The organism is Pseudomonas sp. AP3_22 TE3818, from assembly GCF_053628995.1.
In genome coordinates this window covers 4,088,283-4,144,741 of sequence record NZ_JBRJHL010000001.1, presented here as the reverse complement: position 1 = coordinate 4,144,741, position 56,459 = coordinate 4,088,283, and the positions used below count along the sequence as shown (strand labels likewise).

The window sequence follows — 56,459 nt, the reverse complement described above, 5'->3', positions numbered from 1 at the left end:
GTCTGTGCCCAGATCTCCGGCGCGGTGCTGCATTCGTGGGCCAGCGGGTTGGCCGGGTTGTTGAACTGGTCGGCGAAGAACGCATCGGGAATTTCCGCCGCCAGTCGTGCGGCGACATCCTGGTAGTACTCGGGATGGCCCTTGCCGACATCGGAGCGGGTGATGTGCACCTCGGCGCCCATGGCCTTGAGGTGCAAGACCTTCTCGGTGGACATCTTGTCCGGCACCACCAGCACTACGCGATAGCCCTTGGCGCGGCCGACCAGGGCCAGGCCCAGGCCAGTGTTGCCGGCGGTGGCTTCGACGATGGTGCCGCCGGGCCTGAGGCGGCCATCGCGTTCGGCGGTGTCGATCATGGCCAGACCGATGCGGTCCTTGATCGAGCCGCCGGGGTTCTGTGATTCGAGCTTGAGAAACAGCGTGCAGGGACCGGTATCGAACCGGCTGACGCGTACCAGCGGGGTATTGCCAATCAGTTCGAGTACGGCAGGACGGGAATAGTCGGGCATGTCATCACTCCTTGCGTGGATCCGCACTGGATGGACAGCAATCCGCGCCGGGTCTTCGCGCCGGTCGCGGGCAATGCATCGCTTGGACCATAGGCCGGGATCGGGTCGACCGCAACCTTGCACGGCCAGCCGGTCACCTCGACGCTTTTTCCTCGCCAGCAACCACAAAAAACATAATTTCGCTAATGCCCGGCTCCGAACAGAATGCGGCCAACACCCTGATACCGATAGCCGCAGCAGAAGAACAACAGTGATCAGAATCGAGGCGGCAGCCATGACCGACCTGAATCAAACCACCTTTCAGAAGTGCACAGCCATGACAGTTGATAAAACCGCAATTGATACGCTTGTTGTTGGCGCCGGCCAGGCCGGCGTGGCCATGAGTGAACACCTGAGCAAACTCGGTGTGCCCCACCTCGTGCTGGAGCGCAACCGTATCGCCGAAGCCTGGCGCACCGGTCGCTGGGATTCGCTGGTGGCCAACGGTCCTGCCTGGCACGACCGCTTCCCGGGCCTGGAATTCGACGGCCTGGACCCGGACGCCTTCGCCGGCAAAGAGCAGGTGGCCGAGTACTTCGAAGCCTACGCCCGCAAGTTCAACGCGCCGATCCGCACCGGTGTTGAAGTCAAGAGCGTACAACGTAATGCCGACCGTCCGGGTTTCACCGTTGAAACCTCTGACGGCGTGATCGAGGCCCGCAACGTGGTGGTCGCCACCGGCCCGTTCCAGCGTCCGGCCATTCCGCCGATTGCCCCGCCAATGGCCGGCATCAGCCAGATTCACTCCGCCCAGTACTACAACCCGCAGCAACTGGCCGAAGGTGCGGTGCTGGTGGTGGGCGCCGGGTCGTCGGGCGTGCAGATCGCCGATGAGCTGCAACGTTCCGGCAAACAGGTCTACCTCTCGGTCGGCGCCCACGACCGTCCGCCGCGCGCCTATCGCAACCGCGATTTCTGCTGGTGGCTGGGGGTGCTGGGCGAGTGGGATGCCGAGGCCATGCAACCGGGCAAGGAACACGTGACCATCGCCGTCAGCGGTGCCCGCGGCGGCCACACCGTGGACTTCCGTCGCCTGGCGCATCAGGGCATGACCCTGGTCGGCCTGACTCAATCGTTCAATGGTGCGGTGGTCAGTTTTGAAGACAACCTCGCTGACAACATCCGCCGTGGCGATGAAAACTACCTCGCGTTGCTCGACAAGGCCGACGCCTATATCGAGCGCAACGGCCTCGACCTGCCGCTGGAGCCGCAAGCCCGGGCCATGCTGGCCGATCCGGATTGCGTGACCCAGCCGATCCTTGAACTGGACCTGGTCAAGGCCGGCGTGACCACCATCATCTGGGCCACCGGTTATTCCACCGACTACAGCTGGCTGAAGGTCGATGCCTTCAAGGACAACGGCAAACCGCAGCACCAGCGCGGCGTGTCGGCCGAGCCGGGGGTGTATTTCGTCGGGTTGCCGTGGCAGTCCCGTCGTGGCTCCGCGTTCATCTGGGGCGTTTGGCACGACGCCAAGCACATCGCCGATCACATCGTTAAACAGCACACCTATTTCAACTATCGGGATGCGACCCAGCGTCAAGCCGACGCCGCCCGTGCACCTGTTCAGAAAGCCAGCCTCATGGGAGTTCGTTAATGCCTACTCATACCCGCATCCGCATGTTCAACACCAAAGACACCTACCCGAACCAGACGCTGGACAACGATTTGTGCCAGGCCGTGCGCGCCGGCAATACCGTGTATGTCCGTGGTCAGGTCGGCACCGATTTCAACGGTCAACTGGTGGGCCTCGGTGATCCGCGCGCCCAGGCCGAACAGGCCATGCGCAACGTCAAGCAGTTGCTGGAAGAGGCGGGCAGCGACCTGAGCCACATCGTCAAGACCACCACCTACCTGATCGACCCGCGCTATCGCGAGCCGGTGTACCAGGAAGTCGGCAAGTGGCTCAAGGGTGTGTTTCCGATTTCCACCGGGCTGGTGGTCAGTGCCCTCGGCCAGCCGCAGTGGCTGATGGAAATCGACGTGATTGCCGTTATCCCTGAATAAGGACTTCGCCATGACTTTTTCCATCGTGGGTCGCTGCGCCGAGACCGGCCAGTTGGGCATTGCCATCAGTTCTTCGAGCATCGCCGTCGGCGCGCGCTGCCCCTGGCTGCGGGCCGGGGTTGGCGCGGTGTCGAGCCAGAACATCACACTGCCGGCCCTCGGCCCGCAGATCCTCGATGAACTGGCCAACGGCTCGGCGCCGCCCCAGGCGCTGGACCACTCATTGACCCGCAACGGCTACAGCCAGTACCGCCAGGTGGCGGTGGTGGATGCCCACGGGCGTACGGCGGTGTTCAGCGGCAACCATGCACTGGGCATCAACAACGCGGTGGCCGGAGACCAATGCGTGGCAGCCGGCAATCTGCTGGCCAACAGTGAGGTGATCGAGGCGATGGTCGCGGCCTTCGAAAACAGCGAAGGCTGCCTCGCCACCCGCCTGATGAACGCCTTGCAGGCCGGGCAGGACGCTGGCGGTGAAGCGGGCGCGGTGCACTCGGCGGCGTTGTCGGTGGTCGGTGACCTGACCTGGCCGATGGTCGACCTGCGGGTGGATTGGGCCGATGAAAACCCGATTGGCGAGCTGGGCAAACTGTGGACGGCCTACGAGCCGCAATTGCAGGACTACCTGACCCGCGCGCTCAATCCGACCCTGGCCCCCGCGTATGGAGTGCCCGGCGATGAGTGAGTTGCGCAGCCGCGCCATGCTCGCGCGATTGATCGGGTTCGCCACGGTCAGCCGCGACTCGAACCTTGAGCTGATCGAGTTCGTGCGTGACTACCTGCACGGACTGGGCGTGGCGTGCGAACTGATCTACAACGCCGAGCGGACCAAGGCCAATCTGTTGGCCACGGTCGGCCCGAGCGTGGCCGGCGGCATCGTGCTGTCGGGTCACACCGACGTGGTGCCGGTGGACGGCCAGGCGTGGACGGTCGAGCCGTTCAGCCTGAGCGAGGCGGGCGGCAAGCTTTACGGTCGCGGCACCGCGGACATGAAAGGCTATCTGGCCTCGGTGCTGGCCGCCGTGCCGGTGTTTCTCGCCAGCCCTTTGAAGCGCCCGGTGCATTTGGCGTTTTCCTATGACGAAGAGGTCGGCTGCCTTGGCGTGCGCGGTTTGCTGGAGGTGTTGCCCCAACGCATTCCGGCTCCGGCGTTGTGTTTGATCGGCGAGCCGACCGAGCTCAAGCCGGTGCTCGGCCACAAGGGCAAGCTGGCGATGCGTTGCCACGTGCGTGGTGCGGCCTGTCATTCGGCCTACGCGCCTTATGGGGTCAATGCCATCGAGCAGGCCGCGCGCCTGATCGGTCGGCTGGGCGACATCGGCGCCACCCTGGCCCGGCCGTCATTGCACGACAAGCGCTTCGATCCGGCGTTCTCGACCGTGCAGGTCGGCGTGATCCAGGGCGGTACGGCGCTGAACATCGTGCCAGCGGACTGCCGTTTCGATTTCGAGATCCGCGCCTTGCCGGACTTCGCCCCGCAAGTGGTCGTCGATGAGCTGCAGGACTACGCCGAGCAGACATTGCTGCCGGCCATGCAGGCCGTGGACACCGATACCGCGATCCGCTTTGAAAAAATCTCGGCCTATCCGGGCCTGGCGACACCCGCCGACAGCGCCGCCGCCCGGCTGATTGCCGAGCTGTGCGGCAGCGATGATTTCGGCACCGTGGCCTTTGGCACCGAAGGCGGGCTGTTCAATCAGGCCGGGATTGCGACCGTGGTCTGCGGTCCCGGCAGCATGGACCAGGGGCACAAGCCCGATGAATTTGTCAGCGTCGATCAGATGGCGGCCTGTGACCGCCTGATGGATCGCCTGGCGGTGTATCTGAGTGAGCAATAACAACAATGGGTCAACAGGGCTGATTCCGGTCAATCACCTGTAGGAGCCGGCTTGCCGGCGATAGCGATTTGGCAGGCGACATCGGTTTTGACCGATCCGCCGCCATCGCCGGCAAGCCGGCTCCTACAGGAGACGAATCGGCATTGGTCAGTATGCGAACCCATACTTTCGAGGAAGCGATCCATGTCCAGATCCTTGCGTTGCAGTGTTCCGTTTGCCCTGGCGTTGTTGAGTGCCAGTGTGTGGGCGGCCCCCCAGGACCTCACCGTGATTTCCTTCGGTGGTGCTACCAAACAGGCCCAGGATAAAGCCTACTTTCAGCCCTTCAACGCCAGCGGCGCGGGCAACATCATCGCCGGTGAGTACAACGGCGAGCTGTCGAAGATCAAGGCCATGGTCTCGGCCGGTCACACCAGCTGGGACGTGGTGGAAGTCGAAAGCCCCGAGCTATTGCGAGGCTGCGAGGAGGGCCTGTTCGAGAAGCTCGACGCCGGGCGCTTCGGTGATTCGGCGAACTTCGTGCCCGGTGCGCTGACCGAATGCGGGGTGGCCACTTACGTCTGGTCGATGGTCATGGCCTATGACCAGAGCAAGCAGGCGAAGGCGCCGCAATCCTGGGCGGACTTCTGGAACGTCGCCGACTTCCCGGGCAAGCGCGGCCTGCGCAAGAGCGCCAAGTACACCCTGGAAATCGCCTTGCTGGCCGACGGCGTCAAGGCGGACGACATTTACAAGGTCCTGAATACCCCGCAAGGCGTGACCCGGGCCTTTGCCAAGCTCGACCAGATCAAGCCGAACATCCAGTGGTGGGAGGCGGGCGCGCAGCCGGCGCAATGGCTGGTGGCCGGCGACGTGGTGATGAGCGCGGCCTACAACGGCCGGATCGCCTCGGCGCAAAAGGAAGGCATGAAGCTGAGCATCGTCTGGCCGCAAAGCCTGTACGACCCGGAATACTGGGCGGTGGTCAAAGGCACGCCGAACAAGGCGCTGGCGGAAAACTTCATTGCGTTCGCCAGCCAGCCGCAGACACAAAAAGTCTTCTCGGAAAACATCCCTTACGGGCCGGTGCATCGCCAGACCTTGCCGCTGCTGCCCAAGGACGTGCAGGAGCAACTGCCAACCGCCGAGGCCAACCTGGCCGGCGCGCGGGCGGTGGACGCAGAGTTCTGGGTCGACCATGGCGAAGAGCTGGAACAGCGCTTCAATGCCTGGGCTGCGCGCTGATACACAATCGTGTAGCGACACAAACCCCTGTGAGAGCGGGCTTGCTCGCGAAGGCGGTGGGCCAGTCAACATTAATGTTGCTTGTGCCGGCCTCTTCGCGGGCAAGCCCGCTCCCACAAAAAACAGTGCGATACCTCGGGTTGTAGCGTTGCCGCCTTCGCGCAGTGCTGATGGTAGTCAGTTAAAACGCAGGACCCTGTGGGAGCGGGCAAGCCCGCTCCCACAAAAAGCCTGGTGCAATACCTCAGGCTCAAGCTTTGCAGCCTTCGCGCAGTGGTGATGTTAGGCAGGTAAAGCACAGAACCCTGTGGGAGCGGGCTTGCTCGCGAAAGCGGTATGTCAGTCACATCGATGCTGGAGGTGCCGCCGTCTTCGCGAGCAATTCCTCTCCCAGTGCGATACCTCGGCCAGGTTGAAATACGGCTGTAATTCGGGATAGCCGTTTGTCGGGCGTATGGTTATGCTCAGCGAGCCTGCCGATCGCCAATGATAAACAACCACAGTGAAGCCATGAGCCAATCCGACACGCGTGCGACTGTTCTAGCGCTGTATCCAGAAGATTCCCGTGAGGCAGCGGCGTTGCTCAAGCAGGCAGTGCCGCTGATGGTTCGTCACAACATTCCGCCCAACCCGGTGCACTACGCGCTCTGGTACACCTACAGCAAGGGCCAGGAGCCGGAACTCAATCGGCACCTGGACCGGGTGGTCAACGATTTCGACTCTTTCCCGCCGGAGTCGGCGGCCAGGCTGTTTCGCGAGTACATCATCCGCGACGAACTGGCGGACGCCCGTTCCGGGCAGCAGGACGCGATCAACCTGGTCGACGACATGGAACGCGATGTCTCGCGCAGCGTGAAGGGTAACCAGAACTTCCAGGCCAGCCTTGGCCAGTACCTGCAAATGCTCGAAGAGCCGGCCAGCGAGCGCTTGCCGAGCATCCTAATCCAGCTGCAGCAGAGCACCCGGCTGATGCAGGGGCAGCAGGAACACTTCCTCGCCCAGTTGCAGTCGGCGCAACACGAGATCAAAAGCCTGCGCGACAAGCTGGAGCGTGCCCAACTGGCCGCGACCCTCGATGGCCTCACCGAATTGCTCAACCGCAGCACCTTCAACCGCAAGCTTGAACAGGCGATGAATGAATCGGCGTCCGGTGTGGCGCTGGTGATGCTGGATATCGACCACTTCAAGCAATTCAACGATCAGTACGGCCATCCGTTGGGGGACCGTGTTCTCCAGCATGTTGCCCGGGTGTTGCGTGACTCGCTGTCGGGCGAAGCGTTCGCGGCGCGTTATGGCGGTGAGGAGTTCTGCGTGGTGCTCAAGGACTGCCCGGATCTGGCGGCTGCGGCTGCGTTTGCCGAGCGGCTGCGTCTGAAAATCCAGTCGCTGCGGGTCAAGGCCCGGGGCACTGATACCGTGCTGGACACCATCACCGCGTCGTTCGGCGTGGCCCATGCACAACCCGGCGACACACCGGAAAGCCTGCTGACCCGCGCCGACGACGCGCTGTACCAGGCCAAGCGCAACGGGCGCAACCTCGTACGACAGTAACCCCTTAAAGGACGAACCCCAGCACCTGTGGCGAGGGAGCAAGCTCCCTCGCCACAAGGTTGTTTGTTGCTCCTTCCATCGGCCGGTTAGCCGAGGATGAAGTAGACCTTGCGCACCGGGGTGAGGTTTTCCCAGGTGCCCTGGAATCCGCTGGCGACCACGAAGGAATCGCCGGGGCCGAACGTGCGTGCGACGCCTTCAGCATCGGTCAGGCGCACCGTGCCCTCGAGAATGTGGCACAGCTCATCGTAATCGCACTGGCAACGCTCCCGGTGCGGTCCCGCTTCCCAGATACCGGCCACGGCGTTTTTCCCAGGCTGCACAAAGTGCCGCCAACTCTTGCTGCGATAGGGTGCGTCGACCACGGCCGGGTCGTTGATTTCGGTTTCACGGGGGGCAAGGTCGCTGGCGAAGTCGATGACGTGCCGGGGCAGGGCTGTGGACATGATGGTCTCCGGATCAGGAATCGAAACCGATGCCAAAGGCATCGAAGGTCTTGAGCAGCAGGTCGCGGTGACCGTCGCGGTCCTCCCGCGCCAGAGAGCGCTGGGCCAGTTTCACGCCGACATAACGCAACGGCTCGGGCGGAAAGCGGAACGGCGCCTTGGAGGTCATCAGCAACTCCGTTCGTTCGGTGCGTTCCCCGGCCAGCAGGTCGAGCATGTTCAGCGCGGCGAAGCGACTGGCCGATACACCTTGCCCGGTGAAGCCCAAGGCATAGGCGACGCGGCCCTGATGTTCGCAACCGGTGAACATCGTGGTGCGTGCCGAGGTGTCGATGATGCCGCCCCAGGCATGGCTGAACCGCACATCGCCCAGGGCCGGGAAGGTCTGTTGAAACTGTTCGGCCAGGCGCTGGAAGCTTTGCGGGCGTTGAGTCAGGGCTTCGTCACGGCGCCCGCCGAAATGGTAGATGGCATCAAAGCCGGCCCAGAGAATGCGGTTGTCGGCGGTCTTGCGCAGGTAGTGGAACTGATTGCCGGAATCGGCGATGCCGTAACGCTCGGTCCAGCCGATGGCGGCCAGTTGTTCATCGCGCAGTGGCTCGGTGACCAGCGAGTAGTCGTAGACCGGGATCACGCTCGAGGCCAGATGGCCGAGCAGCGGCGGGGCGATGTTGGTGGCGAGGGCGATCTGCCCGGCGATGATTTCGCCGTCGGCCGTGCGCAGGCGCAGGCTGTCGTTGCGGGCCTCCAGTTGCAGCACCGGACTGTTTTCGAACAGCCCGATCCCTTGTTCAAGGCAGACGCGACGCAGCTCGGCGGCCATTTTTGCCGGGTTGAGCAGCGCATAGTTGGGTTCGAACAGGCCTGCCACGTAGGCCGGGGAGTCGAGTTTCCGGGCCAGCTGAGGGCCTTCCAGCCACTCGCAGTCAATGCCGAAACGGGCGTAGTTGCGTTGCATGGCGCGCAAGCCGTCGACCTGCCAGGGTTGGCTGGCGACGTTGAGTTTGCCCTGGCGTTCGAACTCGACCTGCAGGCCAAAGCGTTGCAGGTCGGCCGCCAGCTCATCGAGGTTCTGCCGGCCCAGGCGGATCAGTTGCTGCGCTTCATCCGGCCAACGCTTGAGGGCGTTGGACACGCCATGGGAAATGCTCGGTGCACAAAAACCGCCATTGCGACCGCTGGCCTCACCACCGCAACGACGCGCCTCGATGATCGCAATGCTCAATCCGGGGTGGCGCTGGCGTGCCAGTAGCGCCGTCCACAATCCGGTGAATCCAGCGCCGACCACTGCGAAGTCGCATTGCACGGTTCCGCTGACGGAAGGTGCGGCGGGCGGCGGGGTGATGGTGTCCTGCCAAAAGGGATGGGGCAGGACGTGGTCGAGCGCATCGAGACGCGGTGGGGCATTCATGCTGAAACTCCGGCGGTGTGTCGGGCAGCGACGATTGCGTTCGGTTGCCCGATGTTTTTGTTGTTCTGGCTAGAGGTCTGGAAGCGCAAGTATTGCCCGCGCGGCAATGTCGGTGCCGCGGGTCGCCTGCATGCGCAAGCTGAACGATGCGAGGCGTTGCTTCATCGCTTGGTCGGCCAGCAGGTGTTCGAGGGCGCCGGGCAGGGCGGCCAGGGGATCGGCGAAGCGCGGCAGGTAGCGGCCGACGCCGACTTCCTCGGCGCGGGCGGCGTTATCGTGACCGTCCCAGCAATACGGAATGATCAGCGACGGCAAGCCGAAATACAGCGCCTCGCAGAAGCTGTTGTTGCCGCCGTGATGGATGAACACATCGCATTCCTTGAGCACGGCCGGCTGGGCAAACCAGCTGTCGAGGTACACGTTGTCCGGCACGGTGGTGTACATGTCGCGGTAGGCGCCGACGTTGACCAGGAAGCGATAGGGCAAGGTCTCGATCGTGCTGATCAGGCGCTTCATCATCCCGGTGTCGGCGGCGCCGAGGCTGCCGAAGCTGAGGTAGATCAGCGGTGCGTCGTTGTGCCGTGGAAAGTCCGGGACGATGTACGGCGCTTCGCGGCGTACGCAGCCGTCGAGGTAGACGTAGCGCTGCGGATCGAGCGGCTGCCGGCGTTCATAGCGCACAGGCGTCGGCGACAGCAGCAGGTTGAGCCAGGGTGAATCGGTGAGGAACTGCCCCGCCGGACAGGGCGCCGTATGGTTGCCCAGGAGAAACTGCGAAAAGCGTTCATGGGCTGGTGCGATAGCCTTCAGGTACTGCTCGGAGTAACGCTCGCAGGCCTCGGTGTCACTGGCCAGGCAGCCGGAGAGGTACGGCGGAACGGCGGCATCCGGCAGTTCAGTCTCGGCGCAGGACACCACCCGCACCCACGGGCAGCCGGCGTTGGCGATGGCCGGGAACATCACCACGTTGTCGAGCACGATCACGTCGGGCTTGAGGCGGCCGAGCAACTGCTGCAAGGGTTTTTCCGCTTCGATCGCGGTGTCGATGATGGCTTCCCAGGCGGGCGCCACGTAGCTGTCGATCTGCGCCAGCGGGGTCTGGTCGAAGTAGGGAATGCTGCGCTCGATGAAGCGTTCCCAGTAGTGCTGATGTTCCGCCGCCGACAACGGGCTCACTTGCGGAATCGGGTATTCGTCGAAGCCGTACTCGGCGAACAGCCCCTGGAAATGCTCGTGGCAGATGAACACCGGTCTGGCGCCCAGCGCTCGCAGCGACTGAGCGATACCAATGCAGTTCAAGGCCGCGCCGAAACTGGCTTCCGGAAACAGGGCGATCAGTTTTTGTTTTTGCATGGCGAGGACTGTCCATGGCGGGTCAGACCCGCCGCTCCTGAAGGTGTTTTTGATGCTGTCTTATTTTCAAAAAAAAATCATCATGTTTTTGCGCGGCGCTTAACGACGCCCGAACAGATGACTCTGCGGGATGCCCCGGTTAGCGGTTTGCGGGCGTTGCGCGGCGCTCAGGCGCAGGTGCAGGCGCAGCAGGTCGGCGGCGATCTCCATCTGCCCGCGTTCGATCTGCGCGATGATTTGCAGGTGTTCGCGCAGGGCCTCTTGCAGGCGGTGCACGCTGACCGATGGCAGCAGGTTCGGCAAGCGGCGCAAGCCCTGATGCTGGAGCAGGGCGTCGCTGATGAAGCGGTTGCCGCAGCTCTGGGCCAGCAGTTCGTGGAAGCTGATGTCCAGCTCGCGAAACTGCTGCAGATCGAAGTCTTCCACGGGGCGGGCGAGCAGGCTTTGCATGGCGCTGCGCAACAGCGCCAGGCGTTGCGGGTCGGCGTTGAAGCTCGGGCTGAGCAAGGCTTCGGGCTCGAGGATCAAACGGAATTTCAGGCTTTCTTCGAGGGCGGCCAGGCTGTTCAGCGACGGACGAAACAGCCAGGACTGCCCGGGGCCGCGCTCGATGGCCTGGCTTTCGCTCAATTGCTGCAAAGCCTTTTGCGCCGCCGGCCGGCCGATGTCATAGCGGCGCATCAGTTCGCTGATGCTGATGCTGTCGCCCAGGCGCCCGGCCATGCGGTCACGCAGTACCGAGGCGGCCAGTTCTTCTTCCTCGGCCTGGGGCAGGGCAGCGTTGAAGGCCTGGCCCGCGGGCGATGCCAGCAATCGGTAACCCTTGCCGGCTTCGTGGCTCAGCAGGTTTTCTTCCAGCAGCACTTTCAGCGCGCCGCGAATCAGCGTGCGCGACACCTGGAAGGTGCGGGCCAGGGCCTGTTCGGCCACCGGGTCACCGGCCACCAGGCCGCTTTCCTGGGTGTGCTCGAGGATGCGCCGGGCCAGTTCCAGGTGATTGGTGCGCGGTTTTTTTTCGGCTGTCGTGCTCAAGCGTCTTTTCTCGTTGTGATCCGCGGTGGGACTCAGTTGCCCATCTTATGTCATGCGCTGGCCAGTCGTCAGGCCGGAAAAAAGCGTTGACATCTTTTGATACTGGTCCTAATTTCTAAAAAAAAACACAAGCAATCGTTTCTCGTTTTGCCGTACTGCCTTCGAACACAACAATAAACAATCGTCGGGTGAGTATTTATGAGCAAGCTGAATGATCTTCTGTGCGCGGGATTGGCCGTTTCCCTGGCGATCGCCTCACAGGCTGCAAGTGCGAAAGACATGGTGATTTCCATCTGGGACGGCTACATGGCCCCGGATGCGCTGGAGAAGTTCAAGGCTGCCAGCGGTGTGGACGTCGACAAGGCGCTGCACGCCACCAACGAAGAAATCATGGGCAAGCTGATGGCCTCCGGTGGTGAAGGCTATGACGTGGTGTTTGTCTCCTCGCCCTTCGCCGAAGTCCTGCACAAGCAGGGGCTGCTGGCGGACATCGATCCGGTCAAAGTCCCCAACCTGAAGAACCTCTACCCCGAAGCCACTCACTTGGAATATGACCAGGGCAACCAGTTCTCCGTGCCCTACACCTGGGGCACCACCGGCATCTGCTATCGCTCCGACAAGGTGACACCGGCGCCACAGAGCTGGAACGAGCTGCTCAACCCGAGTGATGCCCTCAAGGGCAAGGTGACGATGCTCGCCACCGACCGCTGGATGCTCGGTGCCGGTTTCCTCGCCAAGGGCTGGTCGGTCAACGACAGTGACCCGGCACAAATCGCCGCGGTTCGCGACCAGTTGATCGCCACCAAAAAACGCATTCTGTCCTTCGACGACACCACCTTCTATTCCAAGCTCGCTTCCGGCGAATCGCTGATGGCCCACGCCTGGGACGGCTGGTGCAACTACGGCACCCAGGCCAACGCGGCGATCAAGTTCGTGGTGCCCAAGGAAGGTTCCGACCTGTGGGTGGACACCATGGTGGTGCTCAAGAGCTCGAAGCACCAGGACCAGGCCTTCACGTTCATCAACTTCATGCTGGCCAAGGAAAACCACGCCTGGGTCGCTGAAAACATCCTCTACAAAGTCCCCAACCAGGCGGCCATGGCCGGGTTGTCTGCGGACCTGCTCAAGCAATACCCCAACCTGACCATCGCCCCCGCCGAGCTGCTGAAAATGGAGCAATTGCGCGACCTGGGCGGCACCACGCAAAAGGCCTACACCCGCGCCGTCACCGAAATCATGGCGGCGCAGAACTAACGCCACGTCGATCCGAGGCATGCCCGGCATGCCTCGCCACGCTCGCAAGCCGCTTCTGTCCTGAAGCGGGAGGATAGGGTTAATGAGTGCTTTGCATGCTGACAGGCGTCTGTCGGCCTGGCTTCTTGCGCCCGGCTTTGGCTGGCTGCTGATGTTCCTGGTGATTCCGTGCCTGCTGGTGCTGGTCTACAGCTTCGTCGAACGCGGTGCCTACGGTGGCATCGACTGGTTGTTCACCTGGGAAAACTATCAGCGCGCATTCGATCCGCTGTACCTGGGCATCCTGCTCAAGTCGGCGAAAATCGCCGGGCTGGCCACGGTGTTCGCGGTGTTGATCGGCTACCCGGCAGCCTATGCGATTGCCCGGGCGCCACGACGGCGCCAGGCGGTGTACCTGTTCCTGGTGATGCTGCCGTTCTGGAGCAATTACCTGATCCGCACCTACGCCTGGATTGTCCTGCTCAACCGCGAAGGCCTGATCAACCGCCTGCTGCAAGTGTTCGGCTACAGCGGTGAACCCATCAGCCTGCTGTACACCGAGTCGTCCGTGGTGTTGGGGCTGGTCTACAACTACATCCCCTTTGTGATCCTGGCGATCTTCTCGTCGCTGTCGCGGATCAACAATGAACTCTGGGACGCCTCGAAAGACCTCGGCGCCTCGGGCTGGATGACCTTTCGCCGGATCATCCTGCCGCTGAGTGTGCCGGGTATCGCCGCCGGTGCGGTGTTTGTCTTCGTGCTGAGCATCGGCAACTTCATCACCGCCGACCTGCTGGGCGGCAAGCAGGTGCAGATGGTCGGCAACCTGATCTATGCGCAATTCCTCACGGCGCGGGACTGGCCGTTCGGCGCCGCACTGAGCTTCTTCCTGATCGCGATCATGCTGATCCTGTTGTTCATCCAGGCCCTGGTGGCCCGTCGTGCAGAAGGGGCGCGCTCATGAGTCAGCCACGTTCTGTCAGCGCCACCGTGCTGGGTTCGCACCTGGGGCTGGTGTACGCCTTCCTTTATATACCGATCCTGGTGTTGATCCTGCTGTCGTTCAACAAGTCCGGACTGCCCACCGCCTGGGGCGGCGTATCGCTGAAGTGGTATGCGGCACTGGCGCACAACACGGCGATCCTGTCGGCGGCGCTCAACACCCTGATCGTCGCCTTGTCGGCCACCTTCATTGCCTGCGTGCTCGGCACGTTCCTCGCGCTGGGCATCGAGTTGCGCCGCAAGGGCAATGACAAGGGCCAGGTGGTCGATACCTTGCTGATGGCGCCAATGATCATTCCCGACATCGTGCTGGCGATTGCGCTGCTGAGTTTTTTCAACCTGCTCAAGGTTGGCCTGGGGCTGCACTCGATCATCATCAGCCACGCGGTGTTCAACATCGCCTTCGTCTGCGCGGTGGTGCGCACGCGGCTCAAGCACTTCGACTATTCGATCCTCGAAGCCTCGATTGACCTCGGTGCGAGCTGGTTCACCACCTTGCGCCGGGTGCTGCTGCCGGTGATTTTCCCCGGCGTGCTGGCCGGTGGATTGCTCTCGTTCACCCTGTCGGTGGACGAATTCATCATTGCCTTTTTCAACTCAGGCTCCGGCCAGGCTTCGACCACGTTGCCCATGCAGATCTACGCCATGATCCGCTTCGGCGTCACCCCGGAAATCAACGCTCTGGCGACGCTGGTGATGCTGGTGAGCATCACCGCGCTGCTGGCTTCGCAGCGTCTCAACAAGGCTCCTCGCACCCATGAATAATTCATCTGCGGTACTGATCCTGGATAAGGTCAGCAAGTCTTATGGCAACGGTCTGGCGGTCAACGAGGTGTCGCTGAGCATCCGCGAGAACGAGTTCTTCGCGCTGCTCGGGCCGTCCGGCTGCGGCAAGACCACGCTGCTGCGCATGCTCGCCGGTTTCGAGACCCCCAGCGGTGGCTGCATCTACCTGGACGGCCATGACATCTCGCCGCTGCCGGCCAACAAGCGTCCGCTGAACCTGATGTTCCAGTCCTATGCGCTGTTCCCCAACATGACCGTGCGCAAGAACATCGCCTACGGCCTGGAAATGGAGCGTCTGCCCGAAAGCGAAATCCGCCGGCGGGTCGATGAAGTGCTGAGCACCGCGCAACTGGGTGAGCTGGCCGAGCGCAAACCCGATCAGCTTTCAGGCGGCCAGCGTCAGCGCGTGGCATTGGCCCGGGCGCTGGTCAAGCGTCCGCGGGTGTTGCTGCTCGACGAGCCCTTGGGCGCCCTCGACAAGAAGCTGCGGGAAAAGATGCAGCTGGAACTCAAGCGCCTGCAACACGAGAGCGGCATCACCTTCATCATCGTCACCCACGATCAGGAAGAAGCGCTGGTGATGTCCGACCGCATGGCGGTGCTCGACGGCGGCAGGGTGTGCCAGTGCGGCAGTCCGTCGGAGCTGTACGAGAACCCCAACAGCCGGTTTGTCGCCAACTTCATCGGCGTCAGCAACCTGCTCGAAGGCGTGCGCACGGGCCAGCACTCGGTGCGCGTGAATGGCCAGGAGTTGAGCGTGGAAACCGACGCACCGCTGGTGTCCGGTCAATCCGTCGCCGTGGTGGTGCGCCCCGAGCGCCTGCAAGTGCTGACGGGGCAGGGCAGCGATTGCCCCAATCAGGTCAGCGGAAAAATCGTCGAAGTCGCCTACCACGGCCTCGACACCAACCTGCACGTACAGACAGCCCTCAGCGACAAACCGTTGATTGTGCGCGTGCCGTCCTCACAGTTTGAATTCGCCCATTTTGCAATCGACACGACCATCCGGCTGGGCTGGCAGGCCCGGCATGCCCGCGTATTGACACGCTGAACAATAAAAAGACCAGGCAGGAGCAGCACTCGATGAAACAGAAAGTGATCGCATTCTTCCCCGAAGCCGCCTACGGCCCGGCGCTGAACTCAGTCGGTATCGCCCAGGCGTGTGAAGCCCTGGGCCATAAAGCGGTGTTCCTCACCGACCCGGGCATGAGCGGTGTCTACGCCGGTTATGGTTTCGAGGAGCACATGGTCAACATGTCGGCGCCGATGCCGGCCGAAGAAATGGCCCGCTACTGGGTCGACTTCATCAACGGCCACATTCCGAACTTCCGCAAGTCGCCGCTGGAGCAGATCGACAACTACGTCAAGGAATGCTGGGCGGCCATCGTCGAAACCGCCAAGTGGGCGCAAAAGGACCTGCCGGCGGTGCTGGACAAGGTCAAGCCCGACCTGATCTGCGTCGACAACGTGATCCTGTTCCCGGCGATCAAGCAATACGGCAAGCCGTGGGTGCGGATCATTTCCTGCTCGGAAAACGAGATCGAAGACCCGGATATCCCGCCGCACCTGTCGGGCATGAGCATCGACGACAAGGCCGGCCACGCGCAATTCCGCCAGCGCTTCGAGGAAGTGGTCGGGCCGATCCACGAGGACTTCAACCAGTTCCTCCAGGCCCACGGTGAACAGCCTTATCCGCTGGGCACCTTCTTTGAAGCCTCGCCCTTCATGAACCTGCTGCTGTACCCGGACGCGGTCAAGTTCGACCGCCGCCATCCGCTGCCGGCCGAGCGTTTCCATTACCTGCAAGGCTGCGTGCGCCACGACACGCCGTACGAGATTCCACCGTTCCGCGCCCACAACGACAAGCCGCTGCTGTACGCCAGCTTCGGCAGCCTTGGTTCCGGCGACGTCGAGTTGCTCAAGCGCTTGATCGAGGCGGTGGGCAAGCTGCCTTACCGGGCGTTGTTCAACGTCGGCGAGCACCTCGACGAATACACCGACCTGCCGGACAACGTGCAGATTTCCAACTGGTTCCCGCAGCCGTCGGTGATCGCCCAGGTCGACGCGGTGATCCACCACGGCGGCAACAACAGCTTCACCGAGTGCCTGTTCTTCGGCAAACCGGCGATCGTCATGTCCTACGTCTGGGACGGCCACGACAACGCCATGCGCGCCGAAGAAAGCGGCCACGGTTTCAAGCTCGACCGCTACGAATGGAGCGAAGAACAGCTCGCACAAAAACTCCACGCCTGCCTCAACGACGGGGCGATGCGCCAACGCCTGCAGCGCACCAGCGCGCAGATGCAATCCCGCAAAGGGCCGCAAGACGCGGCCGCGATTCTCGACAAGGTGCTCAACGATGCCTGATTCATCCACCACGGCGGGTATCACGCCGTACCTCGAAGCCGTCAGCAGCCGCACCGACCTGGTGGACTGGGGCGTGCAGAGCGACGCCGTCGAAGGCGCCTCGCATTCCAGCGGCCGCTTGCTGTTCAAGGGCCCGAACAACAGCCCGGAAACCGGGTTGTGGGTGTGCACCCCCGGGCGCTGGCGGCTGTCGATTCCCCGGGACGAGCTGTGCCATTTCATCGCCGGGCACGCCACTTACCGTAACGACAACGGCGAAGTGATCGAAGTACGGCCCAACACCCTGGTGCTGTTCCCGGCCGGCTGGACCGGTGAATGCGACGTCCGGGAAACCCTGCGCAACGTTTACATGCTGGCCTGAACCTGTGGGAAACACTGCAACCCCTGTAGGAGCCAGCTTGCTGGCGAAGAACATCAGGACAACGCGGGCATCCAGACAGCACGCGTCATCGTTGACGTCCATCGCGAGCAAGCTCGCTCCTACACACAACCTGGAGAACAACACATGACTACCCCGTTTCTGTACGACCCCCTGAGCATCACCGACGTCAAGGATTGGGGCGTGATCCCGACCATGCTCGAGGGTGAATCCCGTGTCTCCGGCGTGGTGCTGCACAAAGGCCCCGAAGGCCAGTCCGAATGCGGCATCTGGATCTGCACCCCGGGCAAGTGGTTTTGCCATGTCACCAGCGACGAGTTCTGCCACTTCCTCGAAGGCCGCTGCACGTACGTCCACGAGTCCGGCGAAGTGATCGAGATCAAGCCCGACACCGCCGCCTTCTTCGGCAAGGACTGGAAGGGTGTGTGCACCGTCCACGAGACCATCAAAAAGGTCTACATGATCCGGTGACTGCCATGACAGATGCACTGGCGTCATTGCCAACCCGTGAAGACCAGCGCGCCGCCTTTCTGGCCCGCGCCGGTTTCGCCGGGGCCCCGCTGGTGGCCTTGCCGGCGGATGCTTCGACCCGGCGCTATTTCCGCCTGGACGGTGCCGGCCTGTTGCTGATGGATTCGCCGCCCCATAGCGAACCCATCGGCCCGTTTGTGCGCATCGCCCGGCAGTTGCAAGGGCTGGGCCTGTCCGCGCCGGCCTTGCTGGAAGTGGATGAAGCGGCGGGGCTGGCGCTGATCGAGGATTTCGGTCACGACACCTACACCCGATTGCTGCTGGCCGGGCATTCGGAGTCGAGGTTGTATCACCTGGCGGTCGATACGCTGGTGGCCTTGCATCGCGCAGCGCCAGCGGCGGAACTGGCGCCTTACGACGAACAGCGACTGGCCGACGAGTGCGCGCTGTTCATCGACTGGTACGTGCCTTTACTCGTCGGCAAAGAGGCGGCACAGGGGCTGCGCGAAGAGTATCTGGCGCTGTTCGCCGAGGCTTGTGGTGACGTTGCCCAGCGCCGCGAAGCCCTGGTGCTGCGCGACTTTCACGTCGACAACCTGATGCTGCTGCAAGGCCGCGAAGGTGTCGCCGCCTGCGGCTTGCTGGATTTCCAGGACGCCCTGGCCGGGGCGGCGGCCTATGACCTGGTGTCGCTGCTCGAAGACGCCCGGCGCGATGTGCCCGAGGCGCTGCGCGTGGCACTGATCAGCCATTACCTGTTGCAGCGCCCGGAGCTGGACGCGCCGGGTTTTCTCGAAGACTACCGGCGCCTGGCCGCCCAGCGTCACGCCAAGGTGCTGGGGATTTTTGTGCGCCTGGCCGGCCGTGACGGCAAGCACGCTTACCTGGCGCACTTGCCGCGCACCCTGGGTCTGTTTGTCCGCGCGCTGGACGCCGAGGCCTTTGCGCCCCTGCGCCAGTGGCTCGACCGGCACGTGCCGGGCTGGCGAGAAGAACTGCCCGCCGCGACCCTGGCGACATTGCGTGAAACCCCTTATCGATTGGTTCAAGGATCATCCCATGGCCACCTTTAACAGCGAATCTGCCTTGCGTTTCATCAATCCCGAGTTCCTGCCGCTGAGCGATGGCCGCGTGCGCCAGGTGCTCGATCCGGCGACCCAGCAACCGGTCGGGCAAGTCGGCGTGTGTGGCGAAACCGATGTGCAAGCCGCCATCGATGCCGCCACCGCCGCGCAAAAACAATGGCGCCTGGTCGACGCGAAAAGCCGCGCCGCGCGCCTGCATCAACTGGCCAATGCCATCGAGCAGAACCTGGTTTGCAACCGTGAAGTCGCCCGCCTGATGACCCTGGAGATGGGCAAGCCGTTTCCCGAGGCCATGGGCGAACTGGCCAACTGCGCGCCGATCTTTCGCTACTACGCGGAAATGGCCCGGGACGATGCCGGCAAGGTCGCCGGCACCACGCAGATCGGTTCCTTCCAGCATGTGCGCTACGAGCCCTATGGCGTCAGCGTACACATCATGCCGTTCAACTTTCCGATCCTGCTGATGTGCTGGACGGTCGCCGCGTCGCTGGCGGCGGGCAATGCCTGCCTCATCAAGCCGGCGGAAGCGACGACCCTGTGCACCCTCAAGTTCATGGAGCATTTCAGCGCGTTGTTGCCGGGACTGGTGTCCTGTGTGCCGGGCGATGCGGTGACCGCGCAGTTGCTGGTGCAGTCGGCGCAGACCCACGCGGTGGCCTTCACCGGCAGTGTGGCGGCGGGCAAAGCGGTGGCCGTGGCCTGTGCCGAGCGGATGAAGCCTTGCGTCATCGAGGCCGGTGGCAGCGATCCGTTGATCATCTCCAGGCATGCGCCGCTGGATGTGGCAGCGGCGGGGGCAGTGACGGCTGCATTCCATCTCAGCGGGCAGATCTGCACCTCGGCGGAACGCTTCTACGTCGTCGATGAAATCCATGACGAGTTTGTCGCGAAATTCGCCGAGCGCACCCGCGCCCTGCGCATCGGCCATGGCCTGGAGCGCTCGGAGATCGGGCCGATGGTCAGCGAAGCGGCGCGCAATAAAGTCATGCGCCTGGTCGATGACGCCGTGGCCAAGGGCGCAAAAGTGGTGTGTGGCGGGCGGATTCCACCCCAGCAGACGGTCGGCTGGTTCTATGAGCCGACCATCCTCACCGGCGTGACCGGGGACATGGCGATTCTTCAGGAAGAGTGCTTTGGCCCGGTGGCGGCGATCTGCCGGGTCAGCGATTTCGATGAGGCGGTGCGGCTGGCCAACGACTCGCCGTTCGGCCTCGGGGCCTCGCTGTTTTCCACGGACCTGGCCGAAGCCATGGAGGCCGCCGAGCGGCTCGAGGCGGGGATGGTCTGGGTCAACAACCCGCTGATCGACAACGATGCGCTGCCGTTCGGCGGCTGGAAGATGTCGGGTCTTGGGCGCGAGCTCGGGCGCCAGGGGCTGGAAGCGTTCCGCCGCTCGAAGATGGTCATCATCGATCACCAGCCGAAGATTCAGGACTGGTGGTATCCGTACGCCGACGACGTGTTCTATCGCGATCCGGCCTGAAGCCCGGATGCACACAGGAGGATCGTGATGAGCGACAACATGGGCGGGTCGACGCTGGCGGTGATTCTCGCGGCCGGGCAGGGCAAGCGGATGCAGTCGCCGCTGCCCAAGGTCTTGCACCCGGTGGGCAACCGGCCGCTGCTCGGCCATGTGCTGGCGGCGGTGGAGGCGGCCGGTATCGAGCAGCGGGCGGTGGTGGTGGGCGCGGGCGGCGGGCAGGTGGCTGAATACCTGCGGCAGGTCGCACCGACGGCACAGGTGTTTACCCAGCACGAACAACGGGGCACGGCCCACGCGGTACTCGCCGCGCGGCCGGCTTTGCAGGCCCAGGAACAGGAGCAGCAGGGCTGTGTGTTGGTGCTGTTTGGCGACTCCCCCCTGATCACCCCGCAGACCTTGAATCGCTTGCGCAGGGCGTTGATGGACGGCGCGGCGGTGGCGGTGGCGGGTTTCCACACCCAGCGGCCGGGACCCTACGGGCGGCTGCTGGTGGAGCAGGGGCGTCTGCGGGCGATCCGCGAAGCCAGGGATGCGAGCCCGCAGGAGCTGGACATCAACTTCTGCAATGGCGGCGTCATGGGCCTGCGGGCAGATACCTGCCTGTGGTTGCTGGAGCGTATCGGCAACCACAACGCCCAGGGCGAGTACTACCTCACCGATGCGGTGGCGCTGGCCAACGAGGCGGGGCTGCTGGTGATTGCCGTGGAGGTGGAGGAAACCGACGTGCTCGGGGTCAATGACCGCGAGCAATTGCAGGTCGCCGAACAGCTGTACCAGCAGCGTCGGCAGCGCAGGATCAAGGAGTGTGCCATGGGTGACTATCAACGGTTGTACATCGGCGGTGAGTGGGTTGTCCCGGTTCAACGCGGTGTTTTCGATACGCTCGATCCGAGTGACGAGTCGGTGCTGGCGCGGGTGGCTTCTGCCACGTTCGAGGACGTCGACCGGGCGGTGGCGGCCGCGCGTTCGGCGTTTGATGAGGGGGACTGGCCACGCTGGTCCGGCGCGCAACGGGCCGAGGTCCTGCGTCGTATCGCCGAGGGCATCCGCCGCCGTCAGGACGAACTGGCCGCCATCGAAGTGCGCGACAACGGCAAGCCATTGCCGGAAGCGTTATGGGACATCGCCGACACCGCCGGTTGTTTCGACTTCTATGCCGGGTTGGCAGAACAATCGGATCAACAGAGCGAACAGTCGATCGATGTGCCGGATGCGCGCTTCACGTCATCGGTGATCAAGGAACCGGTCGGTGTGGTCGCGGCGATCATCCCGTGGAATTTCCCGATGCTGATGGCCTCGTGGAAAGTTGCCCCGGCGCTGGCGGCAGGTTGCACCGTCGTGCTCAAGCCATCGGAGCTGACCCCGTTGACCGCCCTCGAACTGGCGGCTATCGCCGACAGGGCGGGCCTGCCGGCCGGGGTACTGAACGTGATCACGGGCCTTGGACGCGAGGCGGGAGCGCCGTTGGCCAAACACCCGTATGTCGACAAAGTCGCCTTCACCGGCAGCGTACCGACCGGGCGCAAGATCATGCAGGCGGCTGCCAACGATATCAAAAACATCAGCCTGGAACTGGGCGGCAAATCACCCTTCGTGATCTTCGCCGACAGCGATCTTGAAGCCGCCGTGGAGTGGATTCTGTTCGGGATCTTCTGGAATCAGGGCCAGGTCTGTTCAGCCACTTCGCGGGTGCTGGTGGAGCGCGGGTTGTACCCGGCGTTGCTCGAACGCCTGATTGCCGCGACCGAGCAGATTCAGATCGGCCAGGGTTTCGAGGAGGGGGTGAAACTCGGGCCGCTGGTCAGTCAGGGGCAACTGGACAAGGTGCTGGCGGCCATTGCAGCCGGTCAGCAAGAGGGCGCGCGGCTGGTGTCGGGCGGTGGGCGGCCGGGCAATCTGGAAAAGGGTTATTACCTGACGCCGGCGATTTTCGCCGATGTCCCCGAGGACAGTTCGGTATGGCGTGAGGAGATCTTCGGGCCGGTCGTGTGCCTGCGCGCCTTCGACACGGAAGCCGAAGCGATCCGTTTGGCCAATGACTCGCCGTTCGGCCTGGCGGCAGCGGTCATGTCCCGGGATATCCCGCGCTGCGAACGGGTCGCCCGTGGATTTCGCGCCGGCATTGTCTGGGTCAACTGCTCGCAGCCGACCTTCGTCGAAGCGCCGTGGGGTGGCTACAAGCAGAGCGGCATCGGTCGCGAACTGGGTGAGTGGGGCTACAACAATTACCTGGAAACCAAGCAGATCACCCGCTACAACGGCGAGCCCTGGGGGTGGTATCTGAAGTGAAGTGAACGCCGGTTGGCAGGTGCCCCGCGGTGCTCTCGGGTTTATCGCGAGCAAGCTCGCTCCTACAGATGGATTGGCCGCCAACGAAAACACAAACCCTGTAGGAGCGAGCTCGCTCGCGATGGTCGTCAACGATAACGCGGGCTGGCAGGTGCCCCGCGGTGCTCTCGGGTTTATCGCGAGCAAGCTCGCTCCTACAGATGGCATTGGCCGCCAACGAAAACACAAACCCTGTAGGAGCGAGCTCGCTCGCGATGGTCGTCAACGATAACGCTGGCTGGCAGGTGCCCCGCGGCGCTCTCAGGTTTATCGCGAGCAAGCTCGCTCCTACAGATGGATTGGCCGCCAACGAAAACACAAACCCTGTAGGAGCGAGCTCGCTCGCGATGGTCGTCAACGATAACGCGGGCTGGCAGGTGCCCCGCGGTGCTCTCGGGTTTATCGCGAGCAAGCTCGCTCCTACAGATGGATTGGCCGCCAACGAAAACACAAACCCTGTAGGAGCGAGCTCGCTCGCGATGGTCGTCAACGATAACGCGGGCTGGCAGGTACCCCGCGGTGCTCTCGGGTTTATCGCGAGCAAGCTCGCTCCTACAGATGGATTGGCCGCCAACGAAAACACAAACCCTGTAGGAGCGAGCTCGCTCGCGATGGTCGTCAACGATAACGCGGGCTGGCAGGTGCCCCGCGGTGCTCTCGGGTTTATCGCGAGCAGGCTCGCTCCTACAGATGGTATTGGCCGCCGGCGCAACACAAACCCTGTAGGAGCGAGCTCGCTCGCGATGGTCGTCAACGATAACGCGGGGTGGCAGGTGCCCCGCGGTGCTCTCGGGTTTATCGCGAGCAAGCTCGCTCCTACAGATGGATTGGCCGCCAACGAAAACACAAACCCTGTAGGAGCGAGCTCGCTCGCGATGGTCGTCAACGATAACGCGGGGTGGCAGGTGCCCCGCGGTGCTCTCGGGTTTATCGCGAGCAGGCTCGCTCCTACATCCCCACACATGGGTTACTACACCCACCTTTATCACCACATTTGCGTCTCGCCGGGCACACCGGGAAACAGTTTGTTCATTAACATGGACTTTTTCTTCGCCCTGTGGTGATGGCTCATTCGTTGCTTAACCCTCTGGTACCCGCAACAGTTTTCGTCCCGGACATCATGGAGACGGCGGGGCTCGCCTGATTCGGCATGACGCGAGGGGTAAAAAAATGAAGCGAGCGACACCAGCATGCAACCCCATCGCCTTACCGCTCAGGTCAAGTCCGCCCTGTACGATGCTCCTTCCCGGAACACGCCACGGGCTGACAACCTGCTTCCACCCAACGTGCAGTCATCATTCAGTTCGCCACCGACGGGCAGCCCAACCAATTGTTCGCGGGAGCTATTACATGTACGGCGGGAAAGGGAGAATTGGTGATGGCGTCCACGACTAAATCCATTGCTCTAATCACGAAAAGATCGACTCACCTTTACAAGCAGCTCGCTCAGTTGAGTCTGATGTTTATCGCGTTGCTGATGATGCTGGCGTTGTCCGCCGCACTGGCGATGGAGTTGACCCTTTGAGCATTCTGACCTCCCGTCGCCGATGACGGGTCAGGTCTGATGCAAGCGGGTGAGCCAGCCTGTGAATTACCCAGCCTATGGAACTGCAAACCATTTCGGCAATCGAATCCTTTACGGGCGAGACTGGCGTCGTAATGGTTACGCATTCGCATTGAACGCCCTGTATGGTTGTAAAGCCGGGAGGGGTTGCATGGGCAACAACGCGATGGTCAAGTTCTTTGCGGGCTACCTGTTCGTGTGCGCACTGCTGGCATGGGCGGTGACCCAGGCGTCTCCCTGGATTGCCTCGCACCTGCTGCTCAACTGGATTCTCTAGCGCCGCGCCCCTCAATGCCACGCCCGATACTTCAGGCTCCGCGAGGGTGCAAGCCACGGTTTGACCTTCTTCCTCTTCTGCGGTCCTGCCGCGACCTGTTTTCCCTGACGCATTCCAGTGGCAGACGAACGGTCATTTGCATTGCACTGTGACGGTGCGCCTCTATATAGTGGCACAACAATATCACCCCTTGGTCAGCGGAGCTGCATTCACATCGTTGGGCGCTCTGGCTGACGCCTTGCCCAATAGAGAATGTGCATGCCAAACCGCTCTTTACACTTCAAGTTGTTCTGGACGGCCCTGACTGGAACAGTGGTCGTCATGGCGTTGCTCCTGGGTTCCATTGCCTGGATCGCTTATGGCACGTCGATAAAGGAAACCTCTGCGCTGGTCGAGACCGTCGTCAAGGCCAATGCCAAGGAAGTCGAAGTTGAACTGGGGGCCGGCTTTACCGTGGCCGAATCGCTGGCCAGTGTCGCCACGGCGATGCAGCAACAGCACGTCGAGCGCCGGGCCGCCGATGCGATGACGCGCCAGTTGCTCGAGGCCAATCCGAACCTGTTGGGCCTGGGGCAATACTGGGAAGCCAATGCGTTCGACGGCAAGGACAGTGACTTCGTCAACCAGCCGAACCACGATGCCACGGGCCGTTACCTGACGTACTGGAATCGCGCGAACGGCACGGTGAAGTCCGAGCCGCTGAGCGGTTACGCCCCGGAGAATGCCGATAACCAGTACTACTACCGGCCGCTGCACACCCGCCAGTCATGGGCGACCGAACCCTATGTCTACAGCACGGGCAACGGCCAGAAGGTGATGCTGGTATCGATCATGGCGCCACTGTTGCAGGGTGGCAAAGCGCTGGGTGTGGCCGGTGTCGATATTCCGCTGGAAAACATCAACCGGCAGCTGGCGAAAATCGACGCCTATAAAGGCTACGGTGCGCTGGTCTCCAGCGACGGGCTGTACGCCAGCCATCCCGATGCCAAGCGCCTGGCACAACCGGCCGACGATTTGCCCGCTGAAGCCAAAAGCGCCATCAAGGCCGGCCAGCCCTATCATTTCGAGCGCGATGGCTGGGGCTATGTGCTGCAACCGGTGCGTATCGGCAAGGCTCCGAACAGTTGGGCGTTGATGGTGGCCTATCCACTGGCCGAGGCCATGGCCGGCATCAATCACTTCCTCTATACCGCGGTGGTCATCGGCCTGGTGGCGCTGCTGGCGCTGGCCATTGTGCTCTGGCATCTGCTGGCATGGCAGATTCGTCCGCTGTCGGGCCTGACGGTCGGTATCCAGGCCTGGGGCGGCGAACTGGGCCTGCGTTTCGAACAACGCAGCGGCGATGAGACCGGCAAGCTGGCCGGGGCGTTCAACCAGTTCATCCAGCGCCTGGGGGACCTGGTGGGGTCGATCCGCCACAGCAGCGCGACGCTGATGCAGATCTCCACGCACCTGGGCGACACCACCCAGGCGGTGGCCGAGCGCGCCACCTCACAACACACGGCCACCGAGGAAATGGCCAGCGGCGTCACGGCGCTGGCGCACTCGGTGACGGAAATGTCCCAGCAGGCCGAGGACGTGGAACAACTGGCGCGCAATACCGAGATGCTGACCACGCATATCTCCGGGGACATGAGCCAGACCCTCGCCGGTATCACCCACATCGACCAGACCATGGATGTGGTGGCTGACGCCGTGGGCGATCTGGAAAAACGTTCGCAGCAGATCGCCGGCATCATTGCGGTGATCCGCAGCATTGCCGACCAGACCAATTTGTTGGCGCTCAATGCGGCGATTGAAGCGGCGCGGGCAGGGGAGCAGGGTCGAGGGTTTGCGGTGGTGGCCGATGAAGTGCGGCAACTGGCCGAGCGCACCAGCCGTTCGACCGGGGAAATCGGCGAGATGATCGGGGCCATCGGTTCGGACGTGCGCAACACCGTCGCCAACGTGCAGCAGGTCGGTGAGGCGGTGCGTCAGGGTGTCATGCAACTGACCACGTCGGCGCAGGGGGTGGACCAGATCCGCCAGCATGCCCAGGACATTCTGACGCGCATCAGCGAAGTGGCGCGCCAGACCCAGAGCCAGGCCGCGACGGGGGAGCAATTGTCCGTCGCGATCCAGGGTGTGAGTCGCATTTCCGAGCAGAACGATCACGCGATCCGCAGCCTGCTCGATCAGTCGTTGCAACTGCGCGACCAGGCCGGTTCGCTGAACCGGCAACTGACCCAATTCAAGGATTGAGCCAGTTGCCGACGCTAGCGGGTTAGTGGAACGGAAAGATGTAGTTCATCCAGGCAGCCATGCGCAGGAGGATCTTGCGCATCATCGCGATGTGATGGAAATGCTGGCTGTACAACGCCGCCTGGCCGTAGGCACCGCCGGGCATCAGGTCGGCGTACTGGGCATAGTCGGGGTCGGTGATTTCAATGATCACCGGTACCCGGCCGGCCGGTGGTGAACCGGTGAAACCGATCAGCGTGCCCGACGGTTGGATCTGGCCTTCGGCAATGACAGAAATCACGGTTTTGACCTTGCCTTCGAACACCTTCCCGGGAATGCCGTCAAAAGCGACTTCAGCCTCATCGCCCTCGGTCAGGCGCAACAGGCTGTTCTGCCGCATCCACGCCGAGAAGTAATGCCCTTCGGCGGGAATGAACACCATCGACGGGCGCAGCGGCAGCTTGGTCGCCATCATGCCCGGACGCAGCGAAACATGGGTGACGAAGCCTTTGCTTGGCGCACGCACCGTGGTGTTGTCGAGTTCGTACTGCGCGTTGTCCAGTTGTGCCTTCAGGTCGTCACTGCGAGCGACCACGATGTCCAGTTCCCGTTGGGTACCGAAATTACGCTTGATCAGCTCGGTGATCCGGGCACGATCGGCCTGGGCGGCAAGCAGTTGTGCCTTGAGGGATTTCACCCGGTACTCGAAAGGCGCGGGGTCGATGCGAAACAGCACGTCGCCTTTTTCCAGCGGCTGGTTGGTCTTGACCGGCACGTCGATCACCTGGCCACTGACCACGGGAATCACTGGAACCGATACGAAATAGGAACGCGCCACCTCGGAGTAGGGGTGGTTGTAGTTCATCGTGAAAATCATCGCGCCGACAATCACGATTCCGCCCAGCACCGCCGTGGGCACTGTCCATTTGTTCAACGGGATGCGGAAGATCTTGAAGATGGCAACGCAGATTGCCGCATACGTCAGAACGAGTAAAAGATCCATGGATCAAAGGCCCTCGCCGGGATTGTTCGTTGGCAGCCTGCCCTGTGCAGTACCGGTCGCCGCCTCAAGGCGCTCGATCCGGCCTTGCAGTTCGGCGACGTGTTGTTCGAGGTGAACCACATGGCTCTTGGGTGAGTGTCCGTCACTGAACCCCCAGCCCCGGTCCTCCCGATAGGCCATCGCCCAGATCCACAGGAACGGCCAGAGCGCGTGCAGGGTGAACAGGCTGACCCAGCCGGTGGCGTGGATTGCATCCTGGTGGGGGTGGTTGCGGTGGACGGCAATTTCATAGGGGATGTCGTGGAGCAGGATGATCCCGTAGAACAGGACGAGCCCGACAAAGATCAGCAGGCCCAGCGCGAAGTAATCAAGCATGAATCACTCCTCTTGAAGCAGGTGACGTGTGGGCATGAGTGTAGCCGTTCAATCTACACTTGAAGGGGATGCGGATATCCAGCCCGGGCACCCGGTGCCTGGCCGAAGCGTCGACCGGCATCGTGCAGGCAGCCCAAGGGGAGGTGAAATCATGCCAGGCAATGGTCAATTCGAAAGGGCGCCCGTACTTGACCCAGTCGAGCGCATTACCGAGGTGATCTTCGGCCTGCTGATGGCCATGACGTTCACCGGCACCATCAGCGTGGCCACGGCAGACCAGGCCGCCGAACGCACGATGATGCTGGCCGCGCTCGGTTGTAATCTCGCCTGGGGACTGGCCGATGCGGTCATGTACCTGTTGCGCGCACTGGTCGAGCGCACGCGCAGGATCAAGCTGTACCTGGCCCTGCGCAAGGGCGCGGATGCCTCGGCCGGTCGGGCGCTGGTTGCGCAGGTGTTGCCGTTGCAATTTGCGACGGCGGCCGGCAGCGAGGGCCTGGAGCTGCTGCGCCGTCGGCTGCTCGAGCAGCCGCCCTTGCCGATCAGGGCCGGCCTCGGCTGGAACGATTTCAGGGGGGCGTTCGGTGTTTTCCTGTTGGTGGTGTGCTCGACCTTTCCGCTGGTGGTGCCGTTCATACTGCTCGACCAGACGGCACTCGCCATCCGCTTGTCCAACCTGATCGGACTGGTGGTGCTGTTCATCGCGGGCTGGATGCTCGCCAGATACGCTGGCGCCACACAGTGGCAGGGAGGGGTGATCATGGCCGCTACGGGAGGTGTGCTGATCCTTGCGATCATTGCCCTGGGCGGCTGACAACTGGACATAATTCAACACACTAAAGACTCATTCTCATTTACAATTGCCCTTCCATTTACGTTGGGCAGCCCGGTATGGATGTTCTTGCCGCAATCCATCTTTATTTATCCCAGTGGGTGATCGAGCCGGTCACCCGGCAGTTCCTGGGCATTTTCGACTTCAACGGCAGACTCGGTCTATCCTTTCTCTGCATGTCTTACAGCGTCGCTTATTGCCTGTTCCGCTACCGAAAATCCCGGGGTTTGACCGACGCGTGCTCCTTCGTTCAGTTCATCGGCGGCCGCCGGGTTTACCTGCACCGCTCGGCGCTGCTCGACTACCGCTATTACTTCGTGCTCGCCATCCTCAAGGTTGTCCTGGTGCTGCCCATCGTCGGTCTGGTCGATCCGTACGTGCTGCGCTCGGCGGACTACATCGCCTTCTTCACCCGACTGTGGGGCGCGCGCACGCAAGTGGAGGAACACCTGGCGCTGACCCTGCTCTATGGGCTCGGCGTATTCCTGGTCAAGGATTTCAGCCATTACTGGGGCCATCGCGCGTTTCATTCGCGGTACCTGTGGGCCTTCCACAAAGTCCATCATTCGGCGCCCGTGCTGGTGCCGGCGACGGCCAGCCGCGTGCACTTTCTGGAAGAAGTGGTCGAAAAGCTCACGGACATCATCTGTGTCGGCGCCTTTGCCGGTGTCTTCTGGTACGCCTGCGGGGGAGAGATCAGCCGCTACACATTGTTTGGCGTGACCTACATGGTGTTCATCTTCAATAGCCTGGCGGCCAACCTGCGTCACAGCCATGTCTGGTTGTCCTTCGGGCCGGTGCTCGAACGGGTGCTGAGCAGCCCGGCGCAACACCAGATTCATCACAGCGATGCGCCACGACACTTCAACAAGAACTTCGGCATCAACCTGTCACTGTGGGACTGGATGTTCGGCACGCTGTACGTCACCCGGCCCACACCCGAGGTCATCGCCTTCGGCACCGGGGAACAGGATCACGAGCGTTACCTGACGATGAAGGGGTTGATCGTCACGCCTTTTGTGGATGTCGCCCGCAAACTGCTCTGTGCAATACGCCCGAAAGTACAGGCTGGAAACGCATCTGATCCGTATTTTTCAGTGCAATCTGCCTCTGTAACGGATACAGCCGCCAGCCCACAATAAATCTCCGGTACGGCCGCACTCGGCGCCCGCTGTACCGCCAATTCATAGTGTGGGAGGCCGCATGGCCAAGATGACGATTTTTCTCGGCGGTTTTCTGCTGTTGACCATTCTGATCGGTGTGCTGGCGACGATTCCTCCGGCGTGATTACTGCGGCCGGTTTTCGTCGACGGCCAGGCGCAGCTCGCGGTACGCCGCAACCAGTTGCTCAAGGCTGAACGCACGATTTCTGCCGCTGGGGTTAGGCAGGACCCAGACCGCGGCGTTGCCGAAGGTTTTCGCTTGAAGGCCCCAGGCAACCTCGCGCTGACCGGACAGCGCGCAATACGCCGCCTTGCCCAGGAATGCCACGAAACGCGGCGCATGGTGGGCGATTTTCTGTTCGAAGCCCGCTGCGGCGGCGCTGAACTCGTGCAAGGCCAACTGATCGGCGCTGGCCGTCGGCCGCTCGACCACTGCGGTCAATCCGCATAGATAGCGCAAGAGCGTCCGGTCGTTTTCCGGTTGCACCTGCTCAGGCGTAAACCCGGCGAGATGGAGCGTGCGCCAGAAGCGATTGCCGCGCCCGGCAAAGTGGTGCCCTTGGGCGGCGGCAGTCATGCCGGGATTGATGCCGCAAAAGATCACGGCAAGCTCCTCGGCAAGAATATCCTCGAGTCTTTCACTCACCGCAGATCACTCTGATCGCCTGGCGTGCGAGCCTTGTCAGCTCGTCTCGGGATTTACCGGCCCGGGCACGGATCGAAATGCTGTGCAGCAGGGACGAGGCGAGCACGGCAAGGGCGGCCGGGTCGGCATCGCCTTTCAACTCGCCGGCATCTTTCGCCGCTTGCAGGCGAACTTCCAGATCGGCATCCAGCCGGCTCAAGCGGTCGGACAGCACTTCGCGAATCTGCGGGTCCTCGACAGCTTCGGTGGTTGCCGTGCCGATGGCGAAGCAACCGCGGGGTTGGCCATCGCCCGAGAAGTAAATCGATAACTGCCCCTCGTAGAAACGCTGCAAGGCCTCGGCCAGCGGCAGGTTCAGGTCCGTCAGCGCCTCATGCATGGCCGCCGCTGCAAACTCCCAATATTGCTCCAGCGCTTTGATGTAGAGCGCGTGCTTGTCGCCGAATGCCGCATAGAGGCTGGGGCGGTTCATGCCGGCGGCGGTGGCGATGCTGTCCAGGGACGCGCCGGAATAGCCGGTGTTCCAGAACACACCGAGTGCCTGCTGCAACGCGGTCTGCGGGTCGTAGGCCCGAGGGCGGCCGCGGCCTTTGCCCTCTGTCGATTTATTTTGTGCCATGTCGTACAAAATCCTTGTGGGGAGATGGGGCGAGGGATATTCTTACACCATCGCACAAAATTAAGGAATCAGAAATTCCTTGATCCAGGGTTTGTTGTAGCCGGGCTCGAACTGAGTGTTGCGGCGACGAAACCGACGCGCTGGGAGCGATCCTCCCGACCGCGCACGGGCTTGCTTGTTTACAGCATTTATTGACTTGCGGGCCACCGGCGCTTGTTGCCGATGCGGGCCCGATTACCCGGCTAAAGGTGAACTCGATCATGACCAAAGCGTTCGATATCCCGGCTTCACAGACCTTCGGGCAGGCTGGCCCAAACCCGGCCGGCACGCCCACCCGAAAACCCCTGAGACAGACCTTGCGTCCCTGGCTGATGGTGGGTGTTCCCCTCCTGTTCGCGGCGCTGGGCTATGCCCACCATGTGTCTGGCCAGGCCTATGTGTCCACCGACAACGCTTACGCCCGCGTGGCCAAGGCGTCGATCAATGCGCGGATCTCCGGGCAAGTGGTCGAGATTGCCGTCGAGGACAATCAGCCGGTCAGCAAGGGCCAGGTGCTGTTCCGGATCGATCCGAAACCCTTCCAGATCGCCGTCGACCGTGCGCAAGCGCAACTGAGCGTGGCGCGGCTGCGGATCGACGGGCTCAAGGCCAGCTATCGCCAGCAACAGGCGGAACTGCAATCGGCGAAAGCGTCGGCTGACTTCGACCAGAAGGATTTTGCCCGCAAGAAAGCACTGGTCGCGACCGAGTTCGTTTCGAAGTCGATCTACGAACGGGCCGACACCGACGTGAAGGTGGCGCGGCAACGGATCGCGTCCATCGAGCAACAGATCGCCAGCACCGTGGTAGCCCTGAACGGCAATCCGAACATCGAGGCCGATAGCCACCCGACGGTGCGCGAAGCCCAAGCGCAGCTCGACGAGGCGCAGTTATACCTCTCGTACACCACGGTGTATGCGCCGCAGGACGGCATCGTGGCCAAGGTTGACGACCTGCAGGTGGGCAACTACCTGAACAACGGCGCGCCGGCCTTTGCCTTGTTGTCCGGTCACGAGATCTGGATCGAGGCCAACTTCCGCGAGACCGACGTGACCCACATGCGCCCTGGCCAGCAAGCCACCATCCGCATCGATACTTACCCGGATCGCGTGTTCAAGGCCCACGTCACCAGCATGAGCCCGGGGGCCGGGTCGGATTTCGCCCTGCTGCCACCGGAGAACGCGACCGGCAACTGGGTCAAGGTGACGCAGCGGGTGCCGGTACGGCTTGAGCTCGACGAAGTGGACCCGGCGCTGCCGCTGTTCTCCGGAACCAGCGCCACGGTAAAGATCGACACCCGGTTTCGCAGCCCTTGGTGGCATCCGCTCAAGGCGTTGCTGACTGCAGGTAACTTCTGATGAACGCCCAGTCGATAGTAAGCCCCGGCGGGGAGGGCGCGCGCTCGCTCAGGTTCGCTGCTTTGCTGGCGACCTATATGCAGTCGGCCAACCTGCCGTTGCCGAACGCGGCACTCAGGTTGATTCAGGGCAGCCTGTCGATGACCGACGATCAGGCGGGCTGGATTTTCACCTCGTACCTGGCCGCGAGTGCGATCAGCATGCCGCTGGCCCAGTGGCTGGCCGTACGCTTTGGCTTGAAGTGGGTGTATCAGTCGGCGCTGGCGTTGTTTGTCCTGGGCTTGCTGCTCGCCACGGTGGCGACGACGCCGATGGAATTCGTCGGCGCACGCATCGTTCAAGGCATTTCCAGCGGCGTACTGGCGCCGCTGTCGATGGCGATTACCATGGAAACCTTGCCGCCGGAAAAGCGTGCGAAGTTCGGCGTGAGCTGGACCGCCATCGTGCTGTTCGGCATCGTCAGCGGCCCGAGTATCGGTGGCTGGATCGCCGAACATTTCGGCTGGCGCCCGATGTTCTACCTCAGCGTGCCACTGTCGCTGTTTATCTTCCTGGTGGCGGCGCTGTTGTTGACCGAGAAGAAAGCCGAAAAACCTCCGGCGTTCGATTTCTTCGGTTTCGGCACCTTCACCCTCGGCCTGATCAGCCTGCAGATGCTGCTCGACCGGGGTGAACGCCTAGACTGGTTCGCCTCGCCCGAGATCTGGCTCGAAGCCGTGGCGTCGGCGCTGGGGTTCTACCTGTTCGTGGTGCACGTGCTGACCTCGAACGTGCACTTCCTCAACAAGCGCCTGCTCAAGGACCGCAACTTCGTGTTGTCGACGGTGATCTTTTTCGCCCTCGGTTTCGTGCTGTTGTCGACCATGGCCCTGACCTCGCCGATGCTCGACGAGATTCTCGGCTACCCGCCGGACACCACGGGCGCCTTGACGATCCCGCGTGGCATGGGCCTGGTCGGCGCCTTCCTGCTGATGGGGCGGCTGCCCGCGCGCTTCGACCGTCGCCTCTTCGTCGCGGCCGGTATCGCCATCGTGATCTATGCCAATTGGCTGATGCTCGGCTATTCGCCGCTGATGGACGAGTGGCCCGTGGCGGTCGCCGGCGCGATCCAGGGCGCGGGCCTGGGCATCCTGATGCCGGCGGTGAGCAACGTCGCGTTCAGTACCCTCGACCCCGCGCTGCGCGCCGAGGGCACCGGCCTGTTCAATCTGGCCCGGGTCTACGGCAGCACGCTGGGGGTGGCGATCGTGCAGCTGTTTTTCTTCAACAACACCCAGGCCATGCACATGGCGCTGGTCAGCAACCTCACGCCGTACCGCGTCGCCACGCAATCGCTGGCCTCGGCGCCGTTGCAGGTGCTGGAGGGGCTCAACGAAATGATCACCGGCCAGGCCGCGTTCATCGCCGTGGTCGACCAGTTCAAGGTCCTGATGGTGGTGATGCTGGTGGTGAGCCCGCTGGTGTTGTTTCTTCGCAAGCCTGTTGCGGCCAATTAGTTTTCGTGGAGTTCGCCAAATGAAATCCTGTGCGCTGGTCATCACCCGATACTTGCTGCAAACGAAGATCGCGGCGTTGTCGCTGCTTTTCTTGCTGACGGCCTGCACCGTTGGCCCCGACTATCAAACACCGCCGGCGAGTACATCGCAGCACTATGACCCACAGGCCGAGCATCGTCTTGCCCAGGGTGCCGATCCACGCATCGACTTCGGCAAGAAGGTCAGTGGCGATTGGTGGTCTGCCTTTCGCTCGCGCAAACTCGACCAGGTGGTGCGTCGTGCCATCGACGGCAACCTGGACCTGGTGGCCGCCGACGCAACGATCCGCCAGGCCGCTTCGTCTGTCGCGGCGGCGCAGGGTGCGCTGTATCCGCAGGTCGATTTCGCTGCCGTGGCCGGTCGTCAGCGGCTGCACAACGCCAGGGAGCCCTCGATCTCCAACTTCTATGCGATTGGCCCGCGGGTGGGGTTCGACCTTGATGTGTTCGGCGGCAACCAGCGTCTGGTTGAGCAGCAGCAGGCGTTTGCCGAACTGCAAAAACACCGCTACGAAGCGGCGTACCTGACATTGACCGGCAACGTTGCCAGCCAGGCCCTGCTGCTGGCCTCGGCCAACGCGCAGAGGCAAGCCGTGGAAAAACTGCTCGCCAACGATGCGAAAAACCTGGAGCTGGTGCGCATGGCGCACCTCAACGGCAGCACCACGCAGATCGATGTGTCGCTGGCCGAGACCCGGCTCGCCCAGGATCGCACGCTGTTGCCGCCCCTCGCTCAGCAGCGCGATGCGGCCCGCCATGCACTGTCGATCCTGACGGGGAAGGGGCCGGCGGACTGGATCGCTCCCGACTTCGACTTGAGCGAGTTCGCCCTGCCGTCGAACCTGCCGGTCAGCCTGCCTTCGGAAATGGCCCACGACCGCCCGGATGTGCTGCAGGCCGAGGCGCAACTGCACATGGCCAGCGCGGCGGTGGGCGTGGCGACGGCGAACCGCTATCCCCACGTCACGTTGTCGGCGTCCCTGGCGCAGGCGGCTTCGGGCAATGGCGGCGCGGCACTCTGGGGTTTCGCTGCCGGGCTGGCCGGGCCGATCTTCGATGGCGGCACGCTCAAGGCTGAACAACAGGCTGCAGTTGACGGCTACAAGGCGACGCTCGCCGGATACCAACAGACGGTCATCAACTCGTTCGGCCAGGTCGCCGACACCTTGCAGGCGATCAATCACCATGCCGAGGAACACCTGGCCCAGACCGACGCCTTGCGCGCGGCCGAAAACAGTCTGCGGTTGAACCAGCAGGCCTTCGCGCAAGGCGAGAACAGCATCCTCCAGGTCCTGGAAGCGGAGCGTGCCTATGAGCAGGCACTGCTGGGACAGATCCGCGTGAATACCGCGCAGTACCTCGACACCGTGCAGCTGTTTGTTGCCCTGGGCGGTAACGCTGTCGGCACCTTCGAGCAACGCGTTGCCTCTGGCGACGGGCAGACACCTTCGTATCAATAATGGCTGCGGCCTGGAGTAGACACATGACCTATGAAGCCTTTCACGATGGACTGCGCGATACCCGGTTTGCGCTCAACCATGGGGCGGTCGAGATGCCGGCGGTTGGATTCGGGACCTTGTTCCGCGATCTCGCCACGACCACTGATGCGGTGAAGGAAGCGCTGGCCGCCGGTTTCCGCCATTTCGATTGCGCCGAGCGTTATCGCAACGAAGCCCAGGTCGGTGTGGCGCTGACGCAGGTGCTGGCCGCCGGTAAAGTCCGCCGCGAAGACCTGTTCATCACCACCAAGCTGTGGAACACCAACCACCGTCCCGAGCGCGTCGAGCCCGCGTTCGCGGCCAGTTGCCAACGCCTGCAAGTGGACTACATCGACTGCTACCTGATCCACACGCCGTTTGCCTTTCAACCCGGCGACAACCAGGACCCGAGGGACGCGCTGGGCAACGTGATCTACGACACCGGCGTGACGCTGATCGAAACCTGGCGGGCGCTCGAGCGCCTGGTGGATGAGGGGCGGGCGAGGTCCATCGGGGTGTCGGATATCACGCTGGACGCGCTGAAGGCGCTGGTCGCCGTCGCCCGGATCAAACCCGCTGTGGTGCAGGTCGAGTCCCACCCTTATTTGCCGGAGTGGGAACTGCTTGAGTTCTGCAAGGCGCACGGGATTATCGTGCTGGCGTTTGCGCCATTGGGGCATGGCATGCAGCCCAATGTGCTGGCAGACCCGGTGCTCACCGCCATCGCCCGGCGTCTGCAGAAAACCCCGGCCCAGGTCGCGCTGGCTTGGTCGGTGCAACGCGGGGTGGCGTTCCTGACCACCTCGGCAACGCCGAGCCATATCCGGGAAAACATCGATATCTCGACTTTGCCGCTCAGGGCCATGATCGAGATTCAACAAGACATCACAACCCGTATACGCTTCAACTCGGTGGTTGAAACCGGTGTTCCCGGATTCATTGCGCGCAAGCCGTAGTGCCTGAGATCAGGGCGGTGCGTCACGGGACCGTCCTGTCTGCCTATCCCTGGAGGTGAAACCGATGGATGTTTTTCAGACCCTGCGCTGTTTCGCGGCGGTGGCCCAAAGCGGCAGCTTCACCGCGGCGGCCGCGATGCTGGACACCACCACGACCAACGTATCAAAAGCCGTTTCCAGCCTCGAGGCCAGGCTGCAGACGCGCTTGATCAACCGCACCACCCGGCGCCTGGCATTGACCGAAGCCGGTGTGCGCTATTTGCAGCGCTGCGAGCGGATACTGGAGGACCTGCGTGAGGCCGATGCAGAGGCGGGCACGGCCCAGGTCATGCCCGCAGGCCGACTGAAAATCCACGCCATGTCGGCCATCGGCAACCACTACGTGATCGGCGCCATCGCCCGCTACCGGCAAACCTGGCCTTCGGTGTTGTTTGACCTGACCGTGACCAATCGCCTGCCGGACTTGCTCGAAGAGGGCTACGACATGTCGATCGTGCTGGCGCGGGACCTGCCCGATTCCGGCTTTGTCGCCCAGCGGCTGGGCATCACCTACAGCATTCTCTGCGCCTCGCCCGAGTACCTGAGCCAGCGCGGGACTCCCGAGTCGCCGGGTGAACTCGCCGGCCATGATTGCCTGCGAATCGTCAACACGGTCATGCCGGCCGAGAACTGGGTATTTGAAGGCCCGCAGGGGACAGAGACATTCAGCACGCCGGTGTCGCCCTTTCACGTCAACACGGCTGACGCCATGACCTTCGCGATCAAGAACGGGATGGGGATTGGCATTCAACCGATTGCTTCGGCCGTCGAGGGCCTGCGGGCGGGGACGTTGGTGCGCGTATTGCCGGCATATCGGCTTGAAGAGTTGAACCTGTTTGCGATCTACCCGTCACGCAAGTTTGTGGATGCAAAAATAAAAACCTGGGTGGAATTTCTCAAGCATTCCATTCCCGGTGTGCTGGCGTCTGATGAAAAAATTGTCGGTGCGTCGGTGTAGCTGGCGCTGTACCCATGGAGTGTCGACCCTCCATCGTCCATACAGTGCTCACCCGTTCGAGCAGCCGGTGCCCATCACTTGATATTCGACGGTACGGCGTTGACCCCGGGAATCTTCATAGGTCATGCGCGCCGGGACCGGTCCGCATTCGTTGGCGATTTCCGATACTTCGATGACGCGTTTGATATCAAGCCGGGTGCCGTAGGTGTAGGTTTCCACGGGCGGTTGGCTGGCGGCGGCAGTCGCGTGGTTGTCGTCTGCCAAGGCCTGGGTGCCGGCGCTGCCCAGCGCAAGCAAGAGTGCGATGTTCAACAGTTTCATGATCTTTACCTCGTGGTTAAAGCGTTATCCCGGGGATTATTCACTTGGGTGGAGTCGATGTTAGGCGTTTGGCAGGGGCGCAAAAATCGGTCGGCGGGATAAACACTGTTGCCGGATTGATCATGAATCGAGGGGGCTTTCGGCGTGGACACAGCCCCCTGTAGGAGCTGGCTTGCCAGCGATGGTCGTTAACGATAACGCGTGTGAACTGGATGAACGCGGCGTACTGGAGTCCATCGCCAGCAAGCTGGCTCCTACAGTTTCAGCGTGGGCGTGGTCCTTTGTGGGAGCTGGCTTGCCAGCGATGGTCGTTAACGATACCGCGGGTGAACTGGATAAACGCGGCGCACTTGAATCCATCGCCAGCAAGCTGGCTCCTACAGTTTCAGCGTGGGCGTGGTCCTTTGTGGGAGCTGGCTTGCCAGCGATGGTCGTTAACGATAACGCGGGTGAACTGGATAAACGCGGCGTACTTGAGTCCATCGCCAGCAGGCTGGCTCCTACAGTTTCAGCGTGGGCGCGGTCCCTTGTGGGAGCTGGCTTGCCAGCGATGGTCGTTAACGATACCGCGTGTGGACTGGATGAGCGCGGCGTACTTGAGTCCATCGCCAGCAGGCTGGCTCCTACAGTTTCAGCGTGGGCGTGGTCCTTTGTGGGAGCTGGCTTGCCAGCGATGGTCGTTAACGATACCGCGTGTGGACTGGATGAGCGCGGCGTACTTGAGTCCATCGCCAGCAAGCTGGCTCCTACAGGTTCAGCGTGGGCGCGGTCCTTTGTGGGAGCTGGCTTGCCAGCGATGGTCGTTAACGATACCGCGTGTGGACTGGATGAGCGCGGCGTACTTGAGTCCATCGCCAGCAGGCTGGCTCCTACAGTTTCAGCGTGGGCGTGGTCCCTTGTGGGAGCTGGCTTGCCAGCGATGGTCGTTAACGATACCGCGTGTGGACTGGATGAGCGCGGCGTACTTGAGTCCATCGCCAGCAGGCTGGCTCCTACAGGTTCAGCGTGGACGCGGTCTTCTGTAGGAGCTGGCTTGCCAGCGATGGTCGTTAACGATTACGCGTGTGATCTGGATAAACGCGGAGCACTGAAGTCCATCGCCAGCAAGCTGGCTCCTACAGTTTCAGTGTGGGCGCGGTCCCTTGTAGGAGCTGGCTTGCCAGCGATGGTCGTTAACGATACCGCGTGTGAGCTGGATGAACGCGGCGCACTGGAGTCCATCGCCAGCAAGCTGGCTCCTACAGTTTCCCGGGGATTGCGTGAAGGGGTTGGGCGGGAGGGAGCGTCGGTCTCAAGACTTCTCCCCCGAGGCACATCAGGAACTCTGCCGATCAATATCGCGCCGCAGCACGACGGCGGTGGTGATGTCTTCAACGTAATCGTGACTGGCGACGGCATCTCTGACCCGGTTCAGGTCATCGATGGTTCGCGATTCGATCTCGATGACCAGGTCGAGTTGGCCACTGACCGAGGACACGCGACGGACCTGCGAGTTTTGTGCAAGTAGATCGAGCAGGCCCATTGCAGGCGTGCGCTTGAGGCAGACCAGCAGGATTGCGCGAATCACGTTGGCGTCGATTTCACCAATATCCGCCCGGTAGCCTCGGATCACGCCATTGCGTTCAAGGTTGATGACCCGCTCGCTGGTAGCACTTCTGGATAGCCCGATTCTCGCTGCCAGGGCCTTCAGGGCGATTCGAGCTTCTTTGGAAAGAATTTCGAGTATTTCGCGATCTTTCGTGTCCAGGTCGCGCATCAGAACTCCCTAATTTTGCTGCCGAAATTGTGCCGGTCTATTCCGGCAATATGCAGGCTGAAGCCGACCGTATACCTACTGCCGTCCAGGGCTTTGCGTGCCAAGCTATCTGAAAAAAATGGCTTGGAAAACAATTACCATGACAAATCTTTCCCATCCTGCCCCCCAGTTCTCGACCGGGGATGCCGAAAAACTGAGTGAGCAGCTTTTCAATGTAATTGGCACGGCCACGCCTCTGGATGGCGAGCGCGATCGTAACTACCGGTTGAATACAGGAACCGATGCAGGATGGATTCTGAAAGTCGTCAATTCGACTGAACCGCGCGTTGAAAGCGAGTTTCAGACGGCCATTCTCAGCCATCTCGCCACTCACAATCCCGAGCTTACCGTGCCTTTTCTGAAGAAAAGCCTTGCCGGTGAATACCTCGCCACTGCGGTAGCGCTCTCGGGCGAAACCCATGCGGTGCGCCTGGTGAGCTGGTTGCACGGAACGCCGCTGGCCGAGGTCAAGCGTACCTTCGAATTGATGCGCAGCCTAGGCCAGTCGTTCGGTGAGATCGACCGTGCACTTCAGGGCTTCATCCATCCGGGCGCGGTACGTGATATCGACTGGGATTTGCGTCACGCCGCACGTTCGCGATCGCGCCTGCACTTCGTCAAGGATCCTGGCAGAAGGGCCATTCTGGAACGCTTCATTGAAAGCTTCGAACAAAACGTCCAACCGAAGCTTTCGCGCCTGCGTGCTCAAGTCATTCACAATGACGGCAATGACTGGAACATCCTCGTCGACTCGCACAACCATCAGAACGTCTCGGGCGTCATCGATTTTGGCGATGCGGTCCATACGATCCTGATTGCCGAAGTCGCCATTACCTGCGCCTATTCCATTCTCGACATGGAAGACCCGATCGGCGCGGCTGCCGCCCTCACTGCCGGTTTCCACGAGAAGTACCCTCTGCAGCCGGAGGAGATTGACGTCCTCTTCAATCTCATTGCGATGCGCCTGGTCACCAGCGTCACCCTGTCGGCATCGCGATGCGACCAGACCCAAGACAATCCCTACCTTGGCATCAGCGAAGCGCCGGCCTGGCGCCTTCTGGAGCGGATGGATCGCATGAACCCGAGACTGGCGACGGCGATCCTGCGCAAAGCCTGTGGTTTTGACGCGGTCGAAGGCGCGGGTGCGGTTCGCCGCTGGGTGGCCGAAAACAGCAAGTCCTTCGCCGATATCGTGCGTCCATCGGCGGCAACCATGAACAAGGTGATTGCCCCGTTCGGAGATGCTTCGCATGTGATGACCATCGCTTCGGCCGAGCAGCGCCCAGCGCAGGCAACGAAGTGGTGGAATGATTTCTCTGCCGAGCACAAGGTGCCGCTCGGCATCGGGCCATGGGGTGAGGAAAGAACCATCTACACCGACACGGCGTTTGAGTCGCGATTCATTGAAGGGCAGCGTCGGATCATTCACGTCGGTGTCGACTTGATCATGCCCGCTGGAACGCCTCTCTATACGCCTGTTGCCGGTGTGGTGCAGAGCGTCGAGGTCGAGCATGAGCCGTTGGGTTATGGCGGCTTGATCATGCTCAAGCACTCGCCTGAAGGTTGCCCGCCATTCCTGACGCTGTGGGGGCACATGGCTCATGAAGCCCTGGCGCGGCTCAAGCCCGGTGACCGCCTGGAGGCTGGCGCGCTGGTGGGGTACATGGGGGCGGATACGGAAAATGGCGGGTGGATTCCCCATGTGCATTTTCAGATGTCCACTGACACCGGGTTGAAAGCGGGCGAGTTCATCGGCGTGGGTGAGCGGGCCTATCTTGAGGTCTGGGCGGACCTGTTCCCCGATGCATCGATTCTCGCGGGGATTCCTGCGGAAACCTACAGCCAGGACGGACGCACCAAGGCAGAGCTTGTGGCCAGGCGCAAGGAGCTGTTGCTGCCAAACCTGTCGATCTCCTATTCGGACCCGATCAAGTTCGTTCGCGGTGACGGGGTCTGGTTGATCGATAACTTTGGCAGGGCGTATCTGGACTGCTTCAATAACGTCTGCCATCTCGGCCACTCTCATCCGGACGTGGTGCAGGCGCTTTCCCGCCAGGCCTCACGCCTGAACACCAACACGCGCTACCTGCACGACAATATCGTCGAGTATGCAGAGCGGCTCACCGCCACTTTGCCTGAAGGTCTGACGGTGGCTTCCTTCGGTTGTTCAGGAAGTGAAGCAAACAGCCTCATGCTGCGTATGGCGCGCAATCACACCGGGCGTAACGATGCGATCGTGCTGGATTGGGCTTACCACGGCACGACACAGGAACTGATCGACCTGAGCCCCTACAAGTACAAGCGCAGAGCCGGTAAAGGGCGTGCAGACCATGTGTTTGAAGCAGCCGTCCCGGATGCCTACCGTGGCATGGATCACTGGGCGTTCGAGGAACTTGGCAAGCGTTACGCCGAGAGCGTGGCGGATCAGATCGAGCTCATGCGCAAGCAGGGCAGAGCGCCGGCGTTCTTCTTGGCGGAGTCCATTCCAAGTGTCGCCGGGCAACTGTTCTTCCCGGAAAACTACTTGAAAGAAGTCTATGCAATGGTGCGTGCGGAGGGTGGTCTTTGCCTGGCTGACGAAGTCCAGGTCGGCTTTGGTCGTGTAGGCAGCCACTGGTGGGCTTTTGAAACCCAGGGTGTGGTTCCCGATGCAGTGTCCATGGGAAAACCCATTGGCAACGGCCATCCCATGTCGGCGGTGGTGACCACGCGGGAAATTGCCGACAGCTTCAACAACGGCATGGAGTACTTCAATACCTTTGCCGGTAGTCCGGTTTCATGTGCTGTAGGCCTCTCGGTGCTCGATGTGATTGAGCGCGATAACCTGAAACTCAATGCACTGACCATTGGCAACTATCTGCTCGACGGCTTCCGTAAATTGCAGCAGCGCTACGATGCAATAGGCGATGTGCGCGGGCAGGGTCTTTTTCTTGGGATAGAACTTGTCACGGATCGCAAGACCAAAGTGCCGGCCACGCAGTTGGCCAAACAAGTAGCCGATGGTGCCAGGGAGCGCGGCATTTTGATCGGTACTGAAGGCCCCCATGACAATGTCCTGAAGATGCGCCCATCGATGATTTTCAGTCAGGCAAATGCTGACTTTCTGCTTGAGGTCCTGGACGAAAGTTTCAAGGCCGCACTCCGCTGACCCGGCTGGCCCGACATAGTGTCGGCCAACTCCGGCAATGTGTCAGGCAGGCTGACACCTTGCCGGGTGCTTTCCAGAAGTGCCTATGCAAGACTTTTCATGAAGGCCGGGTGAATAACCCCAAGAAAATAATAAACAATTCTTCCAAGGTGCCATCCAATGCTATCCAAAAAGCTCAAGGGTTTGATTGTCGCTTCTACCGTGGCGGCTGCGGCGCTACTTTCCACTTCAGTTGTTCATGCTGATGATTTGAAGTCGATCCAGGATTCCAAGGAAATCCGTATCGCAATGAGCGGTCAATACTCTCCCTTCAGCTTTGCCAACGAGCAGAACCAGATTGTCGGATTCGACGCCTCCATCAGCGAGGCACTGGCTGAGAGGATGGGGGTAAAAGTGAAGATCATCACCACGCCGTTCGATGGGATCATTGCCGGTCTTCTGGCGAAAAAATATGACGCCATTATCGCTTCCATGACCATTACCCCGGAGCGCCAGAAGGCCGTGGATTTCGTCGGGCCCTATTACCATGCCGGCCGAACGATCGTAGTGAAGGAAGATTCTTCGATCAAAAGCCTCGATGATCTCAAGAATGTGTCTGTCGGCGTGACCCTCGGCGACGCTCACGATAAATGGGCCAGGGCCCGCGGCAACCTGAAGGTCAGAACGTACAAGGGTCTTCCGGAAATGCTGGTCGATCTGGAGGCCGGGCGTATTGACGCGATAGTGATGGACAGTGTTCCGGTGCTGGTCGCCGTCAAGGAGACCGGGCAGAAAGTGCGCATCATTACTCCACCGGATAGCGATGGCGGCATCGAAGGCATGGGCATTGCCCTGCGCAAGAACAACCCCGAACTCAAGGCGACCCTGCAGAAGGCGCTTGAAGACATGCTCGCTGACGGCACCTACGAAAAGATCTCGATGAAGTGGATTGGCAACGATATCCGCTGATTCGTGTTCAGCAGGGCTCGACTTGTCGTCGGGCCAGTCAATCCGACTTTTCCGAGCGTGCTCATGGATCTGACTCTCATACAACGCACATTCCCGTTTTTCCTGGAGGCGGCCTGGATTACGGTGCAGATCTCTGTACTTGCTCTGGTGCTTGGGTTTCTGGTTGCAATCGTGCTCGTGGCTGGCCGATTGTCCACTGTTCTCGCCTTTCGATGCCTTGCAAGGCTCTACATCAGCGTTTTTCGCGGCACTCCCTGCCTGGTTCAACTGTTCATCATCTACTTTGGCGGGCCGCAGATCGGACTTGAACTGGAGCCGTTTGCGGCAGGGGTAATCGGCTTGGGTCTGAACATCGCTGCCTACATGGCGGAATCCATTCGTGGCGCTATCACCAACGTTGACCCTGGCCAGGAGGAAGCGGCACGTTCAATTGGTTTTGGGCGCGGCCAGACCTTATGGTTTATCACGCTGCCACAAGCTGCAAAGTTGATGATAAGACCGCTGGGCGTGAACGCTGTTGCCCTTATCAAAGGTTCTGCACTGGTGTCGACGATCTCTGTCGTTGAACTTTCATATACAGCGCAACGCTTTATCAGTTCAACGTATAAACCTTTTGAGATTTTCATGGTGTCTGCGCTGCTTTACATCGTGATGGTCTACTCGGTCAGATTTGTTGTTGACTATCTCGATAATCGCTTCGCGGCAAGGTGAGAGCATTCAGATGCAAAGCCTGGATCTTAGTATAGTTACACCTTATTCCGAGCTACTGGCGACGGGTCTTTGGTGGACGGTCGTGATGTTTGTAAGTTCCAGCTTATTGAGTTTGATGGCAGGGGTAGCCTTTGCACTCATCGTTCTTTATGCGCCCAGGATTTTGGCGCTGCCCGTGCGTTTTATGACGTGGTTACTCATGGGGACGCCACTGCTTCTTCAGTTGTACTTGATTTATTATGGTCTTGTGCAAGTGGGAATCGATATTCCGGCGCTGGTGGCGGGCATCATCGGCCTCAGTTTGCACTTTGCCGTCTACAATGCCGACGTCATTCGTGCCGGGTTGGTCTCAGTCGACCCGGGCCAGATTGAAGGTGCCCGCTCCATTGGTCTCAGCCGTGGACAGACTCAGCGTTACATCATTGTACCGCAGGCACTTCGCAGGACCATTGCGCCGCTGGGAAACAACCTGATTGTTCTTTTAAAAGATACTTCTCTGGTTTCCATCATCGGTATTGCGGAGTTGGTGTACAGCGCGCAGCTTGCCGTAAGCGAGACCTATAGCCCGTTTGAATTTTATCTGACTGTTGCGGTTATTTATTATGCAGCCAATCTTGTTCTCGAAGCCGGCCTGCATCTTCTGGAAAACAAGGTAGAGATGTCACGATGACCAGAAAAGAATTCATGGTTGAGGTGAAGGGCGCTCGCAAGGCTTACGGAGCACTTGAAGTACTCAAGGGAATCGATCTTTCCGTATCTCGCGGACAGATCGTCGCCATCATCGGCCCAAGTGGGTCTGGCAAAAGCACGCTTCTGCGGTCAATCAACCACCTGGAAGTGCTTGACGATGGCGAGATCTGGTTAGAGGGTGAGCAAGTCAATCGGCCATTGAAAGGTCGTGCGTTTGAACAACATATAAACGCTGTGCGTCAGCAGATGGGCATGGTGTTCCAACACTTCAATCTGTTTCCGCACTTGACCGTGTGTGAAAACATTGCGCTTGGCCCGATAAAACTCAAGGGGGTTACGAAGAAGGCATCTCGTGAGTTGGCAATGGAATATTTGTCAAAAGTTGGATTGGCCAACAAAGTCGATGAGTATCCTTCTCGCCTGTCGGGGGGCCAGAAGCAGCGCGTTGCCATAGCAAGGGCATTGGCCATGCAGCCAAAAGTCATGCTGTTCGATGAGGCCACATCAGCGCTGGACCCTGAACTTGTCGAAGAGGTCAACCTGGTCATGAAGCAACTCGCCGCGGAGCACATGACCATGTTGATCGTCACTCATGAAATGCGCTTTGCCGGCGAAGTTGCAGACCGGATTGTCTTTATGGACGGCGGGGTTGTAGTCGAGGAAGGGGCGCCGCAAGAGATCTTGCAAAACCCTGTCCATGAACGAACCCGGTCATTCTTGAAAAAGCATTTGCACGATAGATAAGGTGCGCTTTCGCTTCTGAACGCCGAGGGCAGGCGAGATCAAACGCCATGGCGCAGTCGTGAATATCTCCGGCGACTGTAATCGTCACCGGCGATACGTTGAGTCAGCGCGGAAAAAATAATGGTCACCTTCCGACAAGAGAATGCGACCTCTCTCCTGTCGCTCCCTGCCGTACATTTGAGCTTTTCCGCGCTTGGCAAAACTGTGCACGAATGAGCGTGCCCGGTAATTTACGATGGTGGCGGGATTACTTCTCGACCAGTATTTTCGGGTTGGCACTGCCCCAGACGGTGTAGAGGTCGGCCAGAAGCGCGCCGTTGATCTCTTCGACTTCCGCCTGGCTGACTTCGTTTGCGCCTTGCTTGCCAAACAGCACTACTTCATCACCTGCCTTGACGTCGGGTGCATCCGAGACATCGACCATCACGGTGTTCATCGAAACCTTGCCCACCACCGGCACGCGATGACCATTGATCAATACCACGCCTTTATTGGTGAACACGCGGCGATACCCATCGGAGTAACCGACCGTGATGTTGGCGAGTTTCGAATCACGTGCCAGGGTGAAGGTGCGGTCGTAACCCACTGTGTTTCCAGCGGGATAGTCATTGACCGAGGCCACATGCGACTTGAATTGCATCACGCGCCGATATTCAGTGCGCGAAATGACGGTATCGCCAAACAACGCGCCGCCCGTGCGCACCATGTCCAGGCGCGACTCGGGTACTTCCAGGGTGGCGAAGGAGTTGGCCGCGTGCAGGGTGATTTTCTTGCGATCGAGCTGGGCCACGTCCATCAGCCAGGCCGCTTGTTCGTTGAAGGTTGCCAGGCCCTTGCGTACGTCGTCCTTATCCTCCACCGCGAAGTGGGTCATGATTGCGACCACTTCCAGATTCGGTACCTTTGTGATTGCCACGGCGTCTTTCTTGCCCTGTTCGGTGGCCATTTCCATGCCGTTACGGCTCATGCCGCTTGAGTTGAGGCCGATGTGCACCTGCAGTTTTCGACCGTGCTTATGTGCAAGATCGGCCGCCTGGCGGGCGAAATCGAGGTTGCCCACCAGTTCCTCGATGTTGTACTGCAAAGCATTTTCCAGCTCCCCCAGGGAAGCGGTGCGAACACGGATCAACTGGCCTTTAAAGCCGCTTTCGCGAACCACTCGCGCCTCTTCGTTACTGGCGACCGCCACACAGGGTACACCGAGCGCGATCACCGAAGGCATCACCAACCCGATACCATGACCATAAGCGTCGGCTTTCAGTACCGCACAGAGTTTCGACTTGCCGGCCAGCTCCGCTTGCAGGGTACGGATATTGTGCTCTAACGCGGTCTTGTTGATTTCAATCCAGGCATTACTGATTTGCGCAGTCAGCTCGGAGTTGCCATTAGTGAGCGACAGCGGCGGCGCCGCCTGGGCCTGGCTCTGCAAAAAAAACAGGCCGAGGGACAACGCTAGAACAGTACGAGTAAAGGGCATTTGAAACTCTCCATGTAATCGGTCTTTTTATTATTCCGATGCCGATTATTGGAAGGCGATGTAAGTTGCCGTTGTACGCCGCGTTCGAAGATGTAAAAACATGTAAGGAATATGTTCGCGGCCGTTGTGGGTGCCGGTGTCTGCAAGGTGCAAGTCGGGGATCGCGTCGCCCTCTTAACGATACAAGTTCAGTTGGGCAGACGCTTGGGCTGAAGCGAGCGCGACCTGTGGTTTTCCTTTCGCCTGTCGCTACATGAGTCAGATCAGGCGACCCAGCGCATCACCTTCTCAAGGTGGCCAGTGTGCGCGTCCAGTTGTTCATTGAGAACTATAAAGCCCTGCCTCTCATAAAAATGGATAGCAGGCGCATTCGCCGAATACACAGTCAGCTGTAGAGTTGACTTGGATGCCATGGCGTCCGCGAGAAGCTGCGTACCTATACCGTCCCTCTGACGTTCAGGCGATACGAATAGCGCCGCAAGTGTGTCTCCATATACAGAGCAGAACCCTGCTACCGTCCCGTCTGCCTCAAACACTCGGGACATGGCGCCGGGCAGGTAGACCTCACGCATGGCATCAAGCTGGCTATGCCAGAATTCGGGGACTATGAAGTGATGCGCCTGGATTGACGCTCGTAGCCAAATGTCCAATACGGGCTCCCGGTCAACGTTTCGAAAGTCGCGGATCATGAGGCCTCAACGATTGAGTCAGGAAGAAAACATTGTGCCATATGCGTGCTCCGCGCAACGGTCCTCCGTTTACAGATCTACCTGGCACTGATTCTGATCAAACAGCAATACATGGGACTGGAACTGTGACTGCCAACGCCGCGTGCTCTACACCGGTGGTACCTTCAGCAAGGTGCTGTTTCCAGGGCTGCGCCTGGCTTATCTGGTTGTCGCGGTTGTGTGCGTGTTCATCGCTGTACGCTCCTGGAGAAAGGTCGTGAATTAGACTAAACCCGGGTATCGAATGATGGGAGTGACAAGCGTGGCGGGATTTCGATGGACTCGATGATCACGGCCGCCGCCCAGGCGCTGGCAGCGGGCAATCCACTGGGCGCTCTGGACCGCGTGGCCTTGCGCGACGATGCGCCGGCGCTCGCCCTGCGCGGCATCGCCATGGCGCAACTGGGCGATCTGGTGCGCGCCCGGGCGCTGGTCAAGCGCGCGCAACGGGCCTTTTCGCCCAGGGAGGTGCTGGCCCGTGCCCGATGCGTGGTGGCCGAGGCCGAAATCGCCCTGGCTTCGCGGGAACTCGGCTGGCCGGTCAAGGCGCTCGAAACGGCACGGGTCACCCTTGAACAGCACGGTGACCGGGTCAATGCCGCTCACGCGCGGTATCTGCAAATCCGCCGTCTGCTGCTGATCGGCCAGCTCGATGAGGCGCAGCAGTTGCTGGCCAGTCTCGACCCCGGCCCCTTGCCGCCGGCCTTGCGCGCTACCCATGAACTGGTGCTGGCGGGGATCGCCATTCGCCGCCTGCAATCGAACGCGGCGCGGGAGGCGTTGACGCGAGCCGGGCAGGCTGCCGGTCAGACGGGGATTGCCGCGCTGATCGCTGAAGTCGAACAGGTGGCGCGCCTGCTCGACGCACCCGCGGCACGCCTGATTGCCCGGGGTGAGGAACGTGCGCTGCTGCTCGATGAAGTCGAAGCCTTGCTCGGTTCAACGGCGCTGGTGGTGGACGCCTGCCGGTACGTTGTGCGGGGCTGCGGCATGTCGGTGTCGCTGGCGACGCGGCCGATCCTGTTCGTGCTCGCCCGCGCATTGGCCGAAGCCTGGCCCGCCGACGTTGCGCGGGAAACGCTGATCGCCCGGGCGTTCCGTCTGAAGCTCTCGGATGAGTCCCATCGTGCCCGGCTGCGCGTGGAAATCGGCCGCCTGCGTAAAGCGCTCAAACCGTTGGCCGGCGTCATCGCGACGCCCCGTGGTTTTGCCCTGCAAACGTCCGTGTGCACGGAGGTGGTGACACTGGCGCAACCGGTCGAGGAAAAATTTGCCGCAGTATTTGCCTGCCTCGCCGATGGCCAGTCGTGGTCGAGTTCCGCCCTGGCCCTGGCGCTGGGTGCCAGCCAGCGCACGGTGCAGCGTGCGCTCGATACGCTGGCGGAGCAGGGCAAGGTGCAGTGGTTTGGCCGAGGCCGCGCGCGGCGCTGGATGACGCCGCCCGTGCCGGGATTCGCGACGACCTTGTTACTCCCGGCGCCGCTGCCCGGTGGCTAGGATGAACGCCACCACCCCCCCATTGAGGAATGCCAGATGAAACACGCAACTGCTGAAGTCATTCGTGAATATGGCCCGTTTGCCGAGGTCGATCATGTGTGCGGCGTCACCTGGGACGGCGAAAAGGTCTGGTTCGCCAGCAACAGTAAAATCAATGCCCTGGACCCGGAAAGCGGCAAGCTGCTGAACTCGATCGATGTCGCTGCCCATGCTGGCACCGCGTTCGATGGCGAGCATCTGTTCCAGATCGCCGACGACCGCATCCACAAGATCGACCCCCGCACCGGCCGCATCCTGTCGACGATTCCGGCCCCCGGCGCCGGCACCGATTCGGGGCTGACCTGGGCCGAAGGGACGTTGTGGGTGGGCCAGTACCGCGAACGCAAGATCCACCAGATCGACCCCGAGACTGGCAAGATCCTGCGCACCCTCGAATCCAACCGTTTTGTCACCGGCGTGACCTGGGTGCAAGGTTCGCTGTGGCATGGCACCTGGGAGGGCGACGAGAGTGAGTTGCGACGCATCGACTCGCAAACCGGTGAAGTACTCGAGAGCCTCAGGCTGCCGGAAGGCGTCGGCGTGTCGGGACTTGAGTCCGATGGCGGCGAGCGATTGTTCTGCGGTGGCGGCGATAGCGGCAAGGTGAGGGTGGTGCGTCGGCCTTCGTGAGGCACGGATCTGTGTACACCCACTTATCCTGTGGGAGCGGGCTTGCTCGCGAAGGCGGCGTGTCAGACGACATTGATGCTACCTGATACACCGCTTTCGCGAGCAAGCCCGCTCCCACAGAGTCAGTGGAAATCACAGTGGGAGCAAGCTCACTCCAGCCACTCAGTCCGCTTGTGGATGCTGATCGCTGATATCGTACCAATCCGCTTTCGAGCCGACGCAAACATGTTTTTGCTTGCGTGTCCGTAGCGGCGTATCCAGCGAGCCGAGGGCAATCGAAACCCACTCGGAAAACGCGCCTGTCGAGTCAGTCCAGAACAGCGAAGATCCGCAGCGGGAACAGAACTGTCGCGTGACACCTTTGGACGATTGATACGCCATCAGCGAGTCAGTGCCGGTCATGATCGACAGCGCCGAGGCGGGCGCGCTCGCGTAGGTCGCAAACGCTGCCCCGTGGCTCTTTCGGCATTGGCTGCAATGGCAATGGGTGACGGCTTTCAGCTCGGTCGACACGTGATATTTGATGGCGCCGCAGAGGCAGCTGCCCTGGTGAAACTCATCCATGTAAAGTCATCCCTGGATCGATAGTATTTTTCCGTCCTGCCATGTTTTCTGCTGGTCGAAATCGGTCTAAAAGCCCGGTTGGCAATCGTCCCTGTTTTGCTATCCTCAACCTTGTAGGTGAAGACGCAGACTGATGCGCAAAAGGATAGCAAGGAGACGTGGGGCGCGTTCCGAAGGGTACACGGTTAGAAAGATCCCCGCGCTGGGATCCAGCCCTTATGCCGTGTGAAGCAGAAGAGTTCCATTACGGTTTCACGACTCTTTTGTGGGAGGCCTGATAAACCTTGTAAGCCGGAGACCAGCACCGGCCACCTACTTGTACTCACCCACGAAGCCCGCCCAGTGCGGGCTTTTTAATGCCTTGGTTTTTTCACGATTCAGACGACGTCTTTGTAGGAGCCAGCTTGCTGGCGATGGTCGTTAACGATAACGCGTGTGATCTGGATAAACGCGGTGCACGTGAGTCCATCGCCAGCAAGCTGGCTCCTACAGGTATTGCGTGAAAAACGACGTGGACGCGGTCCTTTGTGGGAGCTGGCTTGCCAGCGATGGTCATTAACGATAACGCGTGTGATCTGGATAAACGCGGTGCGCTTGAGTCCATCGCCAGCAAGCTGGCTCCTACAGGTATTGCGTGAAAAACGACGTGGACGCGATCCTTTGTGGGAGCTGGGCTTCTACAGGTATTGCGTGAAAAACGACGTGGATGCGGTCCTTTGTGGGAGCTGGCTTGCCAGCGATGGTCGTTAACGATAACGCGTGTGATCTGGATAAACGCGGTGCGCTTGAGTCCATCGCCAGCAAGCTGGCTCCTACAGGTTCCCGTGGAGAATGTTTTTCATGCCGCACGATGGCTCTGGTCAGCCGCTCAAGGCGCGCCGAACAGCATCGTCCAGTAAACACCGTTGTCGCTGCGGGCGTTGGCGGCGTACGCGGCACCGACCTGGGTGAACATCGGGTTCATCAGGTTGGCGCAGTGCCCGGGACTGGCGAGCCAACCGGCCATGGCCTTGCTCGGCGAACCTTGCCCGGCGGCGATGTTTTCACCGATCTGGCGGCCACGGTAGCCGGCAGCCCTGGCGCGGTCGGTGGGCATGTCACCGTCGGGGTCCTGGTGGGCGAAATAGTTGCCGTAGGCCATGTCCTTGCTGTGATTTTGTGCTGCGGAACCCAAGGCCGCGCTCCAGGACAGCGGCCGCGCGGCGGCGAAACGTTGGCGACCGCACAGGCGCGGCCTGGCCCGGGCAGCGTTGACCTGTGCCAGCAACGCCTGGGCGGCGCTGCGCGGATCACTGGTTTTCCCGTCGAGCACCGGCCGCGCCAGCACCACTTGCCACTCGCTCCCGGCGCGGCTGACGCCGATATCGGCGTATTGGTTGTCGAGCAGTGCAGCGCAGTGCTCGTCCTGGAACATATCGAAGGCTTCTTCGGCATCCCGAGCACCCACCACGCGGATAGAGCGCACCATGGTTGCCTGATAGCCGGAAGCCTTTAACCGGTCCCGCAACCCACCGCCATAGCCAACGGGCAGGGCCAGGTTCGATTTGAGCGTCAGGGGGGCCAAGCGTTGCGCGGGGCGACGGTCGCAGCGTTGCGGATGGGCGCGGTAGTCGTTGATGGCGTCGACCAGTTGCCGTTGCCCATCGGCGTGGGCGGGGCTGGCAAAAACGGGGAGCAGGGAAAACAGGCACAGCGAAGAAAAGCGCAAGGCAACGACGGTTTGGCGCATGAACGGACAACTCGGATGAGATGACGACGATAGGAGAGGAAAAATGCTCGGGTATGACTGGCGTCTTGGGACAAGGTTCACGGCGGACGTGAACCTGTTTATTGTCGGAACCCAATGTCCGACGAAGGGTATTGAAAACCGGCCGGTAACGCCGACCTCTGTAGGAGCGAGCTAGCTCGTGATGGACTCAAACGCAACGCGTTGAATCAGGAAGCTCGCGTTATCGTTAGCGTCCATCGCGAGCAAGCTCGCTCCTACAGAAGATCGGGCCGGATCAATCCACGCAGGCGTACACCACCAGCTCCACCAGCATTTCTTCCCGGGCCAGGCCCGCCACGACCATGGCGGCGCGGTTTGGGTAGGGCGCCTGGAAGTACTCGGCGTAGACCGCATTCACGGTTGCCAGGTAGCTGCGGTCGGTCACGTAGATCAGTACCTGGGTGACCGCGTCCAGCGAGCTGCCGGCGGCTCGCAGGGTGTGGTGCAGATTGTCCAGGGTCTGCCGGGTCTGCGCTTCGATGCCGCCGCTCACCACCTGGCCCTGGCGGTCGATGGGGATTTGCGCGGTGTACAGCGTGCCGTTGCCGACAACTGCCCACTCCAGTGGTGCGCGCGAGGCAAAGAGGTCGGTCTTGATCGCCTGTTTCATTGATGCTTCCTGATGCGGGTTTGAGGGGTTTACCGGGCGTCGCTGCCTTCGCCGGCTCCACGGCGACGGGATTCTTCGGTGCTTTCCACCAGCACCCGCTCACCCAGTTTCTTCAACTGGGCCCAGACTTCATCATCGACCTGCAGCCCGCCCGCGGGTGTTGGCTGACTGTGTTCAAACGTCGGGGCCGCGTCTTCGGCACTCAGGCGTGGCAGGAGCGCGAAGTTGCGGGACATCAGCACGTTGATGCTTTGCTCGTCGCCCTGCGCCGGTTGCGGCAGGTCATACACGCGCAAGGCCGGGCTGGGGTGGCCGGCGCTGAAGGTGGCCACCAGTTCCTGCCGGGCATCGCGCCAGTACACACAAAAATTCAGGCCTTCTCCGGCACAGCGCGCCAGGTAGCCCAGCAGCAGAACGCGGTTGTGGCAATGGCGGACGCGGATCAGCGCACTGCCGCCGCGCAAGGCCTTGGCCACCCCCAGTTCGATGGCCTGGGCGGCGCAGCGCAATACGCTCTGGCCATGGGCATCGAGGATCAGCTGCGTGGCGTCTTCGTAGCAGGTTTCGATGGGGCGATCGACTTCATCGTGAAGAAAGTCCAACGCCTTTTTCAGCGCACCGACACCGTCGAGGCCTTGCTGTTGCAGCCTGGCAATCATCTCGGCGGCGTCGTCGCAATCACCGGGTGCAAAACCGATGCCTTCGAAGGCCTTGCGGCAGATCACCTGGATTTCATTGAGCGATACACGCATTTCAGAGTGCTCCGGCAGCGTTGGCCAGTTCAGGCATGACGGCAAAATTCCAGTCGTCGGCGAACGGCTGGCCAATCTCGCTGACCAGCGGTGCTCCCTGAAACAAGGTGATGCGCACCCAGCGGCTGGACTTGGGGTCGAACTTGCCGGCGCCGAAGAGCGCCAGCTTGCAGCGCAGCAAGTGGATTGGCAGCATGCTGCGGTCCATCAGGTTGGCGCGGATCTCCCCGAAGGCGCAGCGGGCCATGCCCTGCAGGCGGCAGACGGTGCCTTTGAACTGCGGCAGCGCCAGCAGAAAGTGCGCGGTCAATTGCCGTGGGTGTTGCTCGCGGTAGGCAAGCAGGGCCCGATGACAACGTTGAATGTTGTGCGCGATCCCCAACTGCATTTCTTTCTCGGCGCCTGGCTCCATGGCCCGTTCACCCAGGCGTGGTTCTTCCTTTTCCGCCGAGCGATACCAGAAAAAGTGGTTGGCCTCGGCGCCGCTCAAGTTGTAATCGAGCGCCCAGCGGTACTGGGTCTCGATGAGATCGCACAGCTCATCCAAGGGCATCTCGGCGTTCAGGCGAAACCCCTCGTTGACCGACATCTGCTCGGCCAGCGGATCGACCTGTTCGGGGTACAACTCCAGCAGCAGGCTGACCAGCAGTTCCTGGCAACCGGCGCCGACGCTCACTTCGGCCCAGGCCTGCAGGCGCGACCACAAACCCGCGTTGACCGACTGCTCTGCGAACCACTCGGCCAGTTGTTCGAGATCGGCCAGCGTCTGCTGGTCGATGGTGCTTTGCCGTTGGTCCTCGGTGCTGGTCTGCTGCAAGTGCTGACGGGCCCGTAGCAGCAACGCCTGGAAGCGCTGGGCATGAGGCAGGTCAGCCGCTTGTGCCACCACCTTTGCCAGTGCGGTTTCCCTGGACCACACCCATTGGTTGACCAGTTGCGGGTGATTGATCAGGAACGGCGCCATGCCCAACCCCGTGGAATTGCCGACCCCAAGGTAACGCTGCAGGGCAGGGTCCAGACCCACCGCCCGCTGCGGGTTGCGCGCCCGGGCCATGTGTTCGATCTGCTCGATGCTGAAATGCCGCAACAGGTACACGGTAAACATCTGGGCGCTGAAGGGTTGCGTGAAGTCCGCAGTGCCTTGCAGGCAACTCAAGTCGGCGATGCCGAACTTGCCGTTGCCGTACACCGCGGTGGTGCGATACAGGTAGCCGACCTCGGCCAGTTGCCGTGGGTCTGGCTGACAGCCTTCGGCCAGCGCCTCGAGAAAACGCTCGAAGTTGCGCAGGCTACGGTTGGCCCGCGACAGCACCAGCACTCGCGAATCAAAACGCCCGGCTTCCTGCAACGGCACATTGCGTCGCAGGTCAGTCAATTGCTGTTCGTCGACATCACCGGCAAGCAGGACAAAACTGACATCCCACTGATCGGCGATGACCCGGTCACTGCGCTTTTCCGGCGGCAGGTACATCGAGAAAATCACGCAGTGATAGTGGGCACTGGCGGTGTCGATGCGGTAGATCGCCGTACCGAAGCCCTCGGCATCCAGGTCGAAGCAGGTGCGCTGGATGCGCCACTGCTCGTTCATCATCCGCCGCATGCTGCTGCGCACGAAACTCAAGCGGCTTTGAAAGTGGCTGCCCAGCCGCTCCAGGTCCATGACCCGGGCGGCGGGCCGCAAGGCCGAAGCGGTGTCTGTGTCGGTGTGCGACATCATTGCGATTCCTGAACTGTTCATCATCAGACCGCCTGTTCGCGAGCCATCTGCCGGGCGATGCGCAGTGCATCCCAGAGCGACGGCAGGATCAGCAGCGAAACCGGTACGGCAGTAATTACGATAAAGGATTGCAGCGCCGTGACCCCGCCCGAACCGATGGTGATCAACACCACCGCGGCCAGGCCCATGCCGATGGCCCAGAAGGCCCTCAGCCATGGTTTCGGCTTGTCATTACTGGACATCGCCATTGCCACGGTGAACGCCATCGCATCGCCGTTGGTGGCCACGGAAATGAAGCTCAGGAACAGGAACAGCGCCGAGATCAGTCCACCCAGGGGCAGGTTTTGGGTCACGCCCAGCAGCAGGTCCTCGGGCTGCGCGCCGTGGGCCGTGACGATGCCTGGCGTCTGCAATTCCATGCCGATGCCGGCGCCACCGACGATGGTGAACCAGAACATGGTTACCAGCGGGGCGATGATCGACAGGGTCATGATCACTTCGCGGATGGTCCGGCCACGGGAAATCTTCGCCACATACAGGGCGACCATCGGCGCGTAGCCAATGAACCAGCCCCAGTAGAACACCGTCCACCAGTCGAGCCATTTCGGGTCGGCGCGGAACAGGGTCATCGGAATGAACTGCTCCAGGTGCAAGGCGAACGCCGTGGGAAAACCGCCGAGAATGAAAGCGGTGGGCCCGAGCAGTACCATGAATA

At 61.5% G+C, this 56,459-nt stretch carries 54 protein-coding genes and 2 pseudogenes (2 of these 56 cut by a window edge); 36 read left to right on the top strand and 20 right to left on the bottom strand.

Annotated elements, in window-relative coordinates:
• Nucleotides 1-509: the 5' end (the start) of a pyridoxal-phosphate dependent enzyme gene (locus AB7M25_RS18665; protein ID WP_429387842.1), read on the bottom strand. It extends 868 nt beyond the left edge of the window; 509 of the gene's 1,377 nt are visible here — the first part of the coding sequence; its start codon is at nt 507-509; its stop codon lies off the left edge, out of view.
• A gap of 274 nt (nt 510-783) precedes the next feature.
• Between AB7M25_RS18665 and AB7M25_RS18660 the strand changes: the two genes are divergently transcribed.
• The 4 genes from AB7M25_RS18660 to argE are packed head-to-tail and all read left to right on the top strand — an operon-like array spanning nt 784 to nt 4,393.
• Nucleotides 784-2,145 carry a flavin-containing monooxygenase gene (locus AB7M25_RS18660; RefSeq protein ID WP_429561701.1) on the top strand — a complete coding sequence of 454 codons (1,362 nt, stop codon included), beginning with the start codon at nt 784-786 and terminating at the stop codon, nt 2,143-2,145.
• Entirely contained in the window at nt 2,145-2,555 is a 411-nt protein-coding gene (locus AB7M25_RS18655) for a RidA family protein (RefSeq protein ID WP_003201555.1), read from the top strand. The genes AB7M25_RS18660 and AB7M25_RS18655 overlap by 1 nt, the downstream gene beginning before the upstream one ends.
• Before the next feature lie 10 nt (nt 2,556-2,565).
• Entirely contained in the window at nt 2,566-3,240 is a 675-nt protein-coding gene (locus AB7M25_RS18650) for a DUF1028 domain-containing protein (protein WP_429387817.1), read from the top strand.
• Complete coding sequence (gene argE, locus AB7M25_RS18645) at nt 3,233-4,393, top strand: acetylornithine deacetylase (protein ID WP_454237809.1); 1,161 nt, start codon at nt 3,233-3,235, stop codon at nt 4,391-4,393. The genes AB7M25_RS18650 and argE overlap by 8 nt, the downstream gene beginning before the upstream one ends.
• A 29-nt stretch (nt 4,394-4,422) precedes the next feature.
• Here argE and AB7M25_RS18640 read toward each other — a convergent pair whose 3' ends face one another.
• On the bottom strand, nt 4,423-4,578 hold the full coding sequence (locus tag AB7M25_RS18640) for a hypothetical protein (protein WP_454237808.1): 156 nt from the start codon (nt 4,576-4,578) through the stop codon (nt 4,423-4,425).
• Between AB7M25_RS18640 and AB7M25_RS18635 the strand changes: the two genes are divergently transcribed.
• Entirely contained in the window at nt 4,577-5,617 is a 1,041-nt protein-coding gene (locus AB7M25_RS18635; protein WP_116581759.1) for an ABC transporter substrate-binding protein, read from the top strand. The two genes, AB7M25_RS18640 and AB7M25_RS18635, sit on opposite strands and share 2 nt — an antisense overlap.
• Before the next feature lie 510 nt (nt 5,618-6,127).
• Entirely contained in the window at nt 6,128-7,168 is a 1,041-nt protein-coding gene (locus AB7M25_RS18630) for a GGDEF domain-containing protein (protein WP_258681476.1), read from the top strand.
• Nucleotides 7,169-7,254: 86 nt separating this feature from the next.
• Here the strand turns inward: AB7M25_RS18630 and AB7M25_RS18625 are convergent, their stop codons facing one another.
• From AB7M25_RS18625 to AB7M25_RS18610, 4 genes are all read right to left on the bottom strand, one after another.
• Nucleotides 7,255-7,614, bottom strand: coding sequence for a cupin domain-containing protein (locus AB7M25_RS18625; RefSeq protein ID WP_429387809.1), 360 nt, complete (start codon nt 7,612-7,614; stop codon nt 7,255-7,257).
• 13 nt (nt 7,615-7,627) lie between these two features.
• Nucleotides 7,628-9,025, bottom strand: coding sequence for an NAD(P)/FAD-dependent oxidoreductase (locus AB7M25_RS18620; RefSeq protein WP_454237807.1), 1,398 nt, complete (start codon nt 9,023-9,025; stop codon nt 7,628-7,630).
• A gap of 69 nt (nt 9,026-9,094) precedes the next feature.
• Nucleotides 9,095-10,378: a nucleotide disphospho-sugar-binding domain-containing protein gene (locus tag AB7M25_RS18615; RefSeq protein WP_429387805.1), complete on the bottom strand. Its 1,284-nt coding sequence runs from the start codon at nt 10,376-10,378 to the stop codon at nt 9,095-9,097.
• A gap of 99 nt (nt 10,379-10,477) precedes the next feature.
• Entirely contained in the window at nt 10,478-11,410 is a 933-nt protein-coding gene (locus AB7M25_RS18610) for a GntR family transcriptional regulator (RefSeq protein WP_015095624.1), read from the bottom strand.
• A 198-nt stretch (nt 11,411-11,608) separates the two neighbouring features.
• On the opposite strand from AB7M25_RS18610, the gene AB7M25_RS18605 reads away from it, so the two are divergent.
• The 16 genes and pseudogenes from AB7M25_RS18605 to AB7M25_RS18530 all read left to right on the top strand — a co-directional run bounded on the left by AB7M25_RS18605 (nt 11,609) and on the right by AB7M25_RS18530 (nt 26,626).
• A complete protein-coding gene (locus tag AB7M25_RS18605; protein ID WP_429387803.1) occupies nt 11,609-12,664 on the top strand; it encodes a polyamine ABC transporter substrate-binding protein in 1,056 nt (351 codons plus the stop codon).
• An 82-nt stretch (nt 12,665-12,746) separates the two neighbouring features.
• A complete protein-coding gene (locus tag AB7M25_RS18600; protein WP_015095622.1) occupies nt 12,747-13,607 on the top strand; it encodes an ABC transporter permease in 861 nt (286 codons plus the stop codon).
• The gene (locus tag AB7M25_RS18595; protein ID WP_217835556.1) at nt 13,604-14,410 is read left to right on the top strand and encodes an ABC transporter permease; all 807 of its coding nucleotides are present in this window, start codon (nt 13,604-13,606) and stop codon (nt 14,408-14,410) included. The genes AB7M25_RS18600 and AB7M25_RS18595 overlap by 4 nt, the downstream gene beginning before the upstream one ends.
• On the top strand, nt 14,403-15,482 hold the full coding sequence (locus AB7M25_RS18590; protein ID WP_429387800.1) for an ABC transporter ATP-binding protein: 1,080 nt from the start codon (nt 14,403-14,405) through the stop codon (nt 15,480-15,482). The genes AB7M25_RS18595 and AB7M25_RS18590 overlap by 8 nt, the downstream gene beginning before the upstream one ends.
• Before the next feature lie 32 nt (nt 15,483-15,514).
• Nucleotides 15,515-16,798, top strand: a complete 1,284-nt coding sequence (locus tag AB7M25_RS18585) for a nucleotide disphospho-sugar-binding domain-containing protein (protein ID WP_429387799.1) — start codon at nt 15,515-15,517, stop codon at nt 16,796-16,798.
• Entirely contained in the window at nt 16,791-17,159 is a 369-nt protein-coding gene (locus AB7M25_RS18580; protein WP_429387797.1) for a cupin domain-containing protein, read from the top strand. The genes AB7M25_RS18585 and AB7M25_RS18580 overlap by 8 nt, the downstream gene beginning before the upstream one ends.
• 144 nt (nt 17,160-17,303) lie before the next feature.
• Nucleotides 17,304-17,648: a cupin domain-containing protein gene (locus AB7M25_RS18575; protein ID WP_007976122.1), complete on the top strand. Its 345-nt coding sequence runs from the start codon at nt 17,304-17,306 to the stop codon at nt 17,646-17,648.
• A gap of 5 nt (nt 17,649-17,653) precedes the next feature.
• Complete coding sequence (locus AB7M25_RS18570; protein WP_454237806.1) at nt 17,654-18,721, top strand: aminoglycoside phosphotransferase family protein; 1,068 nt, start codon at nt 17,654-17,656, stop codon at nt 18,719-18,721.
• Complete coding sequence (locus tag AB7M25_RS18565) at nt 18,708-20,216, top strand: aldehyde dehydrogenase family protein (protein WP_429519228.1); 1,509 nt, start codon at nt 18,708-18,710, stop codon at nt 20,214-20,216. The genes AB7M25_RS18570 and AB7M25_RS18565 overlap by 14 nt, the downstream gene beginning before the upstream one ends.
• Nucleotides 20,217-20,243: 27 nt before the next feature.
• A pseudogene (locus AB7M25_RS18560) lies at nt 20,244-20,732 on the top strand (NTP transferase domain-containing protein); the annotation flags it as partial.
• A 294-nt stretch (nt 20,733-21,026) separates the two neighbouring features.
• Nucleotides 21,027-22,505: an aldehyde dehydrogenase family protein gene (locus AB7M25_RS18555; protein WP_429387895.1), complete on the top strand. Its 1,479-nt coding sequence runs from the start codon at nt 21,027-21,029 to the stop codon at nt 22,503-22,505.
• A gap of 254 nt (nt 22,506-22,759) precedes the next feature.
• Nucleotides 22,760-23,608, top strand: coding sequence for a hypothetical protein (locus AB7M25_RS18550; RefSeq protein WP_454237805.1), 849 nt, complete (start codon nt 22,760-22,762; stop codon nt 23,606-23,608).
• 314 nt (nt 23,609-23,922) lie between these two features.
• Nucleotides 23,923-24,069: a hypothetical protein gene (locus AB7M25_RS18545; protein WP_429387790.1), complete on the top strand. Its 147-nt coding sequence runs from the start codon at nt 23,923-23,925 to the stop codon at nt 24,067-24,069.
• 190 nt (nt 24,070-24,259) lie between these two features.
• Nucleotides 24,260-24,385, top strand: coding sequence for a hypothetical protein (locus AB7M25_RS18540; RefSeq protein ID WP_429387789.1), 126 nt, complete (start codon nt 24,260-24,262; stop codon nt 24,383-24,385).
• 252 nt (nt 24,386-24,637) lie between these two features.
• Nucleotides 24,638-25,765: pseudogene (locus AB7M25_RS18535) on the top strand (PDC sensor domain-containing protein); the annotation flags it as partial.
• A gap of 54 nt (nt 25,766-25,819) precedes the next feature.
• Entirely contained in the window at nt 25,820-26,626 is an 807-nt protein-coding gene (locus AB7M25_RS18530) for a methyl-accepting chemotaxis protein (RefSeq protein WP_429387893.1), read from the top strand.
• A 22-nt stretch (nt 26,627-26,648) separates the two neighbouring features.
• Here AB7M25_RS18530 and AB7M25_RS18525 read toward each other — a convergent pair whose 3' ends face one another.
• Nucleotides 26,649-27,608: an HlyD family secretion protein gene (locus AB7M25_RS18525; protein WP_429387787.1), complete on the bottom strand. Its 960-nt coding sequence runs from the start codon at nt 27,606-27,608 to the stop codon at nt 26,649-26,651.
• A 3-nt stretch (nt 27,609-27,611) separates the two neighbouring features.
• On the bottom strand, nt 27,612-27,983 hold the full coding sequence (locus AB7M25_RS18520) for a DUF3302 domain-containing protein (protein ID WP_454237804.1): 372 nt from the start codon (nt 27,981-27,983) through the stop codon (nt 27,612-27,614).
• Between the two features lie 151 nt (nt 27,984-28,134).
• Between AB7M25_RS18520 and AB7M25_RS18515 the strand changes: the two genes are divergently transcribed.
• Nucleotides 28,135-28,797 carry a hypothetical protein gene (locus tag AB7M25_RS18515; protein ID WP_454237803.1) on the top strand — a complete coding sequence of 221 codons (663 nt, stop codon included), beginning with the start codon at nt 28,135-28,137 and terminating at the stop codon, nt 28,795-28,797.
• Nucleotides 28,798-28,874: 77 nt separating this feature from the next.
• Complete coding sequence (locus AB7M25_RS18510) at nt 28,875-29,957, top strand: sterol desaturase family protein (protein WP_429519231.1); 1,083 nt, start codon at nt 28,875-28,877, stop codon at nt 29,955-29,957.
• Nucleotides 29,958-30,102: 145 nt separating this feature from the next.
• Here AB7M25_RS18510 and mug read toward each other — a convergent pair whose 3' ends face one another.
• Together mug and AB7M25_RS18500 are read right to left on the bottom strand one after the other, a co-directional pair.
• Nucleotides 30,103-30,624, bottom strand: a complete 522-nt coding sequence (gene mug, locus AB7M25_RS18505) for a G/U mismatch-specific DNA glycosylase (RefSeq protein ID WP_429561722.1) — start codon at nt 30,622-30,624, stop codon at nt 30,103-30,105.
• Nucleotides 30,617-31,243: a TetR/AcrR family transcriptional regulator gene (locus tag AB7M25_RS18500; protein WP_454237802.1), complete on the bottom strand. Its 627-nt coding sequence runs from the start codon at nt 31,241-31,243 to the stop codon at nt 30,617-30,619. The genes mug and AB7M25_RS18500 overlap by 8 nt, the downstream gene beginning before the upstream one ends.
• Before the next feature lie 260 nt (nt 31,244-31,503).
• On the opposite strand from AB7M25_RS18500, the gene AB7M25_RS18495 reads away from it, so the two are divergent.
• The 5 genes from AB7M25_RS18495 (at nt 31,504) to AB7M25_RS18475 (ending at nt 37,605) form a co-directional block, all read left to right on the top strand.
• The gene (locus AB7M25_RS18495; RefSeq protein ID WP_429561724.1) at nt 31,504-32,640 is read left to right on the top strand and encodes an HlyD family secretion protein; all 1,137 of its coding nucleotides are present in this window, start codon (nt 31,504-31,506) and stop codon (nt 32,638-32,640) included.
• Nucleotides 32,640-34,136 carry a DHA2 family efflux MFS transporter permease subunit gene (locus AB7M25_RS18490; RefSeq protein ID WP_454237801.1) on the top strand — a complete coding sequence of 499 codons (1,497 nt, stop codon included), beginning with the start codon at nt 32,640-32,642 and terminating at the stop codon, nt 34,134-34,136. Before AB7M25_RS18495 ends, AB7M25_RS18490 begins: the two co-directional genes overlap by 1 nt.
• Nucleotides 34,137-34,155: 19 nt before the next feature.
• Nucleotides 34,156-35,634, top strand: coding sequence for an efflux transporter outer membrane subunit (locus AB7M25_RS18485; protein ID WP_454237800.1), 1,479 nt, complete (start codon nt 34,156-34,158; stop codon nt 35,632-35,634).
• 23 nt (nt 35,635-35,657) lie between these two features.
• Entirely contained in the window at nt 35,658-36,608 is a 951-nt protein-coding gene (locus tag AB7M25_RS18480; protein WP_429387770.1) for an aldo/keto reductase, read from the top strand.
• A 64-nt stretch (nt 36,609-36,672) separates the two neighbouring features.
• The gene (locus AB7M25_RS18475) at nt 36,673-37,605 is read left to right on the top strand and encodes a LysR family transcriptional regulator (RefSeq protein ID WP_429387769.1); all 933 of its coding nucleotides are present in this window, start codon (nt 36,673-36,675) and stop codon (nt 37,603-37,605) included.
• Between the two features lie 48 nt (nt 37,606-37,653).
• On the opposite strand, the gene AB7M25_RS18470 is transcribed toward AB7M25_RS18475, so the two are convergent.
• Both AB7M25_RS18470 and AB7M25_RS18465 read right to left on the bottom strand, forming a co-directional pair.
• The gene (locus AB7M25_RS18470; RefSeq protein WP_429387766.1) at nt 37,654-37,926 is read right to left on the bottom strand and encodes a DUF2790 domain-containing protein; all 273 of its coding nucleotides are present in this window, start codon (nt 37,924-37,926) and stop codon (nt 37,654-37,656) included.
• Between the two features lie 1,315 nt (nt 37,927-39,241).
• Nucleotides 39,242-39,682: an Lrp/AsnC family transcriptional regulator gene (locus tag AB7M25_RS18465; protein ID WP_007975212.1), complete on the bottom strand. Its 441-nt coding sequence runs from the start codon at nt 39,680-39,682 to the stop codon at nt 39,242-39,244.
• 139 nt (nt 39,683-39,821) lie between these two features.
• On the opposite strand from AB7M25_RS18465, the gene AB7M25_RS18460 reads away from it, so the two are divergent.
• From AB7M25_RS18460 to AB7M25_RS18440, 5 genes are all read left to right on the top strand, one after another.
• On the top strand, nt 39,822-42,869 hold the full coding sequence (locus AB7M25_RS18460; protein WP_454238366.1) for an aminotransferase class III-fold pyridoxal phosphate-dependent enzyme: 3,048 nt from the start codon (nt 39,822-39,824) through the stop codon (nt 42,867-42,869).
• 159 nt (nt 42,870-43,028) lie between these two features.
• The gene (locus AB7M25_RS18455) at nt 43,029-43,817 is read left to right on the top strand and encodes an ABC transporter substrate-binding protein (protein WP_429387764.1); all 789 of its coding nucleotides are present in this window, start codon (nt 43,029-43,031) and stop codon (nt 43,815-43,817) included.
• A gap of 63 nt (nt 43,818-43,880) precedes the next feature.
• On the top strand, nt 43,881-44,528 hold the full coding sequence (locus AB7M25_RS18450) for an amino acid ABC transporter permease (protein WP_429387762.1): 648 nt from the start codon (nt 43,881-43,883) through the stop codon (nt 44,526-44,528).
• Nucleotides 44,529-44,538: 10 nt separating this feature from the next.
• Nucleotides 44,539-45,198, top strand: coding sequence for an amino acid ABC transporter permease (locus AB7M25_RS18445; RefSeq protein WP_429387760.1), 660 nt, complete (start codon nt 44,539-44,541; stop codon nt 45,196-45,198).
• The gene (locus AB7M25_RS18440; RefSeq protein ID WP_007975219.1) at nt 45,195-45,962 is read left to right on the top strand and encodes an amino acid ABC transporter ATP-binding protein; all 768 of its coding nucleotides are present in this window, start codon (nt 45,195-45,197) and stop codon (nt 45,960-45,962) included. The genes AB7M25_RS18445 and AB7M25_RS18440 overlap by 4 nt, the downstream gene beginning before the upstream one ends.
• Nucleotides 45,963-46,209: 247 nt before the next feature.
• Here the strand turns inward: AB7M25_RS18440 and alr are convergent, their stop codons facing one another.
• Complete coding sequence (gene alr, locus AB7M25_RS18435; protein ID WP_454237799.1) at nt 46,210-47,439, bottom strand: alanine racemase; 1,230 nt, start codon at nt 47,437-47,439, stop codon at nt 46,210-46,212.
• A gap of 263 nt (nt 47,440-47,702) precedes the next feature.
• Nucleotides 47,703-48,128 carry a GNAT family N-acetyltransferase gene (locus AB7M25_RS18430; protein WP_429387756.1) on the bottom strand — a complete coding sequence of 142 codons (426 nt, stop codon included), beginning with the start codon at nt 48,126-48,128 and terminating at the stop codon, nt 47,703-47,705.
• 315 nt (nt 48,129-48,443) lie between these two features.
• On the opposite strand from AB7M25_RS18430, the gene AB7M25_RS18425 reads away from it, so the two are divergent.
• Both AB7M25_RS18425 and AB7M25_RS18420 read left to right on the top strand, forming a co-directional pair.
• A complete protein-coding gene (locus AB7M25_RS18425; protein WP_454237798.1) occupies nt 48,444-49,664 on the top strand; it encodes a helix-turn-helix domain-containing protein in 1,221 nt (406 codons plus the stop codon).
• A gap of 36 nt (nt 49,665-49,700) precedes the next feature.
• On the top strand, nt 49,701-50,333 hold the full coding sequence (locus tag AB7M25_RS18420) for a Vgb family protein (protein ID WP_454237797.1): 633 nt from the start codon (nt 49,701-49,703) through the stop codon (nt 50,331-50,333).
• Between the two features lie 162 nt (nt 50,334-50,495).
• Here AB7M25_RS18420 and AB7M25_RS18415 read toward each other — a convergent pair whose 3' ends face one another.
• From AB7M25_RS18415 to AB7M25_RS18390, 6 genes are all read right to left on the bottom strand, one after another.
• Nucleotides 50,496-50,897, bottom strand: a complete 402-nt coding sequence (locus AB7M25_RS18415; protein ID WP_454237796.1) for a GFA family protein — start codon at nt 50,895-50,897, stop codon at nt 50,496-50,498.
• An 868-nt stretch (nt 50,898-51,765) separates the two neighbouring features.
• Nucleotides 51,766-52,626, bottom strand: a complete 861-nt coding sequence (locus AB7M25_RS18410) for a CAP domain-containing protein (protein WP_454237795.1) — start codon at nt 52,624-52,626, stop codon at nt 51,766-51,768.
• Nucleotides 52,627-52,900: 274 nt separating this feature from the next.
• Nucleotides 52,901-53,275 (bottom strand): RidA family protein, encoded by a 375-nt coding sequence (locus AB7M25_RS18405; RefSeq protein ID WP_429387748.1) that lies wholly within the window; start codon nt 53,273-53,275, stop codon nt 52,901-52,903.
• A 29-nt stretch (nt 53,276-53,304) separates the two neighbouring features.
• Nucleotides 53,305-54,027, bottom strand: coding sequence for a DUF3726 domain-containing protein (locus tag AB7M25_RS18400; protein WP_429387746.1), 723 nt, complete (start codon nt 54,025-54,027; stop codon nt 53,305-53,307).
• Nucleotide 54,028: 1 nt separating this feature from the next.
• Nucleotides 54,029-55,744 (bottom strand): hypothetical protein, encoded by a 1,716-nt coding sequence (locus AB7M25_RS18395; RefSeq protein ID WP_454237794.1) that lies wholly within the window; start codon nt 55,742-55,744, stop codon nt 54,029-54,031.
• Between the two features lie 23 nt (nt 55,745-55,767).
• On the bottom strand, nt 55,768-56,459 hold the 3' portion of the coding sequence (locus AB7M25_RS18390; RefSeq protein WP_429387743.1) for a BCCT family transporter. 862 nt of this gene lie beyond the right edge of the window; the window shows 692 of its 1,554 coding nt (coding positions 863-1,554); its start codon lies beyond the right edge, outside the window; its stop codon occupies nt 55,768-55,770.

Coding starts and splice junctions, on each gene's coding strand:
- AB7M25_RS18405 (WP_429387748.1), bottom strand. CDS start 53,275: ATGAAACAGGCGATCAAGACCGACCTCTTTGCCTCGCGCGCACCACTG.
- AB7M25_RS18465 (WP_007975212.1), bottom strand. CDS start 39,682: ATGCGCGACCTGGACACGAAAGATCGCGAAATACTCGAAATTCTTTCC.
- AB7M25_RS18395 (WP_454237794.1), bottom strand. CDS start 55,744: ATGATGTCGCACACCGACACAGACACCGCTTCGGCCTTGCGGCCCGCC.
- AB7M25_RS18570 (WP_454237806.1), top strand. CDS start 17,654: ATGACAGATGCACTGGCGTCATTGCCAACCCGTGAAGACCAGCGCGCC.
- AB7M25_RS18660 (WP_429561701.1), top strand. CDS start 784: ATGACCGACCTGAATCAAACCACCTTTCAGAAGTGCACAGCCATGACA.
- AB7M25_RS18470 (WP_429387766.1), bottom strand. CDS start 37,926: ATGAAACTGTTGAACATCGCACTCTTGCTTGCGCTGGGCAGCGCCGGC.
- AB7M25_RS18475 (WP_429387769.1), top strand. CDS start 36,673: ATGGATGTTTTTCAGACCCTGCGCTGTTTCGCGGCGGTGGCCCAAAGC.
- AB7M25_RS18520 (WP_454237804.1), bottom strand. CDS start 27,983: ATGCTTGATTACTTCGCGCTGGGCCTGCTGATCTTTGTCGGGCTCGTC.
- AB7M25_RS18455 (WP_429387764.1), top strand. CDS start 43,029: ATGCTATCCAAAAAGCTCAAGGGTTTGATTGTCGCTTCTACCGTGGCG.
- AB7M25_RS18515 (WP_454237803.1), top strand. CDS start 28,135: ATGCCAGGCAATGGTCAATTCGAAAGGGCGCCCGTACTTGACCCAGTC.
- AB7M25_RS18440 (WP_007975219.1), top strand. CDS start 45,195: ATGACCAGAAAAGAATTCATGGTTGAGGTGAAGGGCGCTCGCAAGGCT.
- AB7M25_RS18565 (WP_429519228.1), top strand. CDS start 18,708: ATGGCCACCTTTAACAGCGAATCTGCCTTGCGTTTCATCAATCCCGAG.
- AB7M25_RS18655 (WP_003201555.1), top strand. CDS start 2,145: ATGCCTACTCATACCCGCATCCGCATGTTCAACACCAAAGACACCTAC.
- AB7M25_RS18480 (WP_429387770.1), top strand. CDS start 35,658: ATGACCTATGAAGCCTTTCACGATGGACTGCGCGATACCCGGTTTGCG.
- argE (WP_454237809.1), top strand. CDS start 3,233: ATGAGTGAGTTGCGCAGCCGCGCCATGCTCGCGCGATTGATCGGGTTC.
- AB7M25_RS18640 (WP_454237808.1), bottom strand. CDS start 4,578: ATGGATCGCTTCCTCGAAAGTATGGGTTCGCATACTGACCAATGCCGA.
- AB7M25_RS18635 (WP_116581759.1), top strand. CDS start 4,577: ATGTCCAGATCCTTGCGTTGCAGTGTTCCGTTTGCCCTGGCGTTGTTG.
- AB7M25_RS18600 (WP_015095622.1), top strand. CDS start 12,747: ATGAGTGCTTTGCATGCTGACAGGCGTCTGTCGGCCTGGCTTCTTGCG.
- AB7M25_RS18410 (WP_454237795.1), bottom strand. CDS start 52,626: ATGCGCCAAACCGTCGTTGCCTTGCGCTTTTCTTCGCTGTGCCTGTTT.
- AB7M25_RS18460 (WP_454238366.1), top strand. CDS start 39,822: ATGACAAATCTTTCCCATCCTGCCCCCCAGTTCTCGACCGGGGATGCC.
- AB7M25_RS18575 (WP_007976122.1), top strand. CDS start 17,304: ATGACTACCCCGTTTCTGTACGACCCCCTGAGCATCACCGACGTCAAG.
- AB7M25_RS18490 (WP_454237801.1), top strand. CDS start 32,640: ATGAACGCCCAGTCGATAGTAAGCCCCGGCGGGGAGGGCGCGCGCTCG.
- AB7M25_RS18485 (WP_454237800.1), top strand. CDS start 34,156: ATGAAATCCTGTGCGCTGGTCATCACCCGATACTTGCTGCAAACGAAG.
- AB7M25_RS18420 (WP_454237797.1), top strand. CDS start 49,701: ATGAAACACGCAACTGCTGAAGTCATTCGTGAATATGGCCCGTTTGCC.
- AB7M25_RS18495 (WP_429561724.1), top strand. CDS start 31,504: ATGACCAAAGCGTTCGATATCCCGGCTTCACAGACCTTCGGGCAGGCT.
- AB7M25_RS18450 (WP_429387762.1), top strand. CDS start 43,881: ATGGATCTGACTCTCATACAACGCACATTCCCGTTTTTCCTGGAGGCG.
- AB7M25_RS18510 (WP_429519231.1), top strand. CDS start 28,875: ATGGATGTTCTTGCCGCAATCCATCTTTATTTATCCCAGTGGGTGATC.
- AB7M25_RS18540 (WP_429387789.1), top strand. CDS start 24,260: ATGGGCAACAACGCGATGGTCAAGTTCTTTGCGGGCTACCTGTTCGTG.
- AB7M25_RS18555 (WP_429387895.1), top strand. CDS start 21,027: ATGGGTGACTATCAACGGTTGTACATCGGCGGTGAGTGGGTTGTCCCG.
- AB7M25_RS18415 (WP_454237796.1), bottom strand. CDS start 50,897: ATGGATGAGTTTCACCAGGGCAGCTGCCTCTGCGGCGCCATCAAATAT.
- AB7M25_RS18550 (WP_454237805.1), top strand. CDS start 22,760: ATGGTCGTCAACGATAACGCTGGCTGGCAGGTGCCCCGCGGCGCTCTC.
- AB7M25_RS18590 (WP_429387800.1), top strand. CDS start 14,403: ATGAATAATTCATCTGCGGTACTGATCCTGGATAAGGTCAGCAAGTCT.
- AB7M25_RS18400 (WP_429387746.1), bottom strand. CDS start 54,027: ATGCGTGTATCGCTCAATGAAATCCAGGTGATCTGCCGCAAGGCCTTC.
- AB7M25_RS18525 (WP_429387787.1), bottom strand. CDS start 27,608: ATGGATCTTTTACTCGTTCTGACGTATGCGGCAATCTGCGTTGCCATC.
- AB7M25_RS18605 (WP_429387803.1), top strand. CDS start 11,609: ATGAGCAAGCTGAATGATCTTCTGTGCGCGGGATTGGCCGTTTCCCTG.
- AB7M25_RS18545 (WP_429387790.1), top strand. CDS start 23,923: ATGGCGTCCACGACTAAATCCATTGCTCTAATCACGAAAAGATCGACT.
- AB7M25_RS18580 (WP_429387797.1), top strand. CDS start 16,791: ATGCCTGATTCATCCACCACGGCGGGTATCACGCCGTACCTCGAAGCC.
- alr (WP_454237799.1), bottom strand. CDS start 47,439: ATGCCCTTTACTCGTACTGTTCTAGCGTTGTCCCTCGGCCTGTTTTTT.
- AB7M25_RS18530 (WP_429387893.1), top strand. CDS start 25,820: ATGCAGATCTCCACGCACCTGGGCGACACCACCCAGGCGGTGGCCGAG.
- AB7M25_RS18615 (WP_429387805.1), bottom strand. CDS start 10,378: ATGCAAAAACAAAAACTGATCGCCCTGTTTCCGGAAGCCAGTTTCGGC.
- AB7M25_RS18620 (WP_454237807.1), bottom strand. CDS start 9,025: ATGAATGCCCCACCGCGTCTCGATGCGCTCGACCACGTCCTGCCCCAT.
- AB7M25_RS18500 (WP_454237802.1), bottom strand. CDS start 31,243: ATGGCACAAAATAAATCGACAGAGGGCAAAGGCCGCGGCCGCCCTCGG.
- AB7M25_RS18445 (WP_429387760.1), top strand. CDS start 44,539: ATGCAAAGCCTGGATCTTAGTATAGTTACACCTTATTCCGAGCTACTG.
- AB7M25_RS18425 (WP_454237798.1), top strand. CDS start 48,444: ATGGACTCGATGATCACGGCCGCCGCCCAGGCGCTGGCAGCGGGCAAT.
- AB7M25_RS18595 (WP_217835556.1), top strand. CDS start 13,604: ATGAGTCAGCCACGTTCTGTCAGCGCCACCGTGCTGGGTTCGCACCTG.
- AB7M25_RS18430 (WP_429387756.1), bottom strand. CDS start 48,128: ATGATCCGCGACTTTCGAAACGTTGACCGGGAGCCCGTATTGGACATT.
- AB7M25_RS18630 (WP_258681476.1), top strand. CDS start 6,128: ATGAGCCAATCCGACACGCGTGCGACTGTTCTAGCGCTGTATCCAGAA.
- AB7M25_RS18650 (WP_429387817.1), top strand. CDS start 2,566: ATGACTTTTTCCATCGTGGGTCGCTGCGCCGAGACCGGCCAGTTGGGC.
- AB7M25_RS18625 (WP_429387809.1), bottom strand. CDS start 7,614: ATGTCCACAGCCCTGCCCCGGCACGTCATCGACTTCGCCAGCGACCTT.
- AB7M25_RS18585 (WP_429387799.1), top strand. CDS start 15,515: ATGAAACAGAAAGTGATCGCATTCTTCCCCGAAGCCGCCTACGGCCCG.